Genomic DNA, 57,671 nt, shown 5'->3' with positions numbered 1-57,671 from the left:
ATCGGTGGCATTAACCGTTAAAAACATATTTTAAGCCATCTCAGGGTGTCATCAACCTTTGCAAAGGTATTTCTAAGATGGTAATACCTTCACAGGTTGGGATACAGAACACTAGCATTATCTTTAAAGGAGGAGTGTGTATGCAAGAAAGCAAAAAAGATCCTTTCGCCGCAGGAAAAAACCTGCCTATAAGCAAGGCTGCAGCAATTATGGGCAAAAATCCTCAATTCATCAGGGTCTGCTTGCAACGAGAGCTGTTGCCGTTTGGAATAGCTGTAAAAACAAGTTCAAAGTGGAGCTACTACATATCTCCATCAAAATTCTATGATTATGTTGGCATAAAGAATCCAGATCAAGAAGAATCATAATCTCTAAATTTTTTTACCCATCACCGGAACGTATGTTCCACAACTGAAGGAAAGGATGTGCTACTATGGAAGGCCATGTAAGAAAGCGCGGTGAGAAATGGTATTACTCTTTTGAAGCCTCCAGCGTTGATGGAAAACGCAAGCGTATAGAGCGTGTTGGCGGACGCACAAAGAAAGAGGCTGAAGCTGCTCTGAGAAAAGCGCTTCAAGCATACAACAATGCAGGATTACATTTTGAGCCATCTGAGATATCAACTTCGGATTATATGGATTATTGGTTCAAGAATTATGTTCTACTTAACTGCAGGCATAATACTCAGCAGGCCTACGATGTCATTATCCGGGTTCATACCAAGCCGCAGCTTGGTATCTATAAACTCAGATCTTTAACACCTGCCATACTTCAAGAATTCATAAACGGAAAATTCATAACCGGACTGAGCCGGCATAGCCTCATCAACATTATCTCGGTGCTTAATGGGGCTTTTGATTACGCCGTCTATCCTGCTCAGTTTATCGAGGATAATCCGATACGATATGTTAAACTCCCGCGCTATGAACATACAAAAGGAGAAATAGATCGGAGAGTTATACCCGATGATGAATTTGATCAGATCCTTGAACACTTCCCTGCAGATACCCCCTACTATATTCCTATTATGATTGGATACCACACAGGATGTCGGATCAGTGAAGTCATGGGCCTAACTTGGGAAGATATAGACTTGGATAAAGTATCGTTAGCGTAAACAAGATTATCTATAAACGTAAGCCACACTGGTATTTTGGTCCCACTAAAACAAAATCTTCCGTTAGAGACATTAAAGTTGGAAAAACACTGTTCAGTGCTCTTAAGCAACATAAGAAACAGCAACTCGAACACCGGCTTAAATACGGTCCGCATTACGTGCAGCAGTATGAAATTGAAGAGAAAGAAGGGAATAATACTCTGCGCAGAATATTATCTCTCCCGGTATCTGTAGATCCTGGTGCCGTGAGGTCTGTTGACATGGTATGCACAAAGGAAAATGGAGAAATAGTAACCCCGGACACTTTTAAATATGCATCCAGGGTTATACATTATGAACTCGGTATTCTGTTCAATTTTCACTCCTTACGGCATACTCACGCCACAATGCTGATTGAGAACGGGGCCAATCCTAAAGACGTTCAAAAGCGCCTCGGACACTCCAGGTTGGCAACCACGATGGATACATACACCCATCCAACAGAGCAGATGACTGATAACACAGTGGCGATATTTGAAAAGCAACTTTGCCAACGCAAACAAAATTCCGTTGGCAAATAATCCATAAGCGGGTTTTTTATTGTCCAAAACCATTGATTTTACTGGAAAGTAGGCAAACAGTCTCCACACTCACTGTCCACGGAAACATATCCACCGGCTGCACTTCAGCCACCTGATACCCACCGTTCTGCAGTATACCCAGATCCCTGGCCAAGGTCCCCGGATCGCAAGAAACATAAATGATCTGCTCCGGCTTCAGTTCCAGCAGCCCCTCCAGCACTTTCCGGTGGGCTCCGGCCCGGGGTGGATCAAGGACCACGATATGGGGACAGTCACTGATCTGCTGAAAGGTGTCCTCCACTTTGCCGGCCATAAACTCCACGTTATTCACCCTGTTGCGCTTGGCATTTTCCCTGGCATCTTCCACAGCATAGGGATTTTCTTCGATTCCCCAGACCTTTTTGGCCTTGGCAGCTAAAGCCAGGGTAATCGTTCCGATTCCGCAATAAAGATCCCAGACCACCTTCTCGGCGGAAAGCTCCGCCCAATCCAGTACCCTGTTGTAAAGTTTACGGGTTTGAACCGAGTTCACCTGCAGAAAGGCCAGCGGGGAGATCTTAAACTCAGCCCCCAGCACATCCTCGGTAAATTCTCTTTGGCCGACGATTTGCTCCGGCTCTCCCGAACTGTTGATACTCCAAACCGAGCGGATTCTCCCGCCCATCTCTGCCCATATTTCAGCTCCTTGGGCATCCTTCAGGGAGTCCAAAATCAACATCCCTTCCCCCCGAGAATTTTCCCGGAAGGTCAGCGCGTTCAGGTCAGGAAAGAAACTTTTATCCTGTTGGCCCAGCAGCGTCTCTGCTTCCCGGACCCATCGGTTCATCGATTCACTGAGCAGAAGGCAATCAGTGAAGGGAACTGTCGCTTTGCTCTTTTCCTGATAATAGCCAAGCGTATTCCCCTCTCCGCGATGAAGCCGCGCTTTGTTCCGGTAACGCCAGGGTTCATCCATACCCAAGGTTGGATGAACTGTGACTTTTTCCAGGGGGATTTTGCCGATCCTGGTCAGAGCATCTTCTACCCAGCGCTTTTTCCAGAGCAAGGTCTGGGCATAATTGAGATGCTGCAGCTGACAACCGCCGCATCGACCGAAGACTGAACAGGGCGGTTCCATTCGCTCTGCCGAGGTTTTGCAGAAGCTCAGCAGTTGACCTCTTTGCCAGTTTTTCTTCTCTTCCACGATGCGAATCTGCCCTGTCTCCCCCGGCAGTAATCCGGAAACGAAGGTAGCCTTTCCTTCATGATATCCCACCCCGGAGCCATCTGAAGAAAGGCGCAGACATTCTATAGTGATCGGACGATGGGTATCGGCCGATTTCTTAACCATAGGTTTTGTATCCATTGAGTTTTTGCTCACAGAGTTGCCTCCCCCACACTATTTCAGTTCATTGTAAACCAAAAGAAACCCCTCTGTCCAATTAGAGATGTGAGAATGATCCTCATTTTCTTGTTGACAAAGAAAGATAACAGCGTTATCATACTATTGTTATATAACGTCGTTATATGCTAATAGTATCATCCTCTACTGACAACAGGGGACGCAATGGCGGAACAAGATGCAATGACTGAACAACCGGGCAGAATAAATCATATTGCAGGAAGGAGGGATTTTATACGCCCAGCTCCGGGTCCTGGAGCTTTAACTTGGTACAAAAATTTTTTACCCCCAAAGTTAGATTAATCTAACTAAAAGAAAATCCCCGCTGCACTTTCCCAGAAGCGGGTTTCATTTTAAATGGAGAAGGGAGAATTTAAGAATGGACAATACATTAGTGGAGGAAAAAGAAAAGCAAAAGCATTTTATCTTATCCGGAAACCTCTGGAAGGTTATGGCTGATTTATCCTGGCCGGCGATTGTGGCCATGGTGTTATACGGTATGAATTCCGTGATGGATGCCTTCTTTGTCGGACGGTACGTGGGCGAAGCCGCTCTGGCCGGGGTTTCTGTGGCTTATCCTCTGTCCCAGATCAGCGTCGCTTTCGGCTCTCTGATCGGAGTCGGTGCCGGCTCGGTTTTAAGCATCGCCCTGGGTGCCAAAGACAGAAAGACCCAGGAACATTTGCTGGGCAATGTCAATTTTCTTTCTATTATTGTCACCGCTATTTATATGCTTCTGGGCCTGCTGTTCTCCACCCAACTAATCGCTATGATGGGCGGTAGAGGTGAAGCCCTCATACTGGGTGACCAATACTTCCGCATCACGATTTACGGTGCCTTCTTCTGGGTATACGGGTTGGCCGGCAATATGATCATCCGGGCGGAAGGTAAAATGAAAACTGCCGCGGTGATGATGGGCTTCGGTCTGGCTGTGGACGTCATCTTTAAATATCTGTTCATCGTTGTATTTCAATGGGGTGTTGAAGGGGCGGCTTGGGCAACCAATATCGGCATGTTGGTCTACACCCTGGTCAGCTGGATTTATTTCAGCAAAGGCTGGGCAACCTTTCACTCCAAGCTGGCTTCCCTTCGCTGGGATCAAAAGATCGGAACTTCCGTGCTGCGGCTGGGGGCTTCATCCCTAATTATGAGTGTCATGAGCCTGGTTCAGGCTATATTCGTCTTCAACGCCTTATCCAAATACGGCACAACATGGGATGTGGCCTTCTACGGTGTGGTCTACCGCATCTTCACTTTCCTGCTGACCCCTATTTTTGGCCTGATGCGCGCTTTGCAGCCGGTGATCGGCATCAATTACGGTGCCCGGCAATATGACCGTGTGATCAGTTCCTACAAGATCTTCGCCGTAACTGCTCTGGTATTGACGCTGCCTTTCTGGCTTTTATCCATCGCCATCCCCGGTCCTATTCTGGGCCTGATGATGAAGGATGCAGCCTTCAGCGGTGCAGATCTCCTGTACTTCAGAGTGTATATGGCCATTTTGCCGGTGCTGTCCTTTATCTTTATGGCCATGACCCTCTTCCCATCTGTGGATAAAGGCAAACCGGCGGCCATGATCGGTATCGCCCGGCAGTTGGTATTTTATGTTCCTGTCATGATCTTTTTGCCCAAAGCAATCGGCGTTGCAGGGATTTATTACGGTTCACTGGCCATTGACGCCGTCATCATCCTCTGGACCCTGTTCATGGTGCGCAAAGAGTTTTCCCTGCTGCGTCAAAAAGCCCGCTCCAATAAGCCGGAGGGCATAGCCTATCCCTTATAATTACGCAGAAATTCCTCCATGGCTTGTATGGAGTCGTTGCTGATTACATGTTCGATGGCACAGGCATCCACGCCGGCCGTATCGGCGTTCAGCTTCAAAACCTTAGTAAAAAACTTTTCCAGTATGCGATGCTTATTGGAGGTAAGCTTGGCTAGTTTTCGCCCTTCGGGAGTTAAAAAGATCTCTCCATACTTTTCATTAGTAATCAGGCCCTTTTCAGAGAGGGTTGCCATGGCTCTGTTGGTGCTGGCTTTGGTAACGCTGAGCCGTTCGGCTATGTCGGATAGCCTGGCGCCGCTTCCTTTCTCTGAAAGTTCATAGACTGCCTCCAAATAATTTTCCATGGTAAAGGTCAGTTTTGTCATTTTACACCCCTCATTTTTTAAGTTCCAGGTCATTACTGCCAAAAAACACTAGAGCTAGCCTCGATTTTCTGTCTTGGCAAAATCGGGGCTTTTATTATTCAGAAGTCTCCGGCATCCATCACCCGATACCCTGCATCCCTTAATGCCTGAGCAAATAGTCCCTGACCTGCAATGAGCTTCCCCGTAAAGCTCCCATCATATACTGTCTTTACGCCACAAGTCGGGCTTCGTGATTGGAGGATGGCGAAGTCTATTTCTTCATCCCTGATAGCCCTTAAAGCCAATGCCACTCCCCGGCGATATAACGCGTCCACATCGGCTCCGTTTTCGTCGATTATTTTCCCCTCCACCATCTCTGCACAGGCCCTGGGGGTTCCCATGCCCGCCATTATCTCCGGACATATTTCCATAATTTTTTTGTCCTTTAGATAATCGACTACTTTGGGGTTTAAATTATTGCCGCCGTTATATTTGCAGTTGTGTCCCAGCAGGCAGGAGCTTACCAGTATCTTCATAATCGCCCCCCTCTATTTTTCACAGTTGCACTGATATACCGATCACCTGATGCACAAAAACCGGTAACCCAGCAGAGAACAGCGACGGCGATCAGAATGATCAGGGGCATCGTCCAGTTAGCGGTTAGATCATGCAAATATCCAAAAAACATGGGGCCGAAGGCAGCCAGGAGATAGCCAATCGATTGCGCCATTCCGGAGAGCCTGGCCGCTTCATCCGCATTTTCCGTGCGCAGGCTGAAGAGCATCATCGCCAGACTGAAGGTAAATCCTCCCCCAATTCCCAATATGATAATCCATAAAAAGGTCAGCCCTGACCCGCCCCAAAGGATCAGCCCCGAAAGCCCTATGATCACGCACACCGAACCGAAAGTCACCAATGAATGCTGGCTGGCCTTGCGCCCGGCAAGAACAGAGCCCACAAAGGTCATGGGGATCAGGGCCAGCTGCATAAGGGAGAGCATCCAGCCTGCTTGACCGGAATTCATCCCCGCTTGAATTAAAATGTCCGGCAGCCAGGCAACCATGCAATAAAACACCATGGATTGCAGCCCCATGTACAAAGTGACCTGCCAGGCCAGAGGCGATTTCCACATGTTTATGCTTTTTACATCTGCTCCTTGCGCCCTATTCCTATGCTTAACTTCTTCAGAGCGTCTATGGGTTTCTGCTTTGGCCTCCCTAATGATGGATTCTCCGGCAGCTGAGCTTCCTTGACTGTTCCGCCTTAACTGGGGAATCCAGCAGAACATGGCGATCAGGCTAAGTACCGCCCAGATCCTTAAGGCCCCGGTCCATCCTAAGCCCAAGCCCACCGCTAAGGGAATACTGATACCGGAGGCCAGTGCGGCAAAGGTATTCATCGAGACGGTGTAGACACCCGTCATCACTCCGACCTGTCTGGGAAACTCTCTTTTTATTAGACTTGGTATCAATACATTGCCCACTGAAATGGAAAGTCCCAGAATTGCCGTTCCCAGAAACAAACCGAAACTTCCCGACCAGGAACGCAGAAGAATTCCAACGGCAAGAATGACAATGGAGCCAAACAACACCCGTTCTATCCCAAATCTGCGGGCCAGTCCGGGAACAAGGGGAGAAAACAAAGCGAAGGCAAACAGGGGCAGGGTGGTCATCATACCCGCTAAGGTGTTGGAAATATGCAGGCTGTCGCGCATTAAGCTGACCAAAGGTCCAACTGAAGTCAAGGGTGCCCGCAGATTGGCTGCGAGCAGGGCGATTCCCAGGATCAAGATTAGGGCTGTTCTATTTGGCGAAGATGAATGCTGTATTGGTTTAGTGCTTAACTGATTCATTGTTCTATGTTCTCCTTAAATGACATACTTTCCTTTATTCATTGAGCAGATGACTCAGGGATTTCTTAGCGTTCTCCAAATAATGATTGACACTATCCAACGCCAACTGGGAGTCGCCGGCTTGAATGGCTTGAAAGAGGCTGGTATGGATTTCGTTTTCATAATTGACAGGCTTTCTGATTCGCAAAACCCCATCCACCGAACGCTGCAAAGCATCGGTAATATGCTCGTAGATTTCAATAAACATTGTATTATGTGTGGCTTTTACCACCGATTTATGAAAAGCAATATCCGCCTCTATAAATCGGCCCACTTCATGGCTTTGGGCCGCTTCTTTGCAGAGTTCAAGGCAAGCTTCCATGTGTTTCAAATCCTCTGCTGTTCTTTTCCCGGCAGCCAGCTGAGCTGCCTCTCTCTCCAATCCTAAACGAACCTCTAAAGTTTCATAAAGATTGCTTTTCTGAACTTTCTTTGCCAAGGCCAGGGCAAAATTACTGTTGGCTTTTACCGTAGTCCCGATTCCTTGACGGGTCTCAAGCAAACCGACATGAACCAGGGCTTGAATTCCTTCTCTTAGGGTATTTCTGCTTACATCAAACCTATCCATCAATTCCGGCTCCGCAGGTATTTTTTCACCAATCTGCCATTGCCCGCTTTCGATCATGTGCTCCAGCTGGGCAGTCACCTGCCCCACTAAAGTGGATCTGCTCGCTTTTTGAATAGACACCAAAGCTCCTCCTTTCTAAACATAGGATGATTGGTTTATAGTATATTTATAAGGAAGCTTGTCTCTTTTGTCAAGTAGGGGCTTGAGGAGAGGAATGATGCTCCAGGCCATCTAAAATACCCCTATCCGTAGTATCAGATAGAGGTGTTTTTGCTTATTGGAGATTGGCCGCACCTGGCGCCATCCGGAAAATGATTAGGTCACCGCGCCTCCAAGTACAAGAGCTTTGGACGTATCATAGCCCAATTCATAATAAGTATTGTTGTTGAATTCGAATCTTTTAATCACATCCAGGCCCAGCTTTTGGGTATGGGCATAGTATGACCTTGGGTTTACATGGTTGATAAACGTGATCAGGATCGGATACCTTTGACTCATTTGCCTTCTGGAAAAATCAAAAACCTTGAGGAGTACTTCACTCCCCCTGTATTCTCTGTCAATACAGATCGGCCCATATTGATAAGAGTTTTTTGTGGAAAGCACCGTTCCCTTATATTCTGTGTTTGGCAATTCATTGATCATATATTGGAAAAGGGGCCACTCCGCCCAATAATCCCAGGATGCAGCCATGGCATAGGCCGCCAGCTTCCCGCCGTCACAAGCAAGGGTAATGCCATTTTCTTTTTCAATCAATTCTTTAAACTGCTCTTCCGTAAATAAGGTGGTAACGAAGCCATCCGTCTTGTCTTGTTGACTGATAGTCGCTATATGATATCTTTGCTGTAATTCCCGTATAGCCCCTATATCCTCAATCCCAGCATTTCGATAAATCATGGCTGCTGCCCTCAATTCATTTGTTTTGATCAGGAACTTTGTTTTCCTCTTTCTTGTCTTTTTCCGGGTATTGTTGGCAATGGTCAAGAAGACAATGCCCTTTTTCGTCAGCCATCATGCAAGGCTCCCTATGTTTGACACACCTGTACCAACCATCGTTTTCACTTACAAAGGCCCTGCTCATGAAGAACCAGCTTCCTTTCCTTACCTTTCTTTTCATTCTGTTTTCTAAATTATATTATATCATCTTTTTCAAATTCCTTTTTGCTCACTTTCTTGCTGGTATAATTCAAAGCACCGGAGCAGAGATTGTGATCTTATGCTGCTATAACTGCCTCTACCCTCTGTTGAACCGCTTTACGGCATGTGACTTTTCGTGCACCTTCTTGGTTAAGCTGATTGCTGCCGTCAGCAGGAACAAGCTGATGATGGTACCCTCCCGTACAAAAAGCGGCAGGGAGAAAATAAGCGAAAGCAGCACCGAACCGGCTACTGACAAGATATCCACTCCATAGCGGATACGGTGAAACGCCACTCCGGTCTTTTCCGCCAGCAGGGCACAAGCGCTTTCGATAGGAAATGCCATAACCTCCAGATTGAGCACCATTCCGGTAAAAGCCCCCGCTATGCAGGTGCCCAGGACAAAGATCAACAGTTGCATGGGATAGCCTTGAACCAGCAAGCTTCCGAGTATCTTAGCGGTGAATAAATCAATCACCCCGCCCAGACAAATGACCGCAACCGCCTGGCTCACATATTTGATGGGATGCCTGAAGTTGCTGAGCAGCATATATGCCATCAGAAAAAGGCCATTGAGCATGATGGTAACCATCCCCACCTTAAAATGCAGCACCCAGGCCAAAGCCACATTGAGCGAATTAAAACTGCTTATACCAATGCCGGCCTTTATCGTCAGGCTGATTCCTATACCTGTCAGGCCATAAAACATCAAGGAAAGCAGCAGCCGGAGAACTTTCTTCACAAAAATACCCTCCTAACTTAGATAGCAGACCCCACAATCTCCTTCCAATTGCAATTTAACAGCAAGACAAGGATAATGAGTATGAGATATCTCACAGTCTGGAGGGTGTAATGAAAAGATTTTATCCCAAATCGGAACATGATCCTTATTATCAAGTCATGAAGAGCCTTGCTCACCTACCTCTTGGAAAATTGCTTACCCATGCACATATTGAAGTATTCGAGAGGGGCGAATATCTTTCGCGCTGCAACGAACCGATCCATACCCTTTATTATCTGATTTCAGGTAAAGCAAAGATCTATATGATTCATGATGATGGGAAACAATCCATCCTGCAGTTTCTGAGCAAAGATAATTATGTGGGGGAGCTGTCCTTGCTGGGTGTGGAAGATGTGCCTAAAGATGTGGTTGCTCTTCAGCAATGCGTCTGTCTCGCCTCTCCCCTTGAGCAATTCAAGCCGCTAATGCTGTCCGATGCCGCTTTTCTCCACCATCTCTGTGTTTACCTCGGCCAAAAAGTATTGACCCGCTCCGAACGATTCTCGGAAAACCTGAATTACCCGCTTAAAAATCGGCTGGCAGCTTTTATTCTGTTTACCGCCCATGATCGCATCTATGGAGAAAAACATGTGGAAACGGCGGAATATTTGGGCGTAAGCTATCGCCATTTGCTTTACACCATTCAGCAGTTCAAAGAAGAAGGCATCCTGATCAAGCAAAAAGGAGCCTATTTTATTGCTGACCCCCAAGCCCTTCAAGTGCTGGCTAAGGACATACGGGCTTAAACCCTGCCCGACGGCAGGCCGTTCAGGCTGAGGCCAGAGCCCTTCGCTTTACAGGTTCAATAAATGATGGACTAAAAACGGAGCGGCGACCGACATATAAATGGCGGCAATTCCCATAGCCACCCCGGACATGGAACCCTGAACCGTCCCCTCAGCCAAGGCCGATGCCGTACCCTGACCATGGGCAGTGGTTCCATAGGCTAATCCGCGCACCAAAGGATTGGTCACTTTGAACAGATTTAATAAAGCGGGGGTCAAAAAGGACCCAATGATGCCGGTAGCAATGACGAAAACCGAAGTGAGGGTCGGATCGCCGCTTAAGATGCCGGAGACGCTGACGGCAATGGGAACGGTCACGGATTTAGGCACTAAGGAGGTCACAATGAGCTTATCCAACCCTAACCATTCAGCCACCAAAACTGTCGTAACGATATTGACCGTAGTTCCTACCACGATCCCGCCCACCACTGGCAGGATATTTTTTCTTAATACTTCCCGGCTCCGGTAGAGCGGAATGGCCAAAGCCACTGTGGCCGGCCCCAGAAGGTAAGTCAAAATAGTCTTGGTCTCCTGATACTGGCTCACTGTAATGCCGGAAATCCAAAAAATAGCGATGATTAAGGCGGTGCTCAGGAAGACCACGTTGACCAATGGACTGGGATAACGCTTATTTAAGAAGCGGCTAAAGGCATAGGCGCCTACCGTAATGGCCATCATCATCAATACAAACAACAAGTTCATTTAAACTCCTCCTTTAGGTGAACGAAACCGGACCAGCAAGGCGGTCACTGAGTTCATAACCATAACGCATACTGCTGTGCCAAGAACAATGGACACTAAAAGCTGGGCGCCGCTTAATTGGAATAACCCTATCCATTGCATCAATCCTACGGCAATGGGAATAAAGAAAAAAGCAAGATGTTTAAGCAGCAAATCTGCTCCTTCTTCGATCCATTCGATGCGAATAATTCCCGCCAGCAATAACAAAAACAAGATAATCATACCCAAAACATTTCCCGGAATGGGAAGATGGCTTTTTTCCGCTACCCAATTTCCCAATTGATAGATTACCCAAAGCAAAGCAATCTGCACGATAAAACGCAACCCCTGAGCCATGAACTCTCACCTCTTTCTCTTTCTATGTTCGATTATAGAGTCATTCCTTTCATTTGTAAAATAGATAGCTGTCATCAATTCTATCTATTTTATAGATAGTTGAACTAAAACTTGCCCTATTATTCCCAAATAAAAAAGGCTTTCCTTCCTTAAAAATAGGTAAAAGCCTTTAACAGTATATTCCCTCACGACGATCAACTTTTGACAAAGAACTTAGTGGCAAACTGCAGCCATAAATTAGCCGCATGGGACATGGAGCGCCCTCGTTTCCAAATGATGAACATCTGGTGAATAATCTGCGGATTGGTCACCGGTATAACGGCAAAGCGCCGCGGGTCCAACTCCCGGCAAGCGGCCCCCGGCAGAAAAGCGATTCCCAAATCGGCGGCAACCATCTGAGTCATCAGTTCAAACTGAGAGGTTTCAAAAATAATGTTCGGTTCAAAGCCTTCATTTTTACACTTGCTGATGATCTCGTCATGCAAGCTGAATTCGCTGGAATATAAAACAAAGGGTTCATCTGCTAACGATTTGAGATCGATGGATGCCGATTTGCTGATGGGGTTGCGGACGGAAACGATAACATATAAGGGATCTTCGGCAAAGGCAAAGGATTCAAAATACTGACTGTCCGGCACGCTGCAGACGACTCCCACATCTAAGGTTCCGTCTAAAATATCCATGATCACTTTCTTCGATCCGCGCTCAGAAAGGCTGATGTCTATTTGCGGGTACTTCTTTTTAAATTCTCCCAGCAATTCGGCAAATAAGGTGGTCCCGGTAATGGGCAGCAGGCCAATGGAAATCTTTCCTCGTTCCAGTTTAATGCGGTTTTGAAATTCGTGGGTTAAATTTTCGAACTTGGTTACGATCTCCAATGCTTGATCTAGAAATATAGCCCCTGTATCCGTCAACTGCACATATTTGGATGTCCGGTTAAACAAGGAAGTGCCCAATTCCCATTCCAGATCTTTGATCAATTTGCTGATGGTTGATTGAGTAACGTGACATTTTTCCGCAGCTTTACTGAAACTCTTCTGACGAGCCACTTCAACAAAATACTCCAAATGCTTGATTTCCATAGTCAACCCCCCCAACGCCTGAACCTTGCTCTGATCCCATCAACGTTATCATTAACACTTTTTCTGACATTTTATCATCTCCTTCCGGAAATAAAAAGCGCCCTTCAGCTTCGTTGGGAAACCAAAAGACACCTCATCCCTATTCAGCGATAGGGTCGGTAGAGCACATAATCCAGCAGCTCACGGCTGAAGCCGGCCGCGTCGAGAGCTGGGTTGGCTTCCGGCGGGTAATCCTTGACGACAATCCGGGTCTGGGCCGGGAAGATTCGGCGGCCGGCATAATCCTGGACGAAAGCCTCCAGAGCCGGAGCCAGATGCTCGGGCGCAAAAACCCGCAGGTTCCTGCCCTGCCGTTCCAGCACGGCCACAGGCACACCGGCGCGCAAGGCTACAGCTGTTCCGGGAAGATTGTGAAATCTCCTGTCCGGCCGGTGAGGCAGGCTTTTGCCCCAGGGCTGAGCTGGATCGCTAGCGTTCAGCCAAAGGATCTGATCCCGGGGCTGGGTTAAGGCAAGCATAGTACCGGCATAATCTTTCTCCCGGATAAACTGGATTCCCGACAGCCCTTCGATAAAGTAGCCCCGGCGCACCCGGCCGGTATACTCCCAGATGCGCAGGGTTGCCAGAGCTGTGCTCCAGCTTATTCCCTGGATGGTCTCCCGGCAGAGAATCACCGCCCGGTCAAAGTTGCGCTCCAGCTGCTCTTCCACGCTCAGGGCCTTAAGTGGGCGGATGACCTCCCAGCGTCCGGTGGCCAGAATTCTCATCCGGGCATTGACCCGCTGCCGGGGTGTGCTCTTTTGCAGCTTATCCCAGTCCAGCCACTGGCGGACGGGAATAAAGCTGTCCGAGCTCACCAGCCCTTGGGCTGCCAGTTGGAGCAGGGTATCATAGGGGGAGCCTTCCACCAGTCCGTTCAATCGCTGCATAAAGCTGGCCCCATAATTCAGCAAAGCCTGATAGATCACCTTTTCCTTGCCCGTTAAGGCTTCCAGGGTCCCGGACAGATCCGCCTCCCAGTCAAGATCAGCGGTCAGGTGATAACTGAGTCCCCCATCGGGACTGAGCCGCCAGAACAGGGTGCCGCCGGCCAGACAAGCATCCATCAGCTCCGGACGGTAATTCCCCACCCGGGTAGGCAGCAGAATAGTTTCCCAGGCCTCCGCCGGAAAGGGCTGATCCCTGAAGGTTTTCAGCGCGACTTCCAGTTGTTCGGCAGCAGGGGCCGAAATCTGCATCCGGCTGGCCAGCAGAGCGGCATAACACTCGGCCGGCAAAGTGGTTATCTGGCGGCGGCTTTTAATCGTGGCCTTTCTGGCCCGGTCATAAAGCTCCCCATGGTAATACAGTCCTTCCTGCTCCACCGCTTTTCCCTCAGCACAAAGCAAGGCCAGAAGCTCAAGGGCCCTCTCCACGGGCCACAGGTAACGTTCCCCCACCTGCTCGGCCGATTGGGCTCCCCGGTAGCGCAGCAGCCTGCGGACCAGCCGTTGGCCGGCCTGTAGATCCCGTCCGGATAAAGCCTCCTCATATTCCTGAACCTGCTCGGCGGCAATCCACAGGCCGGGCTCGATATACTGAACCCGCCCCCCGGCCGCCAATGCCTCCAGCCATTCAATGGGGACCTCCAGCTCTCCTGCCGTCAGATCCCCTTCCATCATCAGCAGGGCATGGAGCTGGTCCGCATCCTGGGGAAGTCTGGCCCGCTCGGATACGCAGGCCAGCTGCTCCGGAGCCGGCTCAATCCCCTCCACTTTCTTTAAGGCTGACTCTATAGCCTGATGGATGGGTTGGGGCGTGGGCGCATAATCGTACATCATGGCGGCTTCCGTCTGCCGCCTCAGGGTCAGGGACATGGGTGAAGGAACATCAAGGTAAAGCTCCCGAACTTGAATATCTCCTGCCTGAATGCCCTGGAGGAGATATTCAACTCCGTCTAAATCCCAGTAATCCTCCAAGCATTCCCGCCTGGTTTCCCGGATCAGCGGATGCTGTTCCTGCTCCACCAGAGAAGCCAGGAGTTCCGCGCTGCGCATGCGCTGAATCCACAAGGGCTGGCGCTGATTGCCTTTTACCCCCATCAAGAGGGCCCGGGCCGTGTTATAACGAAAATTCATATTATAGAGAGGGGTGGCCGGCAACAAAGCGGCGGCAATCTGCCGGGCGGTGGTCGGCACCACCTCCTGGAGCAGACCCTGAGGCAGGGGGCTGCCATCATAGGGAAAGAGCAGGAAGCCGTCATCGTCGGCCACTGCATTGATGGTGGTCTCCATATGGCGGGCGGCCACTTCCCTGACCAATAGGGACAGAGGCTCATTCACCGGGCGGCCCAGGACGGAATGGACCATCAGCTGATGGTTGCCGCTCTCATCCTTAAAACGTTCGATGATGATGGTTTTATCATCAGGCAGGCTGCCGGTGCTCTGGAGTTGGCGCTGGAGAAAGCCCAGAGCGCTTTGGGCGGCAGCCTCATCCAGCCCCAGTTTTTTCAGTTCCTTGAGCAAGGTCCCTGATTGGGCCGCCTGGGTCAGCCGGCGGAAAATCTCACCAAAAGCCAGGCCGGTGCGCAGCCTGCGCCCTTTCAGATCCCCGTGCCAAAAGGGCAGCCTGGCCCCGGCCGTAGTGGCCGGGGTTACGGTCACGGTGTCCTTGGAGATGCCGGCAATCTGCCAGGCAAAGGTGCCCAGCAAAAACCGGTCCCCGAGCCTCGATTCAAAGACAAATTCCTCGTCCAATTCCCCCAGCTTGACGCCACTTTCTGTCCGGCAGGCATATAACCCCCGGTCCGGGATGGTTCCCCCCGCGCTGACGGCCAGCATCCGGCTGTAGGCATCCCCCCGGACCTGGCCATGCAGCCGGTCATAGATAATTCTGGGGCGCACAGGGATATCCCGTTCATGTTCGTAATCCCCCGCCAGCATGCCCAGGATTGCCCGCACATCCTCCGCTGTTACCTCCCGGAAGGGATATGCTCGGGGCAGCAGGCTCAGCACATCCTCCACCGTATAACCCTCGCCGCAGGCCATGGATACCAGATGCTGGGCCAGGATGTCCAGGCAAAGCCGGGGCGGCCGGGAGTACTCGATTCCCCCCTGGCGGGCCACCTCCGCAGTCAGTCCGCAATAGAGGCCTTCCACCGCTTCCCGGGGAAACATATGCATGACGCTGATCCGGTTGGGATTGTGTCCGGCCCGGCCCAAACGCTGCATGGTGCTGGAAATGGATCGGGGACAGCCAATCTGGAAGACCTGATCGATCTCCCCCACGTCGATGCCCAGCTCCATGGAGGAAGTGGCACACAAAAGCCTCAGACTCCCACTGCGCAGAGCCTGCTCCACTTCAAAACGCTGTTCCTTGGCTAAGCTGCCGTGATGGGTGCGGGCAAAGCCCTCTCCCCCCAGCTGATTGATAAAATAAGCCAGCTTTTCCGCGTAAGCCCGCCCTTCCACAAAGGCAATGGCACTGCCGGCACCGCCGTAATAGGCATAGACCGTTTTAGCCAGCTCTTTCCAGACCGTGTCCTTTAAGGCCACCCGCTGATCGGACAAGGGGCTGGTCACTTCAATGCGGATCTGTTTTTCCATCTGGGGGGCGATCACCGTCACCGGGTCGGGAGAAAGATAGTGGGCGGCGATATCTAAAGGCTCGATAGTTGCTGATAAGCCAATCCGCTGCAGCGGCCGGCTGCACAGCCTGTCCAGCCGGGCCACGGACAGCATCAGGTGCGCCCCCCGCTTGGAATCGATCAGGGCATGCAGCTCATCGATAACGATAGCCTGGGCGGTGCGCAGAATTTTCTGCCCGGATTGGCTGGTCAGCATCAGGTAAAGGGATTCGGGGGTGGTAATCAGAATATGGGGCGGAGTTTTGATCATCCGGTTCCGCTCTTTTTGCGGGGTATCACCTGTGCGCATACCGATGTGCAGCTCCGGACCGGCCGGGACACCTGCTTTTGACTGTTCCGCCAGAATCCCCTCCAGAGGACGGCGCAGATTCTCCCGGATGTCACCAGCCAAGGATTTCAGAGGAGAGATATAGATGAGCTGCAATTCTTGCTTTAAAGTACCCTTTGTAGCCTGTTCCAGCAATCTATCGATAAAGACCAAAAATGCCGTCAGGGTCTTGCCGGTACCGGTAGGAGCGGATACCAGCGTATGCCGGCCGGCGGCAATCACCGGCCAGGCTTGCTCCTGAACTGCTGTGGGCGCACCGAGGTCGTTGGTAAACCAGCGCTCCGTCAGCTTATTAAAGATTTCCAGTGAAGGTTCTGACATGGGCATCTCCCGCTATCTCTTGATTTCTTCTCCGCTTACGGCTCACTATTGCCGTCCGGGTATTTTGATTCACTTTGATTTGAATAATTCATCTACGGTGATCTGCAGTACCTCCGCCAGCTTAAAGGCTAAAGAAAGGGTAGGGTCATATTTGTTGTTTTCAATGGCATTGATCGTTTGCCTTGACACATTGCATCTTTTGGCCAAATCCTCTTGGGAGATATTCTTTTCTTTTCTGTGCTGCTTGATGTTATTGTTCATTTTAATTGCCGTATTTTCTTTTATTCAAAAAAAGACTGCCGGTGAACAAAATTGCAATTAAGCCTAAAGAAGCAACCGGTGTACTTTCCATGCTGAAATTGTGGTATTTTTGAAAGAATAGGGCATACATTCCCATAACAAACACTATTCCGGTGTAAATTAAAAAGGTATGTGTGCAGGCTTTAGTTAAAATATAGTTTCGTCGCTCATCACCTTGTCGGAAAACCGTTGCCAGCATAAAGATCAGGCAAACAGCCCCTAAAATCAGAAAAGCATAAGCTGAGTAGACAGCGACTATTTGCCAGGTTTGCGTCCCGGCTAAATTTAAACCCATCAAAACTCCCCCTATAATGTCAAATGTTCTTTACACTTTTAGTATAGCAGGGAATTAGCAAATGTCAAAAACTTTTTACATCAATGCTTAATTACTGGGCATTCAAGGACCTTAAGCCCTTAAGCAGGTGCATTGATCAAACCCTTCGAGGTTTCATAAGTCTGCCCAAAAAATATGGCAGACAAGCTTGTTGTTATATGATATGGTTAATTTGATTATTGAAAATATTGAATATCGCTCGTTTTCTTAGTCCAGCATTGTTAAGCGAGGAGATGAAGATATTATGTACGAAGAATTATCCGCACCGCTGCCGGATAAAAAGCGGTATCTGGAAAGAATCGGCTTTACCGGTGAACTGAAGCCCAACCTGGACACACTCAATCGACTTATCCTGGCCCAGCTGCACACCGTTCCCTTTGAAAATCTCGACGTCTATGACGTTGGCCGGGATATTCTCCTGGACACCGAATCCCTTTTTGACAAAATTGTCGTCCAGGGCAGAGGCGGCTACTGCTTTGAACTCAACGGGCTTTTCATGAGCCTTTTGCAGGATATTGGTTTCGACTGTTATCCCGTTATGGTGCGGGTGGTCTGGATGGCGACGGGCTATATGCCTATTTCGCACTGTGCCGGAATTGTCACTATTGAGGGAACACGGTACTTCTGTGATGTGGGTTTCGGTGGTCCGGCCCCCTGCAGCGCGCTGAGACTGGATGACCCCGGGGAGCAGCAATCGGGAGCGAACCGCTTTGTTTTTGCTCAAGCCCCTGATGGCGACTTTATCATTTACAGGACAGTGGATGGCGACAGGGAGCAACTCCTCAAATTTAACGATCGCCCCTGCCAGAATGTCGATTTCCTTGCCCCCAACGAATATTTATCCCAGAATAAACAATCCGGCTTTAAACAAATGCGTATGATCAATATCGCCCGGGAAGGCGGCAGTGCCGCGATCAACAACAATGTTCTGAGGCTCCATCAGGGTGGGCAGGTGGAGGAAACCCTGCTCGACACGGAAGGCAAGCTCAGGGAAGCGCTCCTGAATTATTTCGGTCTGGCGGTCAGCTTTCCTCTCAAACTTTAACCGTATTCATGGCTCAATTTTTCCTCAGTCTCTGGAATCCCAATCATAGTTTTCTCATATTTGACCTTTTAAAATCACCGTTTTGGGGTCTGGCCCTCCACTCTCCTTAAAAATTCGCCTGTTTTTGAAATAGTCATCTAGATGAGTCCATCCCCGAAACGGCGAATTTTAAAATAGCCGAACCGAGTGACCCGGCTCCGGATGGGTTAACCCTGAAAATATACTCGCACCACCAGCCGTTTTGTGCTGTGCCGTATAAACCCCAATGACCGATCCATGTTTCGCCGCCCATACGGAAAACCCGGTAGCCGGTATCCGTACCGTCTGCAGTGAGCACCTGGTAGCATAGCCTGGGGGAATAGGAGGATACGTCCATGGTCAGAGGCTCGGGGCCATTCTCTCCCCTTGAACTCATGATCTCAATCCTGTCGCCCACATCCGCAGTGATATATTGGGAGTTTTCATAGAGAACATTTCCGACAAAGGCAGCTCTTGTGGCGTCGGTAATGCTCACCTGGAACCGCTCCGGATAAATGCCGAAGGTTGTACCCACGGCACTTTCCAGGAAATATCCCGGCGTGGCTGAACTCCAAAGGGCAAGGGAGACGATTCCCTTCGGTTCATATTCTCCCCTGTTCAGCACTGTATTGCTGGCAACATAGTCGTCGATTTGCCGGCCGGATTGATCATAAAACTGAAACTCGGCCGAGGAATACTGGTCATCCGGGCATCTTAGAACGGTCATGCCGGGAATAGTGCCGCCCACATAGCTGGAATCGGCCACACCGTTGACCGTGCGTTGGATGCGGGCCAGATTTTCATTATTGCTGAGGATTACATCATACTTCGAGGGTGTTTTGCTGAAAGAGCAGACAACTATTCTGTCCTGGGAAATCGCCCCGTCTTTACACCGGTAATAGCTCTCCAGGCTGTATTGATCACCTTCCCGCCGAAACAGCGCTGCGCCCAGATCGGATCTCGCTTCGCTACGGTCGGCAAGAAACCCCAGGATATACCACCCGTCCTCCCAGGTTTCGTAAGTACCGAACACTGTAATATCGTTTTCCGCCAGCCCCAATGCCCGGGCGATAGCCGCTTCGGGGGTTGGGCTGTTTTTGGGATTGGTCAGAAAGCATAAGGCAACTCCAATACAGAAAAGCAAAGCCACAACCCTAATCCATGAAGCCGGCTTTTGGAAATTCAAGATATTTTTCACTTTTGTTTCACCCCCACCTCTGAAGACCGTCAGAAAAATCAATCCCGTCTCTTCTTGCGCTGTATCTCAGAAGCTCCGAAAAATAGGCTTTCCTGGCCTCAGCCTCCAACTCCATGATGACCCGCTTTTCTGGCTAACGTGTGCAAACAAATATTAATTCTCTCCCATTTTCAATAGGTGATTTATCGTACCATCCATATTCTTCTCTAATGCGGAAGCCAGCGTCCTGCAAAAGCTTTGTCAGCTGTTCGTAGTAATAATATTTGAGTGCCAAATTATCGGCGAATCGTTCAACCACCCCGTTGTTCGCCATAACTTCATAGGCAAAGCCAGGATATATTATCTGATTCTCAATATCGATCCGTTGACCCCAATGCTTCTTGACTACTTTGCTGCCTGTTGCATCATCCCAGCGCTCCCATTGGACCGTTTCAGGATAACACCAACTTTCATCAAGTGTCCCAAAAGGGCGAAAAACATTGATAATAACGATACCGCCATCATTCAAATGCTCGCGCATGCAAGCCAAACATCCGTTTATATCTTCAGCCCTGGTCAGCACCTGAAAAGCCCGAAATGGGGCGATTATCATGTCAAAGGTTCTCCAAAGGGAAAAGTCCGCCATATTTCCCTGCACAAGCGCCAGCTTTTTCTTCGTTCCGGCAGCTACATTGGTGAGCTTCGCTGATAAGACAGCAAGCATATCTTCTGAGAGATCGAGAGCGGTAATATCGTGCCCTGCCTCAGCAAGAGGAATAGCGATCCGGCCTGTTCCGCAGCCCAGCTCAAGGATTCCGCCCCCAAAACCACTAGCATATTCAAGATAAAAAGGGACGTCCGCCGTGACGAGATCCCGCTGATCCAAATCATAAAGGTGCGCCGAATTCCTATAAGCATTGACCTGATCCACCTGCGTTCCTCCTCTTTATGTTATCAATGTCTTCATCTCACCTATTCCGCAGGTCAAATTCGATCGGCAGCCCATGTCCGCGGGGCTGAGCTGTCTGCCGTTGACCATACTGGAAAGACCTGCATAACTCCAGCTTCGTAACCCATTTCGACGCTTTGCGGCCTCATTCCTCCTGTCTTGATAGTTTATCTACCATGGCCAGGCACACTATCTGCCTATGAAAGAGCATTTTCTATGTCTAAACCACAAATTAGTCCCGCTGAAAAGATTGCTGCTGTCCAAAAATGCCTGGATGGAGAAAAAAATCCGGTCTCAGATTGCTCTAAGACCGAACGCTTTTTGAGTGATCAGATGAGGCCGTCTTGAGCACGGATTTCCTGGCGCAGCTGCTCGAACTGGGACTCATCGACAATCGCCGCCAGTAAGATATCCTGGCCAGATGCGGCTGTTCCGCCCCCATCACTCATGCCGCTGGCTGAAGTATCGGCTGCCATTAAAGGGCCTGCATCCCCGCCACCACTGCCCAGGGTCAAATCCGCTAAGCTGCCGATCTGACCGGTAAGTGGATTCATGAGATGATCGGCAGTCCCTTCAGAGAACTTATGAATTCGATCAATCTGTACATCCGTTATTCCTAAGTCTTTGATACGGTTGGCGATAACTTCAGCTTGTTCCACCGTGTTGAAATACGCAAGGATATTTCTTTCCGCCATATTTCCAACCCCTTTTCTTAGATAATCTTTGTTGTTTTGCCCTTTGAAGAAGGTGATTTGAATTTAGAGTCGGTTATTTTCAGCTATTCTATTCTTCTCACTTCACTAACCATCTCTGGTTATCGCTGACTATCGCCAAGGTATCCTCGTTTAAAGACAACCTCACCATCGATCAGCACCCAGGTGGTTTGTGCCTGAACATCCAAGGGATGCCGGTCAAAGACCGCAATATCTGCGTCTTTACCCGCCTCCAGGGAACCTACCCTCTCCGAAATCCCCAGTATTTCAGCAGGATTCAGAGTTATGGCCTTAAGGGCCGTCTCTTCAGCCAGTCCCGCTTTGACCGCCAAGGCCGCGCACAAGGGCAGATAATGTACGGGAACAACCGGATGATCGGTCATCAAAGCTATTTTTACCCCGGCTTTATGCAGGATCGCCGGGGTGTCAAAGGTCAGTTCTTTCAGCTCCACTTTTCCCCTGGGGCCGATGAAGGGTCCTGCGATGGCGGAAAAGCCTTCTTCCGCCAGCTCATCAGCGATTAAATGCCCTTCTGTGCAGTGCTCCAAGGTCATTTTAAGTCCAAACTCTTTGGCAATGCGAATTGCCGTGAAAATATCATCGGCTCTGTGCACATGGGCTTTGACATTCAGCTCACCCCTCACCACCGGGATCAAGCTTTCCAGCTTCAGGTCAAACCCTGAACCCTTCTCTTTATTCTCCAGGTAATTTTTGGCTTTGAACAGATACTCTCTCCAGATCGCTGCGGTAGCCATTCTTGTCGAAGGGCTTTGTTGCTTGGCACTGTATCTTTTCTTCGGGTTTTCACCGAAAGCAACCTTCATGGCCGCCGTTTCCTGAAGAATCATCTTATCGATTCTTGTCCCTTTGGTTTTAATCGTAGCAAATTGCCCACCTATCACATTGGCACTGCCGGGACCGGTACAGATGCAGGTCACGCCATGTTCATAGGCTTCCACCAAAGCTCTGTCCCGCGGATTAATAGCATCGACCGCTCTAAGGTGGGGTGTCGCCGGATCAGTACCTTCATTGCCGTCCGCTCCCTCAAAATCCAGCCCGTCCTCCCACATACCTGCATGGCAGTGAGCGTCAATCATACCAGGTATGATAAAACCGCCTTCAGCATCAAGGGTTGGGCAATGTTCGGGAATGATCAAATCCTTGCCCACGGCCATGATTTTGCCCTTATCCACAAGCAGTTGGCCATTCTCAATCGGTTCACCTGTCATTGTAAGCAGCGTTCCATTTTTAATTAATAACATGTTGATCTCCTCCTGATTTTTAATAGCTATAGAAAAACCGCCCAAAGAAAAAAGTGCCCCTCTCCTGTAAAAGATGGGCACTTTTTCTGTCTGCAATTAATTCTATATTCTAAAGATCTAAAAAAGATATCCAAGGTCTGCCCCTTTGGATATCTCTGTTTATATTATAGCACATTTAAACAACAAAGTAACCTTTTAATGATTCTTACTTGCCGGTCTGATTTTCCAGTTTTATAATCGCTTTTAAATACGGGGCCATATGTGCCTGAAAGGCGGTTAACACCTGATCGAGCACCCCTGTGCGGCAAGCCTCAATGATCCTTTGATGTTCATCATGTTTTTCCATAACTGAGCCTAATGTTGATATATCCCTGTTCATTGCCGCCAGCAATTGGAAGTACTGGTTTTCTAAAATCTCCACCCGGCGCAGGCTTTCTGAGCGTTTCCAGAAAAATTCATGAAAAGCCAAATCACAGGTATTAAAAATATAATTTTTCTCCCTGACATCCATGGCCGTTTCCTTGTCTGCCCTGATCATCTCATGGTTCAGCTTCTCCAGATAATTCAATTCCTGTTCCTGTAAAAGGGATTTTTCAAAAATAAGGGTCAGCACCTGCATCTCCAGCGGAATTCTTATGGACAGGATTTCTTCAATGTCTTTATAACCTAAATTAAGCACCTGGCTGCCTTTCTTGGGCAAAAATATCAGGATTCCCCGCATATTCAACTCTCTCAAGGCCTCACGTATAGGTGCTCTGCTTATCCCCAGCTCATCTGATATATCTGTTTCAACCAGCCGATCCCCGCTCTTCAATTCCCCGGTGAGAATCTTATTCTTCACATAGGAGACCACGGTCTCACTTAAATTTGCTTTTGAATAGGTGATCATATGATTTAATCGATTATAAGCATTATTCCGATCATAAGCATTATTCAGCATGCGCCCACCTCTTGGTATTATACCTCCTGATCATTTCCTCAATTTTTTCAGGAGCTGCTTCCGCTTTTACCATTGCTTCGACTTTTTCACCATTTCTATAGATGGCCATAACTCCCAGAAAATCAACCAAAACAGTCTCTTTGAATTCTGATACTAATGCTTCAAACCCAGCCTTAGCCCTCTTCATACGGATCCTCATCCCTATCTTCTCACAGATTTCTATAAATTGTAGATTGTCTACAATTTTTTAATTTAATTATAGCACTAATAATCTCACTGGCAAGAAAATAGTTGCCATTTTTTTCTTCGATTTTCTACAAATATCGCCTTTAAACGATAAATTACCCCCACCTACCGTTGTATCCACACCATTAAAGCCATGAGCGTATTCCAGGTGCCATGGGCAATAATCGAAGGCCAGAGGCTGCCGGTCTTTTCGTAGAGCCAGGTTAAAACGACTCCCCCCACCAGTAAGGGAATAAAGCGCAGAACGTCAAAATGCAGCAAAGCGAAAAGCCCTGCCGTAAAAAGAATCCCTTTACTCCTACCATAGCCTTGACGAAAGGGTGGATAAAAAATTCCCCGAAAAAAAACCTCTTCCTTGATCGGAGCAATCATGCCGCCCAGGATAATAAGCAGCATCAGCTGCCAATCGTATTGAGCCCCCATGAGCACGAGGGTGAAGCTTTGGGGCGCAGGTGTTCCTAATTTGTTGGCCAGGAAATTCCCGATCAGCCCTACGACTACCAGGAGAAAAACTCCCATCATCAGCCCCAGTAGAATATAACGAACATGAGGTCTGACCAGACCTAACTCTCTGAGAGGACGGCGGATGAGCTTAAAAAAACATAAAATGATGATAAGGTAAAGCAGAGCCTCACCCATTCCCACGGTCAAAAAGCGAAAGAACCCCTCTAATTGATCTAAGTCCTTAGGAGTTCTCAGCCAACCGAGAAAGAATTCAATTCCATAGATAATGAGCAACAGAAAAAGCCCTTGCCAAACATTCCATACAGGATGACGGGGAGGGATTCTGTTATCCTCTTTATTCACCGTTTCTTTTTTATTTTTATCTTGAGTTTTATTTTTATCTTGAATTTTATCTTTATTTTTATTCTTATCTTTCTTATTGACTTTAGGCGCTTTTCGGTATGATTTATTGTCCATGGATAATTACTTCCCAACTTTCTCTATGTAAAGCCATTATGTCAGGCAAAGCTTATTTTATATTGTAAACGAAAGGGCTAAATGTGTCTACATGGCATGGCTGTTGAAGTTATGGCGTGCATACACAATTTCTCCCGGTTTTCTTGGCTTTATATAGAGCCATGTCAGCCTTATGCAGCAGCTCCTCCAGGGAGTTATCCACGGCAGGCAACGCCGTGGCTACACCGATGCTGGCTGTAACCACTCTGTCCACATCGGAGATTTCGGATGGGATACTCAGCTTGACGACGGCCCTGCGCAAGCGTTCACCCACCAGCATGGCGCCAATCCGATCCGTATCCGTAAGAACACAGGCGAACTCTTCCCCGCCCCATCTGGCTACCAAATCTGAAGAGCGCTTTACATTCGACTTTAAGGTTTGGGCAATTTTATAGAGGCATTTATCCCCCTCCAAGTGACCATAAAAATCGTTGTACTTTTTAAAACAATCCACATCGATCATCAATACAGATAAACTATTCCCATTACGCCTGGCCCGATTCCACTCCATGGTCACCGTTTCATTGAATTTCCGGCGATTGGCGATTTGCGTCAATTCATCGATATAGCTATTTTCTTTTTGCCGATCCCTGTATTTCTTTTGCTCCACATGGTTTCGGAGCCGGCCTTTGATGATGGGCAAGCTGAAGGGCTTCGTGATGTAATCCACCACCCCCAATTGCAGAGCATACTCCTCATTCTTTTCGTTTTTGAGAGCGCTAAGGAAAATTACCGGGATATCTCTCGTCTCCGGCATTTCCCGCAGACGAATGCATACTTCATAGCCATCCATCACCGGCATAATAATATCCAGCAGAATAATATCAGGTTGGCTTTTTCCCGTGGCCAGCTCTAAGGCCTCAATCCCGTTGTCGGCGGTCATCACGATGTAATCTTCTTTAAGAGCACTTTCTAAAAGCTTCAAGTTAAAAAGCTGATCATCCACGATTAACACTCTGGGTTTGGCAGCCTCTTCATCTTTTAGCTCACAGGATATATCGCTGGCGAAATCAGGCTTCTCGTTCCAGGCCGCCCCGCTGATCCCTGTATGAATCTCATCCAGGAATGGAGTTGAAGAAACTCTTTGTTCTTTTGACAAATCCTTGATGATAGCAAAAAGACAAGGCTCATTACGCCACTTCCCCTGCCAGATACGCGCTTTGGCGGGGATGGGGGTTCCCTCTTTTTTTTCCAGGGACAAAGGAAGACTCTCTTTCTGGCCTGCAAACAGCTCAGCTAAGATCTTTTCACCTTCAGCCATCTTACCGGCGGCAGTTATGGTCAAGATATTCATTTTCATTAACTCTTCATGAGAATAGCCCAGCTTCTTGAGCACGGCAGTATTTGTATATAATAATCTTCCTTCCCGATTGATCATGAGGATCATATCCTCAATCGTTTCCAGAAAATTTTTCATATCAAGGTCTTCCACACTACGCATCTCCTATCGAGCCCTCATGAACCAATAAAAACCTATCAAATCCCAGTAACTTGATAATTCGCTATATTTCAGGAATCACCTCTCGATTTCAAAGAACAACGATTAATTTTCCCGGTGAAGTTGGGATGGATGAAATTGGGGAAGCAAAAAGGAATGCCGCCAGCATTCCTAATCTGTCTTTATCCCCTTCATTATCCGATAGCCAGGTTATCCAGAAACTCATCATAGGTCAACCGAACATCGATCATCTCTTCCGGAGTGATCTGAATAATGCGGTTGGCAATGGTCTGGATAAATTGGTGATCATGGGAGGTAAAGATAATATTGCTTTTGTAATCCGTCAGTCCATTGTTCAGGGCGGTGATGGATTCCAGATCCAAGTGATTGGTGGGCTGGTCCAAAAGAAGCGCATTGGCCTGACTCAGCATCATTTTAGCCAGCATACACCTGACCCGCTCGCCGCCGGAAAGGACTTTAAGTGATTTCAGGGCTTCTTCCCCGGAAAAGAGCATCTTGCCCAGGAAACCACGGACATAGGTGTCGGTTTTATCCGCGGAAAACTGCCGCAGCCAATCCACCAGGCTCAAGTCCACATCCTGAAAATACTCTGTGTTATCCTTAGGGAAATAGGCTTTGGTAATGGTGACGCCCCATTTATAGCTGCCGCTGTCCGGCTCCATTTCCCCGGCCAATATCTGGAGCAGGGCGGTATAGGCCGCTTCATTGGTGCCTACCAAGGCAACTTTATCCCCTTTGGTCAGGATAAAGCTGACATTATCCAAAACCTTAACTCCATCGATAGTTTTGCTCAAACCTTCTACCGTCAGGATATCATTGCCCACTTCCCGCTCCGGTTTAAAGCCTACATAGGGATATTTGCGGTTGGAGGGTTCGATATCTTCGATATTCAGCTTATCCAGCATCTTTTTCCGGGAAGTGGCCTGTTTGGATTTGGAGGCATTGGCGCTGAAGCGGGCAATAAACTCCTTAAGCTGTTTGGCCTTTTCCTCTTTCTTTTTGTTAAGATCCCGGGTCATTTGCAGGGCTAACTGACTGGATTCATACCAAAAATCATAATTGCCCACATAAAGCTTGATCTTGCCAAAGTCCACATCTGCCATATGGGTACAAATCTTATTAAGAAAATGCCGGTCATGGGAAACGACGATGACCGTTCCCTCAAACTCAATCAAAAACTCCTCCAGCCAGCGGATGGATTGAATATCCAAGTGGTTGGTCGGCTCGTCCAAAACGAGGATGCCGGGATTGCCGAAAAGAGCCTGCGCCAGAAGCACCTTAATCTTTTCCACGCCGGACAGTTCAGACATAGCCTTGTCATGCAATTCTGTGCCGATGCCTAAGCCTTGTAAGAGGGTGGAGGCTTCGGACTCCGCTTCCCAGCCGTTCATCTCTCCGAATTCATGCTCCAGCTCCGCCGCCTTGATTCCGTCCTCATCTGTAAAATCAGCTTTCGCGTAGAGAACTTCCTTCTCCTTCATGATGGCATAAAGCCGCTGGTTGCCCATAATGACCGTATCTAAAACCGTATACTGATCATACTGGTAATGATCCTGCTTGAGCATCGATAACCGGACTCCCGGCGCGATGGTCACATCTCCGGAGTTGGGTTCAACTTCCCCTGAGAGAATTTTGAGGAAGGTGCTTTTCCCGGCACCGTTAGCGCCAATCACACCGTAACAATTGCCCGGAGTGAATTTCAAGGAGACATCTTCAAAGAGCTTCCGCCCGCCATATCTTAAGCTCACGTTATTAACACTAATCAATTTATGCCCGCCTTTATGATCTTTATTTTGTATTTGCATACATCATAAGAGTATAGCACAGATATGATCATAATGCATTAATCTTAAGCCTTCTTCTCCTCACCTCATGGGCATAGAGATCGATGGTTGTCCGGGGTTTCACCGCTTTCAGGTCGCCTTGATAGATGATCCGGCCTTCAGCATGGAGCAGGTTTTGGGGTCTCACCAGGTTTCTGGGTATCTGTAAATCCATAACACCGCTTTCCTTTAAGACATAGTACACAAATTCCGAACACATAAAGCGATCCTCACTGGACAAGGGCTTATTCCATATGCTATGCCAAAGGCCCCGATAATTATATTTATAACGATCACTATGGGCAATAAAATGATCCATCAGCTCTTTGACCTTGTAGTATTGCTGCCTGGTTATTGCCACTTCAATAATTGCACCCGGTAAATTCTCACAGAAGCCATACACCCCTTCATGGATATCTTCCCTTCTGAACCGTCCGATAAAAGGGTTATAAGGATTCCTTCTGCCGAAACTGTACATATGGTTCAGGTCACTGTCCAGAGAGAGGGCAGCATGGGTATAATCATCTTTTTTAAGGACGTGAATAAGCCTGGACAGGGCGGTATTGGTGCGAGTCAATACGATATATAAATAAAATGTTTGCATAATGAGTTCTTCCTCCATGAGTTTAAAATTAGAAGACATGCTCATTATGACAGATAGATTTTAAGAACTCCTAAATAAAGTCTTAAAAAATGATTAATTTTAATCATTGGCTCTTTCATCTTTTTTTAATGTTGTGATATGAAAAGTAAAGTAATAGTATTTAAAGATAAACATGCCGGCGATCAGGACTCTGGCCAAACTATTATTTGTGAAAATAAAAGCGAGGAGAAGCATAGCTGACGCAAAGGCCAGTATGCTTGCTTTCGTTTTAAAGGTCATGGAGCGGGTGCTGACAAAACTCTCCAGATGATTTTTATACAGCTCTGTTGCTAAAAACCAAGTATTGAATTTCTCTGAACCCCTGGCAAAGAAAAAGGCTGCGGCCAGGAGAAAGGGTGTCGTTGGCAGCAGAGGCAAAAGAACACCGACAGCACCCAGTCCGAAACACAGCAATCCCAAGCCTATACACACATATTTTTTGATCATCTTCATCACTCCCGCTCTTTAAAACTAAGCACAAAGGAGACATCCCTTAACTGGTATGAGGAATGATGCCGGCATCATTCCTCACAAAAATTAATTCATCCTTCTGTTCCTTCATCAGCCAAGCACTTGACGGAAATTTGGGGGGCAGCCATAAGTTAGCTTCAGCTAACTTGTAAGATCACAATATACTATGAGTGATCTTTTGTCAATGTTTTTTTCACATCCTAGTTCACCTTATCATACTGAGGCGCATAGAGAATCTTTCCCTCATTATCCATAATAATGACCTCACCCATCCACATCCATTCATCGCCGCGAACAGGTTCAGCATGTTCATCCAAGGTGAATTTATCTAAAATCACCTTATGAATCAAGCCAAAGCTATCTGTTGCCAGGGCTGCCAGGGTTAATGTCTGACCTGCGGAAAGGGTAATTTTTTCGTCAATCTCAGTCCCCAGACCGCCGGAATTCAAAGCCTTTTCAGAAACAATCCTGCCATCTACATCCACCACAAAGCGTGCTTTCTCTATGGTATCATTCTGTACCGGCGTTACCTCCATACTCAAGTTCCCTTTGCGGCTATACTCACCGGATAGTTCAGCAGATGACCTTCTATAGATCGTTCCACTTTCACCTTCAAATCTTGCCTGGACAGCCGGCAGTACCCTGGCGCGCAGGTCCTCCCATACCTCCAATTTCTCGGTTCTCTCCGTACCGTCATCTGCTATGACCACCTTAGCATCAATGGTATCAAAAATATTTACCGGGAGAGTAGCGGAAAAGCTGGTTCCGCTTCTAGTCATTTCCGTACTTTGACCTGATACATATACGGTGGCAAGGGTATCCGCCTTTGTTTCCTTAGGTGAGATGTTAAAGGTTACGGGGACCGTGAGATTGTCTCGATCAAAAGTGCCCAATGCATAATCATAGCTATCGATGATGCTTGCCTGACGTTTCAGCATCGAATCGATATTGGCGTAAATACTGTTGATTTGGCTTGACTGGGCAGCCGTCATATTCACAAGTTGATTCTGTGTATTTTGGAGATCATTCTGTAAATCTCCAATCCGGACCAGGGTTACCACCTGCAAAAGTACGAGTATGGAAATTATAATCGGGACTATGTTTCTTTTCATCACTTACCTCCGTTGTTAAGCTTGTAAACTTTGCCTCTCTTTAATTCGACTCACCTTAGCGTCTCTCCTTCTCATTCAATACTATTCAGAAAAAGGGCCGAAAGCTGATTCTCCAGGATTTTGGGTCTGTGCAGTGCGGCTACGCAATCCGCTTCGCGTTTTTCATCCTCTGCTGGTGCCGCCTAAAAGAATAGCAAAAGGCCTGCCGCCCCACGTTTGCAAACGTCCTGGCGACAGACCCTTCAGTTCCATCTAAGACAACCGGTTTTTGAAATCTTCATAGCCGAATCGGCGAATCAGCTTAAAGCCTTCTTCTTCATTGTAAAGCATAATATTGGGTAGGTTTACCCCGTTGAACATATTATTCTTGACCATGGTGTAATGAGCCATATCGCAGAAGATAAGCTTGTCCCCCGGCTTTAAAGGTTCGGCAAAGGAATAGTCGCCGATCACATCCCCGGCCAGACAGGTATTGCCCCCCAACCGATAGGTGTAGGGATGTTCCCCCGGCTCCCCTCCATTGATAAGCGCCGGCCGATAGGGCATCTCCAGGACATCGGGCATATGGCAGGCCGCCGAAGCGTCAAGCAGGGCGATCTTCATCCCATTATCCACGATATCCAGCACCTTGGTGACCAGGAACCCTGTATTTAAGGCGATGGCCTCTCCGGGCTCCAGATAGATCTCCACCCCGTATTTTTCCCGCAAATGAAGGATGCAGCGGACCAGGGTCTCAAGATCATAATCAGGGCGGGTAATATGATGACCGCCGCCCAGATTCAGCCATTTCATCTTCTGGAGGTGTTCACCGAATTTCTCTTCCACCACTTTAAGGGTGCGTTCCAAGGTATCCGAGTTCTGTTCACATAGGGTATGGAAATGCAGCCCATCGATTCCCTCAAGCTCTTCAGGCCTGAAATTGGCCAGGGTCGCTCCCAGCCGGGAATTCTGATAGCAGGGGTTATAGATGTCCGTGGCAATCTCCGAATACTCAGGATTAACGCGAATTCCGCATTCAATGTGGTGGCCAGGATAGTTTTTCACCTTAGCTTTGAATTTGCGCCACTGATCAAAGGAGTTAAACACCATATGATCGCAATACCCCAGCAGCTCGTCAAACTCCTCTTCGATATAGGCCGGTGAGTAGACATGAACTTCCTTGCCCATCTCTGCAAAGCCAAGTCGCGCCTCAAACAAGGAGCTGGCGGCGATACCCTTCAGGTAGCGGCCCACCAAAGGAAACACAGCATGCATGGAGAATCCTTTCAAGGCCAGCAGGATCTTGCACCCTGTCCGCTCTTGAACGGATTGCAAAATCTCCAGATTTCTCCTGAGCAGGTTTTCATCCACCACATAACTAGGGGTGGGCAGTTCTTTTATATTCATGTCTTTATTCCTCGTCTAATAATGTGGGGGCGAAATTCTCCCGCCAAGGCAATCCGTACTTATTCAGGTCTGCCATAAAGGGATCGGGATCAAATTCTTCAATATTATAGACACCGGGTTTTTGCCATTTTCCTTCCATAATCAACTTAGCGCCGATCATGGCCGGTACCCCGGTGGTATAGGAAATAGCCTGAGAACCCACTTCAGCATAGCATTCCTGATGATCACAGATATTGTAGACATAATAGGTGCGGGGCTGACCATCTTTAACGCCTTGGATAATGCAGCCGATATTGGTTTTGCCCTTGGTTCGCGGTCCCAGGGAGGCCGGATCAGGCAGAACAGCCTTGAGGAAGTGGAGGGGAATGATCTGCTGACCCTCAAATTCAATAGGCTCGATGGAGGTCATGCCCACATTTTCCAGGACCTTTAAATGGTTGAGATAATTATCAGAGAAGGTCATCCAGAAGCGGATCTGTTTGATTCCCTTAATATTCTGTGCTAAAGATTCCAGCTCTTCATGATAGAGCAGGTAGATATTCTTGGGCCCAATCTCCTCAAGATCATAGACCTTCTTCACGGACAGGGGATCGGTTTCAATCCACTCTCCCTCTTTATAGTAACGACCCTTGGCGGTGATTTCCCGAATATTGATCTCCGGGTTGAAATTAGTGGCGAAAGGATAGCCATGATCCCCGCCATTGGCATCGACAATATCGATGGTATGAATTTCATCAAAATAGTGCTTTTGGGCATAGGCGCAGAAAACACCGGTTACTCCGGGATCGAAGCCGCTGCCCAATAAAGCCGTTAACCCGGCTTGGGCAAATTTTTCCCGGTAGGCCCATTGCCATTTGTATTCAAACTTCGGCACATCGGGGGGTTCATAGTTGGCAGTGTCCACATAATGAACGCCGGTGGCCAGGCAGGCATCCATAATGGTCAGGTCCTGATAAGGAAGGGCCACGTTGATCACCAGCTCCGGTTGAAACTCCTTAATGAGCTGGATGACTTCTTCTGTATGATCGGCATCAACCTGAGCGACCCTGACTTTAGTCCGGCTGCCGGTTAATTTATCTCGTATATCCTCGCATTTTTTCAGCGTCCGGCTCGCAATGCAAATTTCCTCAAACACCTCAGGAACTTGACAGCATTTGTGGGCGACCACATTGGCCACACCGCCGGCCCCAATAATCAAGGCTTTTCCCATGTTAAGACCTCCCATTTCAAATAAATTCACAAAGATGATTATAAAGAATGTCGAAGAGTTTATCAACAAGAATTATCCGGGGCTTTTATCCATCTGATACTTCCCCTCATAGGCCAAATGCTCTTTAAATAGCCTTTTGCGGAACACAAACATCAGGATGCCCACGGTAATCAGGATTAAGGATAAGGCTTGGGATACCCGCAACCCCGGAATCAGATATAAACTGTCCGTGCGCAGCCCTTCAATCCAAAACCTGCCCAACCCATACCCCATAAAATAGGTGGCCAACAGCTGCCCGGTGAATTGAGTTCTCTTGCGAAAAAAGATAAGGAGGGCAAAAACAGCCAGATTCCACATGCTTTCATAGAAAAAAGTGGCTTGGTGCCATTCCCCTAACCGGTCGATCAACACAGCATAGGGAAAAAACTGCAGGTTTGGATTGGTGACCAGGTTGCCGAAAGCCTCCTGGTTTATAAAATTCCCCCAACGGCCAATGGCTTGCCCTAAGATTAAACTGGGGATGACCATATCGGCCAACCTGAGGAAAGGAAAGCCATTTCTTTTGGCAAAGATCAAAGCCCCGATAGCACCGCCGATCACACCGCCGTAAATGGCCAATCCGCCTTCGCGGATGGCAAAGATGCGCATGGGATCATCGGCGTAGTTGGCCCATTCGAAGATGACATAATAAGCCCTGGCCCCGATAATCGCCAGGGGCAGAACGATGATTAAAAAATCGAAAATCATATCCCCTTTTAATCCCTGCCGCTCTGCTTCCCGGCTGGCTAGCCATACTCCCAGGATGATGCCGAAGGCAATAATTGCCCCATACCAGGCAATGTTCAATCCTTCAATACCAAAGAGATTTTGAACTAAAAAACGATCGGTCATGTGGTGCTCACCTTTCTATGCTTCTTTAAAGTCCCTCTCAAAGTGTACCACAACACTATTTTTCACACAAACAGTTGTTCACAGGTTTTGTCCGGCAATAAAATCCCTCACTACTCTGGCAAACTCCTCGGGGCGCTCTTTCTGGGGCCAATGTCGGCAGCCTTCCATAATATGCAGTTGGCAATTGGGAATTAGCTTGCTGGCCACCAGGGCGTCTTTGAGGGGCACCGCCTTATCCTTGCTGCCATGGATCAGAAGGGTTGGCAAGGCTATTTCCCCGAGGCGGCTATACAAATCCGTGTTCAAACCGGTCCTGGTGATTTCGCTTCTTTGAAAAGAAATGAAAGGTTTCCCGGCCTCAGGCTCCAGCATCGCATTCCGGACCTCTTCCACCAAAGCTTCGGTGACCTTTGACTTATCTCCGAATAAGTTGTAGGCCAGGGACCAACGAACAATAGCGGGGTACTTGCCGGTCCATTGGTATAAATTGTCGTTTAATTTGGAGCGGGTGTACCAATGGGTTAAACGGTGATAGGGAAGCTTGGGAAACACCCCCCAGGCGTCGACAGGTATCAATAAGCGGATCAGCCCGGGATAGTTAAGGGCCATATTCAAACTAATGCCACCGCCCAGGGAAAGCCCCACCAGCACCACCGGCGGGCATTGAAATGCTTCGATAATTCCTTTCACTGTTTCAGTGTAGAACTCAAGGGTGTATTTACCGTCAATGGAATCGCTGCCGCCATAACCGGGCAAATCGGGAGCAATCACTCGATAGCTTTCTCCCAGGAGCCTCATAACCTCAGCCCAGGACATCATGGCTGAATCCACTCCGGCACCATGTAACAGGACAATCGTTGCCGCGCCATTTCCAGCATCAAAGCATTGTATGTTTACACCCTGCACAGTGATCATCCTCTTATTAATAGCAACAACCATTATGCTCAACCTCCTCCCTTTTATTCTCTCTTAATCACTCCCCTTTTATTAAAGAAAGCCCGGCTGTAGCTGAGCCTCTGGCGAAAGCGGCTGCCTAGCTGCCCTTATATTTAGAAAGTATAGTGCGCAAGTTTTTACTTTTTGATAGTGAGAAAATCCCCTGCCGGTTTAATCTCTGCAGGGGATTTTGCTGCTTATTCTACATCTGCATTAACACATCACTCATAACGCAAAGCTTCAACCGGACTCATCTTAGCCGCTTTGCGGGCCGGGTAAAGTCCGAAGAAAAGCCCAATCGTGGTGGAAAAGCCAAAAGCAATCACAATCGTGAGGGGGGAGATGGCCGGCGGAATCTTCGCCAAGCCCGCGGCCAGGACACCGCCGCCGATGCCAAGCATAGCGCCGATGGCCCCGCCTATGGAACAGATGACCACTGCCTCAATGAGGAATTGAATCATAATATCCTTATATCTGGCCCCTAAAGCCTTGCGGATGCCGATTTCCCTTGTCCGCTCAGTCACTGAGACCAGCATGATATTCATAACTCCGATCCCCCCCACCAAAAGGGAAATCGCAGCGACGGAACCGATCACCAGCTGTAAAATAGTCATTACAGTATCAATCTGTTCTACATCCTGCTGTAGGCTATAGGCCTGATACCGATCCTCCGTATGATGACGGCTGTTCAGAATCTTTTTAGCCTGGTTCATAGCGCTGTCGGTCTTATCCTTGCTCACGGCGCTGCCTTCCACATAAGAAAGGTAATCAAGCTTGATCATTGTCTGCAAAGCAGAATAAGGAATATACAGGGATGAGCGTTGATTCGGCCCTCCCATCAGCAAGCTCTCATCCCGCTGGGTTATACCGATGACCGTAAAAGAGGTGCCAAAGATCGTGATTTGCTTTTTCAGAGCTTCTCCCCGGCCGAACAGGTCTTCAGCCAGCTTGCTGTCGATGACCGCTACCCGTCGGCTGCCCTTTTCATCCTCTTCAGAGAGGAACCGGCCTTTTTCCAGCTGAATATTTCTTATATGCTTGTAATCAGGCCAAACCCCATAAGCATAGACCTGTTTGCTTTTTCTTTCATACTGGGCAGAAAAAGACATGGAACTGGCCGGTGAAATGTACTGGATGTCGGTGGCAACATTGCGGATGACTTCCAAATCCTGAACGGTCATCATATCCGCTTCGGTAAGAGCGAATTGCTCATCACTGCGGAGATAGACACCAAATAAATTGGTGCCCATCTTCTCCAGAGAAGACATAATAGCCGCCTGACCCACCTGCCCGATGGCCACTACGGTAATGACAGCCGCTACCCCGATAATAATACCGAGCATGGTCAGGGCCGAGCGCATTTTGTTGGCTCTGATCCCTTCGAAAGCGACCTGAATGCATTCTTTTAAATTCATACCGGGTCCTCCTCAGCAGGGAGCCCTGCCAGAATATCTCTGGCCTGAACCGGCTCTTGCACCCCTTCATCTTCCCTGAGCAAGCCATCCCGGAATTTAAGGATTCTCTGGGTGTGCCGGGCGATTTCCGGTTCGTGGGTGACCAGGACGATGGTAGCGCCTTGCTGATGAAGCTCCTGAAAGATCGCCATCACTTCTTCACCCGAACGGGTGTCGAGATTGCCGGTAGGTTCATCGGCCATAATAATAGCCGGATTATTGACCAACGCCCGGGCAATGGCTACCCGTTGTCGCTGTCCCCCCGATATTTCTGTGGGGCGATGAGCCGCCCAGTTCAGCAGCCCCACTTTTTCCAGGGCTTTAAGAGCCTTTTCTTTTCTTTCCTTTTCCGCAATTCCCGCATAAATCATCGGCAGCTCGACATTGCGCAAGCAGGATATTCTCGGCAAGAGATTAAAGGTCTGAAAGACAAAACCGATTTTAAGGTTGCGGACCTTGGCCAGATCATGCTCCTCCATATGGGAAACATCCAGTCCATCCAGGATATACTGCCCGGCGGTGGGCGTGTCCAGACACCCTAAAATATTCATCAATGTGGATTTCCCTGAACCCGAGGGGCCCATAATCGCCACAAAACTGCCGGCCGCGATATGGAAGGTAACCCCTTTCAAGGCCGTAACGGCAATTTTCTCCGTATGGTAGACCTTAACTAAGTCAGTTGCTTTGAGCATTAACGATCACCTGCACTCCGTCCTTGATTTGCCCATCGGGGTTCAGAATGACCTTTTCTCCCACTTGAAGACCCGCGACAATTTCCATGAACAGCTCATTGCTTAAGCCTGTCTGCACTTCTTTTTCCGTCACTATCCCATCCTGCCCCACGACATAGGCCAGTTTCTGACCTTCACCGTCAATGACTGCTTCCAAAGGAACTAACAAAGCTTGCTCTTTTTTCTGCAGGATGACTTTAAGATTAACATTAAAGCCGGGTTTTAAGGGGGATTCTCCTTCAGTAGCCGGCACATTGATCCTGATTTTTACTTGGGTTTGCTCACCTTGAGAGGTTGACACCACCTCGGCTGTAGGAGCAATGGCTTCAATACTGCCGAGCAGGGGTTCCTTAAGCAAGGCGCTGTTGGTTATTTCCACCTGATCTCCTACCTTAAGCAGGGCGGCGTCCACCTCATTGATACCGGTTTCAATCAAAAGCTGAGCCGGATTACCGATTTGTGCCAGGAGGGTTCCATTCTCCACTTCCTGACCGGCCTTGACCGCCAAATTCAGGACGGTCCCATCGTAAGGGCTATGTATCGTGGCTTTCTGCAATTTTTCCTGGGCTTTCCCGTAGAGCACTTCGGCTTGCTCCAGCTGAGCTTTAAGCAAAGGCAAATTAGCCTCTTGTTCCACCACTAATTTTTCTTGGGTCTCAGTCACCTTTTGCTCGGCCTGCTCCAACTCCTTAAGGCTGGCTGCACCGCTTTCCATAAGAACTTTTGTATTGTTATAATCCTTTTGGGCCGTGTCATAGGCTTGTTGAAAAAGTCTGATGTTTGATTCACTGTTGATTATTTTGGCCCGGAGTTCCCTGCCTTCCAGATCCTTTTGCGAGGCTTCCACACTCAAGCTGCTGGTATCCATCACCAGGATAATCTGGCCTTTGCTTACTTTATCTCCAAGCTTGACCGGAATCTCCTGAACCCTGGTCTCGGTTTCCGCCTTAAATTCAGTCAGATCTTTAACTTCTAATTTACCGCTGGCAAAAACATTTTGTTCAAAGTCGCCTTGAACCACTTCCGCCGCACTTACAGGGATCAAGCCGGCTTGCCGGCTCAAAACCTGGAAAGCAATCAGCACCCCGGCGAGCAAAATAAAGACGGCGATTAGTTTCTTGCGGTGTCTCCGCAAAAACGAACCGCTTCCGCCCTTGGACTTGGCAGCTTTAGGATCTGAATGAACATTGTTTGAAATACTGGTATCTGGTTGCATAATCTCCTCCTGATAATCATAAAATTTTCCTTTGCATAAATTACCAAGATATCAATAGGTTCATTATAACAGTAATTTCCCAGCAAACTTATAAAGAAACTATTAATTTTTCCATAAAAAATTATGATTTTCCTGATTATCTTCTAAGAATTTTGCCTTTTTTAAAAATGATTTTGATGCCAAGAGTATTTATCTTTGCATAGACTTTTAGTAAAATAGATAAGTATCTTTAATTGTATCTTCAATCCTAATTATAAGAATGAGCTGGGAGAAAAACATGGATATTATTATCAAAGAAAATTATGAACATATGAGTCTATATGCTGCAGACATCATTGCCGGTTATGTTCGGTCCAAGCCGGATTGTGTGCTGGGACTGGCGACGGGAAGCACTCCCATCGGCACTTATCGGGAGTTGATCAGAAAACATAAGGAAGAAGGCCTTGACTTTTCCCAAGTCAAAACCTTCAATCTGGATGAATACCTGGGAGCCGGAATGGATTTGGCAAAGCCTTATCCACTGGATCAAAGCTATGCCCGCTTCATGCACGAAGAGCTGTTAAAACATATTAATATCAAAAAAGAAAATATCCACATACCTGATGGCTTAAGCAAAGAACCAAAAAAGTTCTGCCAGTGGTATGAGGACGAAATCAAAAAAGCCGGGGGTATCGATCTGCAGCTTTTAGGACTTGGCGGAGACGGCCATTGGGGTTTCAATGAACCCGGTTCATCTCTCGGTTCCAGAACCCGGGTCGTGGTCTTGACACAGCAGACCCTGGATGATAACTATGAAGCCTTCTACAAAAAAGCCGGCATCGAGCGCAGCCGGATGCCTCATTTTGCCATCACCATGGGCATCGGAACCATCCTGGAAGCCAGAAATATTTTAATGATCGTCAACGGCGCTAAAAAAGCCGGCATGGTCGCCCAATGCCTAGAAGGTCCCGTGACCTCTCAGGTTACCGCATCGGCTATCCAGCTGCACAGCGGCGAAATCACCGTGGTGCTTGATGAAGGAGCAGCTTCCCAGTTAGCAAACTCTGCTCATTACAGACATACCGAAAATATTAAATGTATGTATGGGCTGTGAAAGCGTTAAGTTTTAAAAGAACTCTTCCCTTTCATCGGTGGTATAAAAAAGCTGTCTCATTTCTTGATCGTTGATTGAATCTCTACAAGCCAGGAGCCGTTTCCTGGCCTCTTCTCTTTCCTGAGAGGCTCTAGCTTTTAGATCCTCTAATACCTCAGGTATCCCGCCTTCGGCCAGCCTTTTTTTGACCTCGGCAAACAAGGCCTGGCTCCCGCACAAGAATTGCCCTTCCTCCAGAACCTTGGCCGCCACCATGGATTCAAATCCGACAAAGGCCAACTGTCTCTCCACTGTGGCAAGATCCTTGATCACATAATCGATTTCCTCTTTATAATCGGGATGTTTAAGCAAATAGAATTTCCATTCATAGATAGTAGAATCCAGCTCTTTGATCATCTCTTCAGACAAGCCTTGATGAATAATCACAATATCGAGATCAGAGCCATTGACCAATTTACCTGTGGAAAATTCAGGCCTTGGTTCAAGATGTGCCATATCATAGGCCACATCGCCTGCTATAATAAAGCAGGTTTTTTCTTGAATACCTTGCGGATCCGGCTGAGCTGCTATGATCTTTTCCATAATATCCTTCGCCAGCGCCAATTTATTTTTACTGATCCTGATGATGGATTGATAGAGCTCTTCCGCCTTGATCCGAGCTTCCTCAGACTGTTCCTGCAAACTAAGCACCGTGTAATTGTAAAATTCTCTGATGATCGAAGGAGAAAGCCGGGCAAAGCCTTCCACATGTTTGTCCAGCCTGAGATACTTGGTGCCAATGGTTGTCGTAACAATATCAGCACATTGATTGCACTCCTCCCAAAGATCAAAAAGATTCAGGGCGGTTTTTTCATGGATTTCTTTACCTGTCAGGGGTCCATGAACTTCAAGCAAATGAATAAGCTTCTTCATACGCAAAATCCTTTCAATGATAATGCAAGGCCTTCCCACTGGGTTTTTCAATGTCATTCCTATACACAGTCCATAAATTTCCTGATTATTTGTCCTGAAATCGGGTAAATTAGAATCAGTGATTCAGCCTCAAAAAACCTAAACTACTAAACATCTTGGGAGGTAATCAATCATGGCAAAGTACAATTTACCTGTAGACAAAAACACGGTGGCAACCCAATTTAACGTCACTTTGGGTCCGGATGCCACTTCCCGTCAAAACGGTTCCGTCGGTGGAGAAATGGTTCGCCGTACATTTGAAAGCTTTGGCAAACGATAAATAATTGCCGCTAAAGGCCAGCAAACGCTGGCCTTTAGTATGTTTACGATTAAGTTAAATCTTTTATTCCACTTCCTCCGCCCTGAAGCGGGTGATTTCCCCGATCAAAGCGTAGGGCATGGGTTCGGACAGCGGAAATTGGATCGCGCCCTTGGAAGTTTTATAGCCTCTCAGCTGATCAGCAAAGACACGGACTCCGCTCTCACCCGGATAAAATCCGATATGATGCTTCGCCACAGCAAAATGGACAAGATTCTCTTTCTGCCAGAAGGTCGGCATCTGCCAGCTTATCTTCTCTGCTGCTTCCGGAGCGGCCTTGCGGATGGTCTGCCGGATTTGTTCCAGTATGGTCTGCAGCTCAGGAGGAAAGAGGGCGATATATTCGTCAATGGTTGTATAGACGGGTTTTTCCGAAGGGGTCTTAGACAGGCGGTTGGATTTGGTAAGATGGTAAGCCTCGGCAATGCCCTCCACCAAGGCCGGAAACTGACCATTGTCCGCAACCTGAAAATAATGAGCCACCCGGTTTTTCGATGTCTGCACTACTTTATCCGGCTGCCATTCATCATGGCGGACAGGGGCAGCAAAAGCGACCACCAGGCAAGCCTTTTTGGCACTCACTTCGGCAAAGGCCGAGCTATGCCGCCAGAGTACGGCACTTGCGGTCTCATGTTCTTCAAATGGTCCTAATTTTTCCACAGCCATGCTGCGAAGCTCTTCATACAGCGGCTGCCACTTGGCGCGGACACCGGAAAAAACCTCATTCACCGCTTGATCATCTCCCCTATTTCAGTTTAACCCTTTCCAGCCTAGCATAACACTCGTCTATCTTCTGAGCAACCCGCGATAAATATCCCTGTTTTTTAAGTCCTGTTTTTTTAAGCATAAATTATTACCCTATTATGCTTGACAATTCTCCCTTGCTTTACTACAATAAATCCTAATTTAACATCTCCAACCAAGACTTGCAGAGCTTTCTGCATTTTGGAGTAGCAAAACAAAAGCTGTGATAAGAACAAGTAATAACCTGTACCGCAAACAGAAAGTTGCCGGATGATGAGAGGCGCTTGGCAGGCTGGTTATGAATACCTCTTTGAGCTTCACACCGAACCATCTTTCAGTAGGCTGTGACGGTTTCCTGCACACGTTATAGTGCTAGAGTATACCCATATTCATGGCGTACTCGAAAAGGCGGGCAATGCGAATTGTTCGTAAAGGTAAGGTGGTAACACGGGAGCATACTCTCGTCCTTCTGGCAATGAAGGACGGGAGTTTTTTATTTCACTTTGGGCCGCTCTGCCTCAATGGGGCAGCAAAGAACTATTTTAATCAAGGAGGAGTCACCTATGCAAACAATAGCAGAACAATTTCAGATCATTACCAAAGGAGTCAGTATGCTGGTCAATGATGAAGAGCTGAAAAACAAACTGGCAGAATCCCATAAAAACCGCCGCCCTCTGGTCATCAAACTGGGGCTCGACCCCAGCGCACCGGATATTCATCTGGGGCATGCCGTAGTGCTGCGCAAAATTAAGCAGATGCAGGATCTGGGTCACGAAGCTGTGATCGTGATCGGCGATTTTACCGGCAAGATCGGTGATCCATCCGGCAAAGCCAAGGGCCGCACAGCCCTCTCCGATGAACAAGTCAAGGAAAATGCCCGCACCTATTTCGAGCAGATCTTCAAGGTGCTGGATAAGGAAAAAACCACGGTCCGCTATAATAGTGAATGGCTCAGCAAACTGAATTTCGAGGATGTTCTCAAGCTTGCCGCCACCACTACGGTGGCCCGGATGCTGGAACGGGACGATTTCCAAAAGCGGTTCAGCGGCAATGTCCCCATCGGCATCCATGAGTTCTTCTACCCTTTAATGCAGGCCTATGATTCGGTCGCCCTGAAAGCAGATATAGAGCTGGGCGGCACCGACCAGACCTTTAACATCCTCATGGGCAGGACGTTGCAAAAGGCCATGGGCCAGCCCCAACAGATCGCTATGTTTATGCCTCTTTTAGAAGGGCTGGACGGCATGGAAAAAATGAGCAAGAGCCTGGGGAACTACATCGGAGTCTATGAGCCCGCCCCGGTGATGTTTAAAAAGGTCATGGAAGTCCCCGATCCGTTGATTCTGAAATACTTTGAACTGGCCACTGATGAACACCCGGACCGCATCGAAGCCTTCCGGCTGGAGCTGGCCCAGGGTAAAAATCCCCGGGATGTCAAATATGCTTTGGCCGAGATCATCACCCGGCTGTATCACACAGAACAGGATGTCATGACTGCCAAAGCATATTATGAGGCCGCCTTCAGCAAAAAGACCATCCCCGCTCAGATCCCCGTGCTGCCCATCAAGGCGCAAAGCCGGCTGATTGAGCTTGTTCCTCTGCTCGTCCAAAGTGGCTTTACCGCCAGCAATGGGGAATTCAGACGTCTGGTTCAACAAGGGGGCGTCCAGCTCAATCAGCAGAAAATCAGTGATCTGGATCGGGTCTTAGCCGATGGAGATGTCTTGAAAATCGGTAAAAAATGTTTTGTTAAAATTGTGAATGAAGGTCTCGGTAATCCGGCATCTCACAAGTAACCTCCAGATTCATGCCCTCCAGGACCCTGGCCACCTGTTTGCGCTTATCGACCACATAGGCTCCTTCCCCGATGGCATAGACATCAACATCCGGAGTCGCCGGGGGTTCCTTTCTGGTGATGGATACGCCGAGCAGTTGGTTGCCCCCTCCTGCCATATACCATAGGGGTATATCATCATTGCTGTTGCCTGCCGCCAAACTGATCTCCAGATTGGGCAGAATCAGGCGGGCCATCGCCGTGATCAGAGCAGTATCCCAGGGTGAGCAGCGGGACCTGTCCTTATAAAGAGTTCCCGGAAAAGGCATAAAACGGGACAAACGCAGCTGATAGAGTTTTTTAAACTGTTGCAAATAGAATAAATGCTCAATTCTCTCCTGATCGGTTTCACCCAGTCCCAGAAGCATCATGGAACGGCTGGGCATATCCGCCTCTTCACAATAGTGCAGCAATTCACGGCGCCGTTCCAGACTATCACCGGGCTTGGCCGCGGCAAAGATCGCCGGCGTGTTGCACTCCAGGGAGCTGGTAACGCTGTCGATGCCCAGTTTCTTTAACTCCAGGACGGTTTCTTTCCGAAAAGACGGCCCCAGATTGATTTCCAGCTTTAAGCCTGAACGGGTTTTAATGGTTTGCACAAGCTCCAGGAGCTGTTCGTCATACCCTTCATCCAGATCCGTTCCGCCGCTGATATGGAACTGCTGAATCCCCAAACTTTCAATGAGTTCCAGACCTGTCAGCAAAACATCGGTGGGAAACAGCTTTTCTGTATAATAAGTGCAATAGGAACAACGGGGCTTGACCAGGCAAGGGAAAATACCGCCTGAGCCTGAAGACCACCATAAGCGTTTACCAAAAACTTTGTCTCTGACTTCTGCCGCCTGGGCAAATAAATCATAGGCTTTATCCGGATTCCGGGCACTTTGCAAAATGAGCAAAGCCTGCTCACTGGTTAAATTCGGATACATGTCACTCCCTCTTTTCCATAGGATTATCCCGCTGTATTTAATTGTAGCTCTGCGTAAACGTATAGCGTAAACGCAGAGCTACTGGGTTGCAACGGCTTATCAGCCGGCCATCAGTATTATTTGCCCATAATCTCCTTGAGCTGGTCAGCATTGAAATCATATTTGAAGAAGTGGCTGTAGAAGTAGGAGATATCTTCTGCCAGCTGGCTGTCCGTTACGATCTCGGGATAGAGTTTGTTCATAGCCCACATAATGGTCAGGGGCTGTTCGGTGGTGCGGTTGCCCCAGACATGAGCAATGCGGGGTACGATATAGATGGCGCCGTTCTTGACAGCGGTAATCTCACCCAAACGGGCGTCCGCCAGGACTTCTTTCTTCTCGGCATCGCTGGCTACGAACATCACATCCGGATTCCACTTCAGCAAGTCCTCCAGAGTATAGGTCAGGGATTCTTTATTTGCTTTCGTCATAGCCTCGCTGGTCACGCTGATGCCGCCGGCTTTATCAATCCACCACTCAGCGATCACATGAGGTTGGGAGAATTTGCTCACATTGCCATAAACCACGGTTTTCTTATCGGCATCCTTAATATCTTTGGTCAGGTCTGCCGTTTTGGCCAACATATCATCGAAGTATTTCAGATAATCGGCGGCAACTTCCTGCTGGTTGAGCACTTCGCCCAGGAGAGTGATGCATTCTTTGACATCTTCGGTCTTCGTCCAGGAAAGCTGAACCACATTCAGTCCTTGCTTTTCCAGCTGTTCGGTCAGGTCGGCACTCATGGTCAGGCAAACATCCGGTTTAGCGGCCAGGATATTTTCCATCAGCAGCTCGCTGTCTGCACCCTGGAAAGGTTTCAGATTTTTGATATGAGGTGTGAATTGGTACTGATATTTTTCCCAGTTAGGGCTTTTGACAAAGGATGGTGATCCTTCGTTGGCGAGTCTTTCCCCTGCGCTCAGGGTTTCCACAAAGGCGTTAAGAACGCCGATAGAGCCGAAGGTTCCTACAGTTTTAACTTCCGCAGGCAGAGTCACTGTGCGTCCTGCCATATCGGTGACTGTGCGTTCAGTTGGAGTGCTGACCTCTGGTGCAGCCGGTGGATTGGCAGGGGCCTGGCTGGTCTGTCCGCAGCCGGCCAGGCTCACAGCAAGCAGAGCCGCCATAAGCAGGGCAAGAATTTTTCTTTTCAGTTTCATGATACCTCTCCTTTTGTTTTGTTTTTTAATTATTCATAACCGGGATACACACTTTCATAGCGGTATCCATAGCATCCAACCTGGCTTCAGCTACACAGACAGGGGTAGAATAAAGCCTGGTCAGATTCTCGGTGGTTACGACCTCATCAGGGTGTCCTTGGGCCATGATCACGCCGTCCCGCATGAGCACTGCTTTGCTGCAGGCCAGAAAGGCATGGTCCGGAAAATGGGACGTCATTAAGATGGCGTACCCCTGTTCAGCTAAGGCTTTGATCACCTTGAGCATTTTAACCTGGTTATAATAATCCAGATTGGCGGTAGGCTCATCCATGACCAGAATTTTGGCCTGTTGGGCAATGGCTCTGGCGATCAGCACCATCTGCTTTTCCCCGCCGCTCATCTCATTAAAGGGATAACTGCTCATGTGCAGAATCCCCATTTTCTCCATCGCTTCTTCAGCCAGCTTCCGATCCCGTGCCGAGGGCCGGGCTCCCAGAGATAGATTGACGACCCGCCCCATCTGTACGATCTCTGCGGCTTCGTAAGGGAAAGCCACCGTCGTCGCCTGAGGGACATAAGCCATCAACTCCGCCCGCCTTTTGGGGGAAATTTTGCTTATATCCAAACCATTCAGGGTAATCCGGCCGCTTTTCATTTTATTGAGGGAAAGGATGCATCTGATCAGAGTGGTTTTGCCGGTTCCGTTAGGTCCCAGCAGGCAGAGAATCTCATGGCTGCCCAGATCAAAGGAAATATCTTTGAGGATGATTCGTTCCGGTTGGTAGTGAAAACTTAAGTTTTGGACACTCAGCATCAGGACCACCCCTTTTTCACTCTGGACAGCAGGAGGACAAAGACAGGGGTACCCACCAAAGCTGTCAGTACGCCGAGGGGGAGTTCAACCCCTTCCACACCGCGAATGATATTATCGATCAGGAGCAGAAAAATTCCGCCGATAAAGAAGGATGTGGCCACCAGCTTAGAGTAATTGGCACCGGTAAGCATCCGGGCAATATGGGGGACGACCATGCCCACCCAGCCGATAATACCGCAGATACTGACGGAGCAAACCGTCATCAGAGTGGAGCTGCAGATGACTATCAGCTTGACCAGAGGCACATTGACACCCATCGTGGCCGCCTCATCCTCCCCGGCAGCCAGAGCATTGATTTGATTGCGAAACAGGAAGAGGAGCGCCAAGGAAAGCACCATGGCCGGCAGCATCAGCAGAACATCCTGATTAGCCCCTTTGCCCAGGCCTCCCATCAGCCAGAAGGTAATAGCCGGCAATTGGTTTTCCGTATCGGCTAAGGTCTTAATAATAGAAATCAAAGACTGAAACAGGCTGGAAACCACAACTCCGCCCAGGATCAGGATCGTAATCGTTTGCTTTCCGAAGACATAAGCGATGATATAAGCGGCTATGACGGCGATCATGCCAAAAGTAAAGGCCGTGGTCTGGATCTGCCACCATGAGCCATTATTGATCATAGCCAGAGCCGCCCCGAAGCCCGCCCCCGCCGACACGCCCAGCAGATCCGGTGAGACCATAGGGTTCTTAAACAGAGTCTGGTAAGAAGCACCGGAAACGGACAGGGCCCCTCCCACCAAAATGCCGAGGGCGATCCTGGGCAAGCGCACCTGCATAACCACCGTTTCCAGGGTGGAATCCCAGTATTGGGGGATGGGTAAAAATTGGGAGAGGATGATATCCATGACCGTCTGCGGCGGAATCGGATAGCGTCCGACCAGAAAGGAGCCGAAAAACAGTACCACCGTTAAAGCCACCAGAAGAAGGATCTTGACACTAAAATATTCACTGTTTCTGATCTTCAATCTTGACTCCCCTTTATAGATTTTCAGGCCCGCACATGAGCTCCACTTCAACTTCTTCCCCTGCTTGATACCCCGAGACACCGATGGGCACGATCAAAATTGCATCCATTTTCAGCAGGGAGTCGGGCAGATTCCGATCCCAGCCCAGAGGAGTGGCTTCATAGCCCCCGTCCTTCCCGGTCACCATCATCCTGAAATAGAATTCGTAATCAGGTCGCTTCTCAAGAGCTTTCGTTAAGCTGACTTTGACTTTCGGCCGCTGGGGTGCCGGCAGTCCGTAATAATGATGAACCAGACCGGAGACACACCAATCCATGGCCAAAAACGTGGCAAAAGTAGGTCCGGGCATATTGATCACCGGTTTACCATTGATGATGGCCATACCCACCGGTCTGCCGGGAATAGCCCTGACCCCGTGCCGGAAAAGATCGGCCCTTTTCCTCAGGAGAGCGGTGTTGAAATCCTCGGCGCCTCTGGATGAGCCACCGTTGATTAAAACAAGATCAGCGGCCTGTAGGGCTTTATCCAAAGCTTCCGCCAATTCCTCAGGCTTGTCCTTGATAATGGGATAGCAGGTCACATCCGCTCCCCATTGCTCCAGCAAAGCGGTTACCATCAGGCTGTTGCTCTCGATGGTTTGACCGCGCTCCGGTCTGATTCCGGCTGTAATCAGCTCGCTGCCGGTGGGGATATAAATGACTCTGGGCTTCCGGAGCACTTCCAAATGATAAATTCCGCTCAGAGCCAGCATGCTGAGGTGCAAAGGAGTCAGCCTGACCTGAGCGTCGACGATCAGATCACCCTGCCGCACTGCTGTTCCTGCCGCTCCTACACAGTCTCCTGCTTTCAGAGTAAGACCCTTGGCCAAACCAAGCCGGCCGTCGCTGTCGTAATGAGTATCCTCGACGGGAATAACCGTATCAAACTCATCGGGGAAATCATCTCCGGTATCGGCCTGAACATAGTCCACACCTTTCACCCAGTCCGAGGTATCGGGGACGCCATTAATAAAATCACTGGAGCGGACCGCAATGCCATCCAACTGGGAGATGCGGTAAACGGGCATGGTATTTTGAGAGTAGAGGGGTTTTGCCGTAACCCGCCCTAAAGCATCTTTTAAGGAGACCCATTCCCTTTCCTGTTCCGGATTCCAGGAGCTGGTGAGCAGCTCCAAAGCATCCGCTCTGGTGATAAACGAATTCGTATCTTCACTCATGTTGTTTCTCCTTTGCTTTGTTAAATTATTCTTTAATTGCCGTCACTCCAGCTCAAAATGAGCTTTTCAAATTCTCCGCCGAGGAAAAGAGGCACATCCTGCCAGTGCAGCAGGCTGGATATGGCCGGGTGCGGGAGGCTATGGCCCTTAAGCCCGGCTGCGGCAGGAATACTGAGAATCAGCGGATCGGCGATAAGCCTTGTATAAACGCCGCTGCGCAAAAGCTTAATCAGCTGCTTTTCGCTTTTCAGCAGCAAATCGCCGGGTAAAGCCAATTCCGGTTCCAGGTCAAAGAAGCTGGCCACGGTGATCTCCTGCCGGCAACCGGCTTGCCGGAGAGCGGCCCGCAAAGAATTGGCCATCACCTGATCGCCGATAATCAGCAAAGCCCCTGTTCCTTCTGCCGCCGGCCAGGCTCCGCCCTCGGCGGCTGGGGTGCCCTTGAGCAGACGATTTTGTTTATCCGCCATGGTCTGCCCTAAAGCCTCCAGCACAATCCTGCTGTGCCTTATCCCTAAAGGAGCCGCCGCCACATAGGGAATACCGTAATTTTTATAGAGGTATTGGGCGGCCGCCCAACCGGACTGGGATACTACCAGATTGACCTCCGCGGCGGGGGCCCGCCGCAGCTGATCCAGTTCCGTCCCCATCCAGAAACTCCCGCCGACCTGGAAGCCATTATCCTCCAGCAGGCGAATTAAGTCTTTGCTGTTATCATTGGCCGAGAAATCCAGGGGAGTCAGGCCTAAAATATTCACCTGTCCGGCAGCCGTTGGGATTCCGGGGACAGCGAATCGCTGGAGCAGCCGCAGGTGGGCGGCCGAAATTCCTTTGTTGTAATAAGAAAATCCAGTCGTATCAAATCCTAAGGCCGCAAAACCGCTGCGCGCCTCAATCTCCCGGGCGATACCCTTCATATCCCTGCCGATGATCGCCGGCACAGGGCTGCCCAGAAGAGCAATGAATTCCGGCTTGAGCTTCTCTGCCGCTTCAATCGTTTGGCTGATCAGCCGTTCTTCATCCCCCAGCACTGCTTCAATGGTTCTTAGATTGGAACCAAAGGTGCTGCGCGTGCTTTCCGTCCAGCGGGGTTCGTCATAGGTGACATAATTGCGGGTACAGCATGAGGCATCATCGATAATGATCAGACAGTTCAATTCATACAGCGCAGAGCAGACTCCGGAGTAATCGCTGGCAAAAGGCGGGAGATAGACAGCTAGCCGTTCCATGATGCTCACTTCCCCTCATCCTTTTTCTCATTCAGGTGTTCCCAGTCCGCTGACCTGGCGGCAGCTTTGCCCATCAGCCCCATCAGCTTGCGAATACCGTGGAACCCATAATGGGATTCGTCATTGAACATATTCACAAAATACCTGGCCTTCAGCAAAAAAGCGCAGTCATAGCCAATTGCCATGCATTCCTTGTCCAGGCCATAACCGGCAACGGCTTTGACACCCTCCCGGTTGATAACGTTGACCTGAGGGTGATGATCGGCCAGCCATTGCCGCTCCTCAGCATCCTCCCGGGGAGAATGGGGGGCAAAGACCGCCTTCACTTGAAAGCCGTAGCCCAGAAGAGCCTTGGCCAAGGCAAAGGGCCGCATAGAGGCGGAAGAATCCACAACAATCGGAATATCCCCCACCATTTCTCTGGCGACTATGATGTCCAGCAGGGTCTGCCGGATCTCCCCGCCAAAATCCGGGCAGGGCTTGCCCAACAGGTCGGCGAGATCTTGATAATGCTGCAAAACTTCCTTTATATCATAGGAAACCGGGTTGTCATAATAAGGAATGCCCAGCTTTGCCGCCATGTTCTGAGCGGCAACCTGACCCATCGGCATCAGGACCAGGTTTAACCGGCTGGAGGCCATCTTCTGATAGTCCGCAAAGGTCTCACAGGTGAAAAGCTCCCGTATCGTGTCAATCCCCCACTCCTTCAGGACAGTAAACAACTCGCTCTCCGGGTCGAGGGAAACATAATTGCCGATGAAATTGAGGCTATTTTCCTTTTGCTCCGTATACTCCAGCAGCCCATACATCTGGTTATGCTTGCGCATGCCCTGGGATATTTTTTCATCAGCCACCACGGGATTGATATGGCAAACTGTGAAATAAAGCCCGGGAAAACGGCTTTTCAGCTCCCGCAAAAGAGCTTTTTCATCAGTACCCAGAAAATCGTCGATACAGTTGAAGTACAGCACAAAGGCCTTGGGCACCGGCTCCAGCACTTCCAGGAGCTCCTCCACCGCATCGCCGATATTCTCCACATATTGTCCGGAAACCGCATCCTCTTCCCCAATATATAGAAAGGAGAGAAACTCCTTTTCCCCGTTTTGCAAAGCGCGGATAGCGTTGCGGCGGCCGCAGGCCGTGGGGCAGATATGGAGACTGTGGCTTTCCGGGATGCGCAGAATCGTTTTTGACCTGCTCCGGTTGGGAATATAATAAAGAAGATTATTTTGAACCCTTTTACTCATGTCCGCACACCTCAAGGAAGCGCCGGGCCAGAGTGCGGTAGCCTTGGGCAATCTCCGTTTCCGGAAAAATCTCCATAACCGTCTTGCCCTGCTCTTCCCCCTTCTGGATCTCGGCCGCCCGGGGAATAACGGCAATAAGCTCGCCCTGGGTTTCCGCCGCCAGCTGCTGCACCAACTCCAGCTCCTTGTCCACATTGCGCCGGTTCAGGATCAGCCCTCCGTAACGGGCATAGTCCCGGCTGCGGAAATTGGCCAAAGCTGCGGCGATATTGGAAGCTGCATACATAGACATCATCTCTCCCGAGGTAACGATAAAGACCACATCCGTATATTCGCCCCGCAGAGGCATGGCGAAGCCGCCGCAGACCACATCCCCCAACACATCGTAAAGCACGATATCCGGCTGGTAGACTTCATAAGCTTTCATTTCCGCCAAGGTATCAAAAGCGGTGATAATTCCCCGTCCCGCACAGCCGATGCCGGGCATGGGACCGCCTGCTTCCACACAAAGTACCCCGTTATAGCCCTCCTGTACAAAGTCGCTCACCTGCAGGTCATCCCGTCTGCTGCGCACCAGCTCCAATACGGTGGGAATGGCCCGGCCCCCGGTCAGCATCCGCGTGGAATCCGCCTTGGGATCGCAGCCGATCTGCATCACTTTATAGCCCATCTCGCTCAAGGCCACCGCCAAATTGGAGGTGGTGGTGGATTTGCCAATCCCTCCCTTACCGTAAATAGCTGCTCTAATCATGGTTTATGCACTCCTTACCCGGTGGGATTGTCCTGCCCAGTTTGACTGCGCTGCCTGAGCGTCTTTTCGCCGCAAAGCAGCCGTACTGTAGCTGGTTCCCCCTTTTTTAGCAAACGGTCCTCAGCTTCCTCCATCAAAATCCCCGTGGCATTGACAAAACAGTCCACTGTGTCTCCCATCCGGATAGGAACAATCTCATACTCCTCTCCGGTCCAACTGAGACCTACATGAGCATGACGGCCGGAGCGGATTCCACTTTGGTAATCCTCATACAGCCGGGCTTTGATCTCCGGCCGCTCATAACACGGACAACCCAGAAAGCGTTCCATAATCGCGGGCAGGTACTGCTCAGCCTGAGTCAGAGCCGCATGAGGAGGCGCGGGAATTCCCACGACACATTTTCCCTGAATTTCTCCCAGCAGCATGGCTTTCCCACCAGGGTTGAATCCCATGCCCTGGACCAGCACTCTGCCCAGCTTTTCAACAGCCTGGACAGTATAATCTCCATACCGGGCTCCGCTGCGGCCCAAGCCCCCGATCAGGATCAGCACATCACAACGGGAGATAACCTGCAGAATAGCCTGGCAGATCAGATCTTCCCCATCCCCTGCCACCGGTTCTGTCCAGGCCTCCCCGCCGCATTCCCGAAGGATCCCTGCCAAGAGAATGCTGTCCGACTCCACCACCTGTCCGGGGCCGGGCCGGCGGCCGGGTGCCACCAGGTCGTCCCCCACCGGAATGATGGCGGCTTTGGGCTTTTTCCATACGGTTACCGTTTCCACTCCGGCAAAACGCAGGATCGAGAGATTCGCCGGGTTCAGGCGGTAATTGGCCGGAACAAGCCGCTCACCCTCCCGGATGCTACTGCCTGCCCGCTTGATTCCCTGCCCCGGTGCGGGCAACGCCTTGATTTCCACTCTTCCATCTGTCCAATGCTTTACCTGTTCCAAAGGGATCACTGTATCAAAAGGCGGTTCGATCACCGCACCCATCGCCCGGAGACAAAATTCATGTTCAGCCAGCACCCGGCTGCCGCTCTCAAGCAGCTTTTTAGCCTGTTCCCAGTTCACCATAATTCCGTCATGCTGAGCGGTATCTGCCGAAGGCACCGAAAAGGCTGCATAGGTCGGTTCCGAAGTCACCCGGCCCAAGGCTTCATTCAGTGGTACGAATTCCTTGGCCAGTTCAAATTTGGCCTGGTCGAAAAGGATCGCCAAGGCCTCATCCCGGGAGAACGGATCATTCTGCTGCCGATGACAGCGTGTGGCACAACCGATACAGGATGAGGAGGGGCAGCTGATGTGATCATGCTGATTGTTTGCCATGGTGTTTCTCCTTATAAAAACAATACCAACAGAAAAAGCGGCCTGCCTTTCCAAAGCAAAACCGCCCGATGATGAAAACAGCAAAAGCCAGCACCCGATCTGTCAATCCTGTATTTTCTGCTTCCTTTTCATCAGTGAAGGCCAGCTGGTTTCCTGACTGACCCCGTGAGCGGTTTGCTCAGGCTCCTCCGTCATGAGATAGTCTTTTAGACAAAGGAGCTCGGAAAACTATTCAATTTCATTGTTTGTTCATGAACATAACATAACATAAATCAACACAAAAATAAATATCCTGATTTTATTTTACATTAAATTAGGTTATATCCAGTTATGAAATTAGGTTATATGGAGTTATGTTTTCACACAAAAAAAGAAGTGCCTGATCTCAAAGCACTTCCATCTCGGTAAAGGTCAGCCCTGTCAGCTCGTGTCTTTTATAGACTTCAACAAATCGTTCAGAGCAATACACAGTAACTCCGTAGCCCTTGGCCCTGAACAGATCCACTCCCTTGAGGGATTCTTCTCTTAAATAAAGGTAATCCCGCGCTTCAATCCGCTCCTTGCTCTCGGCACTATAGGTTTCATAGCCGCATTCCGGACAACGATTGAGCAGAATAACATTTGATTTTTTATAAAATTCGGCGCTGACAGCGACATGAAGCTTGTAATAGGCCGGCGGCTCTTTGGATATCTTATGGACTCTGATGCCCTGGCGCCTGAGCTCCGTTAGCTGCAGATCCGATAAATCACGGATGGATAGTACATGGGCTTTCTCTAAGCTGTACCCCGTAATCTTTTCTCTTTCCAGGACGTCCTTGGCCTTCCCGGAGATATGATTGATATAAAACCAGAGAAAATCAGGATAATTATCGTTAGATAAAGCAATAGGTGTATCGGTTCCCAAATCATGCATTGTGCTTTTTTTCCATTCTCTTTGGCATAGGGGACAATGGATTTCTTTTCTTGGCCATTCGGTTACACTTACCCCATAGGCGTAGGGCTCTTTTTCTCCTTCATCAATTTCCAAACAATAATAGCGCATCCCATCACCTTCCAATATATACTCTACTTTCCAACATATACTCCGATAATAAAAAAAAGAGCCGGTGTATTCGGCTCTGGCAGACATCATGTAATAAGGTAAAGATGAGCGATCATCCTACCCTTAAATTCACCACACTTATTCTCCCCCGAAAACTTGTGTTTCTGGAATGGGGCAGGTATCCTGACTTGAACTCATCCTCATCCCTTACCTTCCCGGTTTTCACCAGTGGATCCTCTAAGGGGCTCGTCCTTCTTACAGTAGCGGGGCTGTCCCGGCTTCGCACCGGAGTTCCCTATTAATGCATTTAAGCAACCCTATTCCGCCTGATATTCAGTTTTTCCTTATAATCAACATTATATCAAGTACCACTGTAAGTCAACAGAATATTTTGCCTACAACAAAGAGCATCACTCAAAATGAGCAATGCCCTTGAGGCTATCTAATGCAGTTGCAAAATCGGATTCATATCCTATTTTAGCCCCCCATTCCACTATAACCTTTCATCTGAAATTCCCAAACGTTTGGGAATTTCGAATGTCATTAACCCATCAACCGACTTTAATCGCCCTCTCATGGCAGTTATTTTGACACATTTTACAAGCTATACAGGCGGATTCATTGCTGACATAGGCTCTCGAATTACCCTTGACTTTGATCTTTAATTTTCCAATCATATTAAGCTGATTATAATCTGCCTGCTTAACTTCTTGTAATTCCAATACTTTAGCCGGACATTTACTGACACATAATCCGCAGCCATCACACCGATTCAGATTGATGTTTACACTCATAAATCAACACTCCTAAATTAAATTTTATGGATTAAACCGGTAACCGGTTCCCCAGATGGTCTCTATATATTCCGGGTTAGCCGGGTCTCTTTCGATTTTCTTCCTGATCTTTTGAATATGAACCGGGACGGTTGCCAGATCCCCGTAGGACTCCGCGCCCCAAAGCAGATCAAAGATGCGCTCCTTGCTGAAAAGTATATTCGGGTTGGAAGCAAAGAAGAGCAGGAGTTCATATTCCTTGGCGGTGAATTGAACTTCTTTGCCATTGACATAGACTTTATGGGAAGCGGTATTGATTTCCAGTCCACGGTGATTGATCACTTCTGAGCTTTGGTGTTTACCTGTCAGACGTTCGTATCGTTTCAAATGGGATCTGATGCGGGCCATCAGTTCCGCGGGGCTGAAAGGTTTCGTCAAATAATCGTCGGCACCGTAATCCAGTCCCCTGATTTTATCAATATCTTCACTGCGGGCCGACAGGACTATAATGGGAATCTCCAACTTCTTGCGGACTTCTTTAATGATCTCAAAACCATCCAACTGGGGCAGCATTAAATCGACGATCAGAATATCATAAGTCCCGGAGACAGCTTTCTTCAGCCCTGTTGCTCCATCCAAGACGATATCCACTTTATAGCCGTTAAGCTGCAGATAATCTCGTTCCAGTTCGGCAATATTGACATCATCTTCAATGATCAGAATATTTTTCATTACCATAGGCCCTCCCATCCTATTGTTACGATTGAGCTATATTATTTCGAGCAGAACGATGTGTATTAAGATGATTTAATAATAGGCAGCTTTATGGTAAAGCAGGAGCCGGCCTCACCTGTACTGGCAACTGAGATTGTGCCCCTCTGAGCTTCAATCAGCTCCTTAGCTATGGCCAAACCCAGCCCTGTACTTACGAAATCTTTGGAGCGCTCCGTGTCAATCCGGTAAAAGCGGTTAAAAATATGGGGCAGCTGCTCTTCCGAAATCCCCGGACCATTGTCGGCAATGTCGATACAGATATCATCTTTCTGAGCATATAACTCCATTGTCACCTTTAAATCCTGCTCCGGCCCATATTTCATGGCATTATCGATGATATTGCGGATCCCTTGATACACCCGCTTCCCATCAATATTGACCGTATAATCCCGATCCGTTCTTTTCTGATAGGAAAATTTGAATTGTCTTTCTTCAAACTCAAACTTTAACTCGGTAGCTAAATCGTCCAGGTAGGCGCCTATACTCAGGACTTCATAATTCATCTCCACTTTGTCCATATCCAGCTTGGAAAACAAAAACAGATCATCAATCAGCTTATTCATATACGCAGTATTGCTGTAAATCGTCTCCAGGTAACGCTTTATTTTCTCCGGTTCGCTGACGCACCCCTCAAGAATTACTTCCAGATAGCCCTGGATCGAGGTAATCGGCGTTTTTAGATCATGGGAGATGTTGGCCACCAGAGTCTTTCGGTTTTTCTCATACTCCTGATTGCTTCTTTCGCTTGCCTGCAGTTTGGAAGCCATTTCATTAAAGGCGTAAATCAGCTGCGTGAATTCATTTTCGACTTCCGGCTCAATTGACACTTGATAATTTCCTTTGGCGATTTCGTCAAAACCCTGCTTTAATTGTTCCATCGGTTTAAAGACCCGCTTCTCCAGGCGCCGGAAAAAACCGAGCTGGAGTATTTCTCGGGTAATGAGGATCAAGGCAAAAAATACAGCAATGGCTTTGAGCCCGATCCATTGAAAGAGCAGGTATAAAAGAAGCAAATTCAAAACGACGCCGACCGGGCGCAGAAACTTTATGGACCTGCGCAATTTCTGAGATTCCCCGTGCTGCCTGCCTTTATGAAACTCCTCATGATACAATTTATGAAACTTTTTATCTGGTCTCAATCCATCACCCTCTACCTAAAATAACCCTTAACATCAATCCACCAATTTACTTGTTTTAATTTTACTTCATTATTTTAAATATCTTATAAACCAATTATAAAAACTTTATAAAAATCAAGAGGAATTTTATTTTTTGTTCCTGCCTGCAAAAAAGCTGACTGCCACAATTTTCGCGGCAGCCAGCTTTTGCTTTTTCCTTTACTATGTCCCTAAACCCGGTCCAATACCCTCTATCGCTCGTAGAGTCATAGGCATAAAACAGGCAGGTCTTCTGACTCTGCAACATTTGACCTGTAGCCAAGCAGAAATGAAGAACAGGCTTTCCCCTTACCTTCTGTTCGGATTACCCGGAAACCACCCTTTTTTCACCCGTTTTTCCTGCTCAAAAATTTCATGGATGCTCCAAAGACAGGAAAAGCCTATAACACTGATGATTGCGGATAACATATAGTTAGCAATGAACAGAGAAGCGCCTATCAAAGCTATCCCAGCAACTAAGAATAATGGCCAGATCCTTTTTCCGAAATAGTACTCGCCTTTGATGACAATGGGATGAAACACGCCGATGATGATAAAAGCCATTGCCCCGATGATCGCACCTTGAAAACTCATCTGAATGCCTCCTCTAAGCTCAATTAACTCCTTTAAGATTATTCTGTTTGCTCTGTCGTAAAAGCCTCGTCCAGCATACTTACACTAGAAGTTTATTTTAATCTTATTGCACTATTTTGTCACTAATAATAATTCAACATTAAATTTCCCCAGTGTGGTCAATGCTGTCGGGATGCTACTTTCCATCAAAATGGTTCCATCAGTGGCGAAATGGTTCGTCATATATTTAAAGCTTTGATATAAGATAACTAATTGCCGCAACTTCTGAATCTCTATCTCCGTCTGAACAACGATGCCATCGCAATCTTCCGCATGACCTGACGATAACCACTCATGTCTACCGGGGTAATTATCATTCAACCTGGGCCACCAGCGGCGGATATGCACCCGTTGCGAACACCTTGTTCAGCAGTGCTAATGTGCAGGCCTAAAGAATAGAAGCACTCCCATTGATCTGCCCCTGTCAAGGTAGACCAGGGAAATAAATAAACAGGGTTATAGAAATAGCTACTGCCAAATGGGTGGTAGCTCTTCTTTTATGCGGCAAACTTTGCCTTGTACTTCAGAATACGTTTGTTCTCGGGAATGGGATAGTGTGCAGGAGA

57 protein-coding genes, 1 pseudogene, 2 riboswitches and 1 other annotated feature (1 of these 61 running past the window's edge) are annotated in these 57,671 nt (G+C 48.5%); of the genes and pseudogenes, 9 read left to right on the top strand and 49 right to left on the bottom strand.

Annotated features, from left to right (window positions below; all coding sequences use genetic code 11):
- The 3 genes and pseudogenes from BUA14_RS26130 to BUA14_RS29045 all read left to right on the top strand — a co-directional run.
- On the top strand, positions 1 to 21 hold the final stretch of the coding sequence (locus tag BUA14_RS26130; protein ID WP_072775268.1) for an ImmA/IrrE family metallo-endopeptidase. It extends 630 nt beyond the left edge of the window; 21 of the gene's 651 nt are visible here — the last part of the coding sequence; the start codon falls outside the window, past its left edge; its stop codon occupies positions 19 to 21.
- 119 nt (positions 22 to 140) lie between these two features.
- Positions 141 to 368: a hypothetical protein gene (locus tag BUA14_RS26125; RefSeq protein WP_072775267.1), complete on the top strand. Its 228-nt coding sequence runs from the start codon at positions 141 to 143 to the stop codon at positions 366 to 368.
- 65 nt (positions 369 to 433) lie between these two features.
- A pseudogene (locus tag BUA14_RS29045) lies at positions 434 to 1,677 on the top strand (tyrosine-type recombinase/integrase).
- Between the two features lie 16 nt (positions 1,678 to 1,693).
- On the opposite strand, the gene rlmD reads toward BUA14_RS29045, so the two are convergent.
- Positions 1,694 to 3,037 carry a 23S rRNA (uracil(1939)-C(5))-methyltransferase RlmD gene (gene rlmD / locus BUA14_RS26115; RefSeq protein ID WP_072775266.1) on the bottom strand — a complete coding sequence of 448 codons (1,344 nt, stop codon included), beginning with the start codon at positions 3,035 to 3,037 and terminating at the stop codon, positions 1,694 to 1,696.
- A gap of 400 nt (positions 3,038 to 3,437) precedes the next feature.
- Between rlmD and BUA14_RS26110 the strand changes: the two genes are divergently transcribed.
- Entirely contained in the window at positions 3,438 to 4,841 is a 1,404-nt protein-coding gene (locus tag BUA14_RS26110; protein ID WP_072775265.1) for an MATE family efflux transporter, read from the top strand.
- On the opposite strand, the gene BUA14_RS26105 is transcribed toward BUA14_RS26110, so the two are convergent.
- The 6 genes from BUA14_RS26105 to BUA14_RS26080 form a co-directional block, all read right to left on the bottom strand.
- A complete protein-coding gene (locus BUA14_RS26105) occupies positions 4,829 to 5,206 on the bottom strand; it encodes a metal-dependent transcriptional regulator (RefSeq protein ID WP_072775264.1) in 378 nt (125 codons plus the stop codon). The two genes, BUA14_RS26110 and BUA14_RS26105, sit on opposite strands and share 13 nt — an antisense overlap.
- Positions 5,207 to 5,304: 98 nt before the next feature.
- Positions 5,305 to 5,721, bottom strand: a complete 417-nt coding sequence (locus tag BUA14_RS26100) for a 2-thiouracil desulfurase family protein (protein ID WP_072775263.1) — start codon at positions 5,719 to 5,721, stop codon at positions 5,305 to 5,307.
- On the bottom strand, positions 5,718 to 7,037 hold the full coding sequence (locus BUA14_RS26095) for a CynX/NimT family MFS transporter (RefSeq protein ID WP_072775262.1): 1,320 nt from the start codon (positions 7,035 to 7,037) through the stop codon (positions 5,718 to 5,720). Before BUA14_RS26095 ends, BUA14_RS26100 begins: the two co-directional genes overlap by 4 nt.
- A 34-nt stretch (positions 7,038 to 7,071) precedes the next feature.
- A complete protein-coding gene (locus tag BUA14_RS26090; protein ID WP_072775261.1) occupies positions 7,072 to 7,764 on the bottom strand; it encodes a FadR/GntR family transcriptional regulator in 693 nt (230 codons plus the stop codon).
- Between the two features lie 195 nt (positions 7,765 to 7,959).
- Complete coding sequence (locus BUA14_RS26085) at positions 7,960 to 8,538, bottom strand: GNAT family N-acetyltransferase (RefSeq protein ID WP_072775280.1); 579 nt, start codon at positions 8,536 to 8,538, stop codon at positions 7,960 to 7,962.
- A gap of 337 nt (positions 8,539 to 8,875) precedes the next feature.
- A complete protein-coding gene (locus BUA14_RS26080) occupies positions 8,876 to 9,520 on the bottom strand; it encodes a DUF6198 family protein (protein WP_207649567.1) in 645 nt (214 codons plus the stop codon).
- Between the two features lie 110 nt (positions 9,521 to 9,630).
- Here BUA14_RS26080 and yeiL point away from each other — a divergent pair, with 110 nt between their 5' ends.
- Positions 9,631 to 10,305 (top strand): transcriptional regulator YeiL, encoded by a 675-nt coding sequence (gene yeiL, locus BUA14_RS26075; RefSeq protein ID WP_072775260.1) that lies wholly within the window; start codon positions 9,631 to 9,633, stop codon positions 10,303 to 10,305.
- 48 nt (positions 10,306 to 10,353) lie between these two features.
- Here the strand turns inward: yeiL and BUA14_RS26070 are convergent, their stop codons facing one another.
- The 6 genes from BUA14_RS26070 to BUA14_RS26045 all read right to left on the bottom strand — a co-directional run bounded on the left by BUA14_RS26070 (position 10,354) and on the right by BUA14_RS26045 (position 17,387).
- On the bottom strand, positions 10,354 to 11,046 hold the full coding sequence (locus tag BUA14_RS26070) for an LrgB family protein (RefSeq protein WP_072775259.1): 693 nt from the start codon (positions 11,044 to 11,046) through the stop codon (positions 10,354 to 10,356).
- Positions 11,047 to 11,421 (bottom strand): CidA/LrgA family protein, encoded by a 375-nt coding sequence (locus BUA14_RS26065; protein ID WP_072775258.1) that lies wholly within the window; start codon positions 11,419 to 11,421, stop codon positions 11,047 to 11,049. It abuts the gene before it with no gap.
- Positions 11,422 to 11,615: 194 nt separating this feature from the next.
- Positions 11,616 to 12,503, bottom strand: coding sequence for a LysR family transcriptional regulator (locus BUA14_RS26060; protein WP_072775257.1), 888 nt, complete (start codon positions 12,501 to 12,503; stop codon positions 11,616 to 11,618).
- Between the two features lie 143 nt (positions 12,504 to 12,646).
- Entirely contained in the window at positions 12,647 to 16,777 is a 4,131-nt protein-coding gene (locus BUA14_RS26055; RefSeq protein WP_072775256.1) for a DEAD/DEAH box helicase, read from the bottom strand.
- A gap of 69 nt (positions 16,778 to 16,846) precedes the next feature.
- Positions 16,847 to 17,038, bottom strand: coding sequence for a helix-turn-helix transcriptional regulator (locus BUA14_RS26050; RefSeq protein ID WP_072775255.1), 192 nt, complete (start codon positions 17,036 to 17,038; stop codon positions 16,847 to 16,849).
- 1 nt (position 17,039) lies between these two features.
- Entirely contained in the window at positions 17,040 to 17,387 is a 348-nt protein-coding gene (locus BUA14_RS26045) for a DUF2178 domain-containing protein (RefSeq protein ID WP_486598960.1), read from the bottom strand.
- Between the two features lie 268 nt (positions 17,388 to 17,655).
- Here BUA14_RS26045 and BUA14_RS26040 point away from each other — a divergent pair, with 268 nt between their 5' ends.
- The gene (locus BUA14_RS26040; protein WP_072775253.1) at positions 17,656 to 18,456 is read left to right on the top strand and encodes an arylamine N-acetyltransferase family protein; all 801 of its coding nucleotides are present in this window, start codon (positions 17,656 to 17,658) and stop codon (positions 18,454 to 18,456) included.
- Between the two features lie 133 nt (positions 18,457 to 18,589).
- On the opposite strand, the gene BUA14_RS26035 is transcribed toward BUA14_RS26040, so the two are convergent.
- The 19 genes from BUA14_RS26035 to BUA14_RS25945 all read right to left on the bottom strand — a co-directional run bounded on the left by BUA14_RS26035 (position 18,590) and on the right by BUA14_RS25945 (position 38,053).
- Positions 18,590 to 19,672 carry a hypothetical protein gene (locus BUA14_RS26035; protein ID WP_242954771.1) on the bottom strand — a complete coding sequence of 361 codons (1,083 nt, stop codon included), beginning with the start codon at positions 19,670 to 19,672 and terminating at the stop codon, positions 18,590 to 18,592.
- Between the two features lie 133 nt (positions 19,673 to 19,805).
- Positions 19,806 to 20,582, bottom strand: a complete 777-nt coding sequence (locus BUA14_RS26030; RefSeq protein ID WP_242954770.1) for a class I SAM-dependent DNA methyltransferase — start codon at positions 20,580 to 20,582, stop codon at positions 19,806 to 19,808.
- Between the two features lie 347 nt (positions 20,583 to 20,929).
- The gene (locus BUA14_RS26025; RefSeq protein ID WP_072775251.1) at positions 20,930 to 21,295 is read right to left on the bottom strand and encodes a hypothetical protein; all 366 of its coding nucleotides are present in this window, start codon (positions 21,293 to 21,295) and stop codon (positions 20,930 to 20,932) included.
- A 119-nt stretch (positions 21,296 to 21,414) separates the two neighbouring features.
- Positions 21,415 to 22,575, bottom strand: coding sequence for an amidohydrolase (locus tag BUA14_RS26020; RefSeq protein ID WP_072775250.1), 1,161 nt, complete (start codon positions 22,573 to 22,575; stop codon positions 21,415 to 21,417).
- A 205-nt stretch (positions 22,576 to 22,780) separates the two neighbouring features.
- A complete protein-coding gene (locus tag BUA14_RS26015) occupies positions 22,781 to 23,515 on the bottom strand; it encodes a GntR family transcriptional regulator (RefSeq protein WP_072775249.1) in 735 nt (244 codons plus the stop codon).
- Positions 23,505 to 23,702: a hypothetical protein gene (locus BUA14_RS26010; RefSeq protein ID WP_072775248.1), complete on the bottom strand. Its 198-nt coding sequence runs from the start codon at positions 23,700 to 23,702 to the stop codon at positions 23,505 to 23,507. Before BUA14_RS26010 ends, BUA14_RS26015 begins: the two co-directional genes overlap by 11 nt.
- Before the next feature lie 164 nt (positions 23,703 to 23,866).
- Positions 23,867 to 24,682 (bottom strand): CPBP family intramembrane glutamic endopeptidase, encoded by an 816-nt coding sequence (locus tag BUA14_RS26005; RefSeq protein WP_072775247.1) that lies wholly within the window; start codon positions 24,680 to 24,682, stop codon positions 23,867 to 23,869.
- Positions 24,683 to 24,791: 109 nt separating this feature from the next.
- Positions 24,792 to 26,153, bottom strand: a complete 1,362-nt coding sequence (locus BUA14_RS26000) for a diguanylate cyclase domain-containing protein (RefSeq protein WP_072775246.1) — start codon at positions 26,151 to 26,153, stop codon at positions 24,792 to 24,794.
- Positions 26,154 to 26,353: 200 nt separating this feature from the next.
- Complete coding sequence (locus tag BUA14_RS25995; RefSeq protein WP_072775245.1) at positions 26,354 to 27,946, bottom strand: ABC-F family ATP-binding cassette domain-containing protein; 1,593 nt, start codon at positions 27,944 to 27,946, stop codon at positions 26,354 to 26,356.
- A 67-nt stretch (positions 27,947 to 28,013) separates the two neighbouring features.
- Positions 28,014 to 28,625 carry a hypothetical protein gene (locus BUA14_RS25990; RefSeq protein WP_072775277.1) on the bottom strand — a complete coding sequence of 204 codons (612 nt, stop codon included), beginning with the start codon at positions 28,623 to 28,625 and terminating at the stop codon, positions 28,014 to 28,016.
- A gap of 81 nt (positions 28,626 to 28,706) precedes the next feature.
- The gene (locus BUA14_RS25985) at positions 28,707 to 29,093 is read right to left on the bottom strand and encodes a YbaN family protein (RefSeq protein ID WP_427846707.1); all 387 of its coding nucleotides are present in this window, start codon (positions 29,091 to 29,093) and stop codon (positions 28,707 to 28,709) included.
- 224 nt (positions 29,094 to 29,317) lie between these two features.
- On the bottom strand, positions 29,318 to 30,229 hold the full coding sequence (locus tag BUA14_RS25980) for a hypothetical protein (RefSeq protein WP_072775243.1): 912 nt from the start codon (positions 30,227 to 30,229) through the stop codon (positions 29,318 to 29,320).
- A gap of 252 nt (positions 30,230 to 30,481) precedes the next feature.
- Positions 30,482 to 31,615: a carboxynorspermidine decarboxylase gene (gene nspC, locus BUA14_RS25975; protein WP_072775242.1), complete on the bottom strand. Its 1,134-nt coding sequence runs from the start codon at positions 31,613 to 31,615 to the stop codon at positions 30,482 to 30,484.
- A 4-nt stretch (positions 31,616 to 31,619) separates the two neighbouring features.
- Entirely contained in the window at positions 31,620 to 32,825 is a 1,206-nt protein-coding gene (locus tag BUA14_RS25970; RefSeq protein WP_072775241.1) for a saccharopine dehydrogenase family protein, read from the bottom strand.
- Between the two features lie 72 nt (positions 32,826 to 32,897).
- Positions 32,898 to 33,716: a prolipoprotein diacylglyceryl transferase gene (gene lgt / locus BUA14_RS25965; RefSeq protein ID WP_072775240.1), complete on the bottom strand. Its 819-nt coding sequence runs from the start codon at positions 33,714 to 33,716 to the stop codon at positions 32,898 to 32,900.
- A 78-nt stretch (positions 33,717 to 33,794) separates the two neighbouring features.
- On the bottom strand, positions 33,795 to 34,655 hold the full coding sequence (locus tag BUA14_RS25960) for an alpha/beta fold hydrolase (protein WP_072775239.1): 861 nt from the start codon (positions 34,653 to 34,655) through the stop codon (positions 33,795 to 33,797).
- Between the two features lie 218 nt (positions 34,656 to 34,873).
- A complete protein-coding gene (locus BUA14_RS25955) occupies positions 34,874 to 36,067 on the bottom strand; it encodes an ABC transporter permease (protein WP_072775238.1) in 1,194 nt (397 codons plus the stop codon).
- Positions 36,064 to 36,798, bottom strand: coding sequence for an ABC transporter ATP-binding protein (locus BUA14_RS25950; RefSeq protein WP_072775237.1), 735 nt, complete (start codon positions 36,796 to 36,798; stop codon positions 36,064 to 36,066). The genes BUA14_RS25955 and BUA14_RS25950 overlap by 4 nt, the downstream gene beginning before the upstream one ends.
- On the bottom strand, positions 36,782 to 38,053 hold the full coding sequence (locus BUA14_RS25945; protein ID WP_072775236.1) for an efflux RND transporter periplasmic adaptor subunit: 1,272 nt from the start codon (positions 38,051 to 38,053) through the stop codon (positions 36,782 to 36,784). The genes BUA14_RS25950 and BUA14_RS25945 overlap by 17 nt, the downstream gene beginning before the upstream one ends.
- A gap of 277 nt (positions 38,054 to 38,330) precedes the next feature.
- Between BUA14_RS25945 and nagB the strand changes: the two genes are divergently transcribed.
- Positions 38,331 to 39,146, top strand: coding sequence for a glucosamine-6-phosphate deaminase (gene nagB, locus BUA14_RS25940; RefSeq protein ID WP_072775235.1), 816 nt, complete (start codon positions 38,331 to 38,333; stop codon positions 39,144 to 39,146).
- Between the two features lie 12 nt (positions 39,147 to 39,158).
- On the opposite strand, the gene BUA14_RS25935 is transcribed toward nagB, so the two are convergent.
- A complete protein-coding gene (locus BUA14_RS25935; protein WP_178371820.1) occupies positions 39,159 to 40,058 on the bottom strand; it encodes a hypothetical protein in 900 nt (299 codons plus the stop codon).
- Positions 40,059 to 40,230: 172 nt separating this feature from the next.
- Here BUA14_RS25935 and BUA14_RS25930 point away from each other — a divergent pair, with 172 nt between their 5' ends.
- Positions 40,231 to 40,377, top strand: a complete 147-nt coding sequence (locus BUA14_RS25930; protein WP_005812514.1) for a small, acid-soluble spore protein, alpha/beta type — start codon at positions 40,231 to 40,233, stop codon at positions 40,375 to 40,377.
- 63 nt (positions 40,378 to 40,440) lie between these two features.
- Here the strand turns inward: BUA14_RS25930 and BUA14_RS28910 are convergent, their stop codons facing one another.
- Positions 40,441 to 41,145, bottom strand: a complete 705-nt coding sequence (locus BUA14_RS28910) for a DUF5655 domain-containing protein (protein ID WP_072775234.1) — start codon at positions 41,143 to 41,145, stop codon at positions 40,441 to 40,443.
- Between the two features lie 229 nt (positions 41,146 to 41,374).
- Positions 41,375 to 41,632, top strand: a binding site (T-box leader).
- A 91-nt stretch (positions 41,633 to 41,723) separates the two neighbouring features.
- On the opposite strand from BUA14_RS28910, the gene tyrS reads away from it, so the two are divergent.
- A complete protein-coding gene (tyrS, locus tag BUA14_RS25910) occupies positions 41,724 to 42,956 on the top strand; it encodes a tyrosine--tRNA ligase (protein ID WP_072775232.1) in 1,233 nt (410 codons plus the stop codon).
- Here tyrS and BUA14_RS25905 read toward each other — a convergent pair.
- From BUA14_RS25905 to BUA14_RS28905, 15 genes are all read right to left on the bottom strand, one after another.
- Complete coding sequence (locus BUA14_RS25905) at positions 42,910 to 43,923, bottom strand: radical SAM protein (protein WP_072775231.1); 1,014 nt, start codon at positions 43,921 to 43,923, stop codon at positions 42,910 to 42,912. The genes tyrS and BUA14_RS25905 overlap by 47 nt on opposite strands.
- Before the next feature lie 116 nt (positions 43,924 to 44,039).
- On the bottom strand, positions 44,040 to 45,122 hold the full coding sequence (locus BUA14_RS25900; RefSeq protein ID WP_072775230.1) for an ABC transporter substrate-binding protein: 1,083 nt from the start codon (positions 45,120 to 45,122) through the stop codon (positions 44,040 to 44,042).
- A 25-nt stretch (positions 45,123 to 45,147) separates the two neighbouring features.
- A complete protein-coding gene (locus tag BUA14_RS25895) occupies positions 45,148 to 45,936 on the bottom strand; it encodes an ABC transporter ATP-binding protein (protein WP_072775229.1) in 789 nt (262 codons plus the stop codon).
- Positions 45,936 to 46,958 carry a FecCD family ABC transporter permease gene (locus BUA14_RS25890; RefSeq protein WP_178371819.1) on the bottom strand — a complete coding sequence of 341 codons (1,023 nt, stop codon included), beginning with the start codon at positions 46,956 to 46,958 and terminating at the stop codon, positions 45,936 to 45,938. Before BUA14_RS25890 ends, BUA14_RS25895 begins: the two co-directional genes overlap by 1 nt.
- A gap of 13 nt (positions 46,959 to 46,971) precedes the next feature.
- Entirely contained in the window at positions 46,972 to 48,174 is a 1,203-nt protein-coding gene (locus BUA14_RS25885) for a molybdopterin molybdotransferase MoeA (RefSeq protein WP_072775228.1), read from the bottom strand.
- A gap of 32 nt (positions 48,175 to 48,206) precedes the next feature.
- The gene (locus BUA14_RS25880) at positions 48,207 to 49,403 is read right to left on the bottom strand and encodes a nitrogenase component 1 (protein ID WP_072775274.1); all 1,197 of its coding nucleotides are present in this window, start codon (positions 49,401 to 49,403) and stop codon (positions 48,207 to 48,209) included.
- Between the two features lie 5 nt (positions 49,404 to 49,408).
- Positions 49,409 to 50,650, bottom strand: a complete 1,242-nt coding sequence (locus tag BUA14_RS25875; protein WP_072775227.1) for a nitrogenase component 1 — start codon at positions 50,648 to 50,650, stop codon at positions 49,409 to 49,411.
- Positions 50,643 to 51,401, bottom strand: coding sequence for a nucleotide-binding protein (locus BUA14_RS25870; RefSeq protein WP_072775226.1), 759 nt, complete (start codon positions 51,399 to 51,401; stop codon positions 50,643 to 50,645). The genes BUA14_RS25875 and BUA14_RS25870 overlap by 8 nt, the downstream gene beginning before the upstream one ends.
- 14 nt (positions 51,402 to 51,415) lie before the next feature.
- On the bottom strand, positions 51,416 to 52,726 hold the full coding sequence (locus BUA14_RS25865) for a molybdopterin molybdotransferase MoeA (RefSeq protein WP_072775225.1): 1,311 nt from the start codon (positions 52,724 to 52,726) through the stop codon (positions 51,416 to 51,418).
- Positions 52,727 to 52,831: 105 nt separating this feature from the next.
- Positions 52,832 to 52,964, bottom strand: a riboswitch (molybdenum cofactor riboswitch).
- Between the two features lie 147 nt (positions 52,965 to 53,111).
- Positions 53,112 to 53,768: a double-CXXCG motif protein gene (locus BUA14_RS25860; RefSeq protein WP_072775273.1), complete on the bottom strand. Its 657-nt coding sequence runs from the start codon at positions 53,766 to 53,768 to the stop codon at positions 53,112 to 53,114.
- A 156-nt stretch (positions 53,769 to 53,924) separates the two neighbouring features.
- Positions 53,925 to 54,103: riboswitch (cobalamin riboswitch) on the bottom strand.
- 216 nt (positions 54,104 to 54,319) lie between these two features.
- On the bottom strand, positions 54,320 to 54,562 hold the full coding sequence (locus BUA14_RS25855; RefSeq protein ID WP_072775224.1) for a 4Fe-4S dicluster domain-containing protein: 243 nt from the start codon (positions 54,560 to 54,562) through the stop codon (positions 54,320 to 54,322).
- 24 nt (positions 54,563 to 54,586) lie between these two features.
- Complete coding sequence (locus tag BUA14_RS25850) at positions 54,587 to 55,273, bottom strand: response regulator transcription factor (protein WP_072775223.1); 687 nt, start codon at positions 55,271 to 55,273, stop codon at positions 54,587 to 54,589.
- A gap of 65 nt (positions 55,274 to 55,338) precedes the next feature.
- Positions 55,339 to 56,454 (bottom strand): sensor histidine kinase, encoded by a 1,116-nt coding sequence (locus BUA14_RS25845; protein ID WP_072775222.1) that lies wholly within the window; start codon positions 56,452 to 56,454, stop codon positions 55,339 to 55,341.
- Between the two features lie 327 nt (positions 56,455 to 56,781).
- Entirely contained in the window at positions 56,782 to 57,066 is a 285-nt protein-coding gene (locus tag BUA14_RS25835; RefSeq protein WP_072775220.1) for a DUF4491 family protein, read from the bottom strand.
- A 111-nt stretch (positions 57,067 to 57,177) separates the two neighbouring features.
- Entirely contained in the window at positions 57,178 to 57,426 is a 249-nt protein-coding gene (locus tag BUA14_RS28905; RefSeq protein WP_178371818.1) for a hypothetical protein, read from the bottom strand.
- Positions 57,427 to 57,671 lie beyond the last annotated feature (245 nt).

Origin of the sequence: Desulfitobacterium chlororespirans DSM 11544 (assembly GCF_900143285.1) — a bacterium.
Taxonomy (GTDB): domain Bacteria; phylum Bacillota; class Desulfitobacteriia; order Desulfitobacteriales; family Desulfitobacteriaceae; genus Desulfitobacterium; species Desulfitobacterium chlororespirans.
This window is presented reverse-complemented; position numbering and strand designations above follow the sequence as displayed.

Coding starts and splice junctions, on each gene's coding strand:
- BUA14_RS26050 (WP_072775255.1), bottom strand. CDS start 17,038: ATGAACAATAACATCAAGCAGCACAGAAAAGAAAAGAATATCTCCCAA.
- BUA14_RS25905 (WP_072775231.1), bottom strand. CDS start 43,923: ATGTATCCGAATTTAACCAGTGAGCAGGCTTTGCTCATTTTGCAAAGT.
- BUA14_RS26065 (WP_072775258.1), bottom strand. CDS start 11,421: ATGGCTCAGGGGTTGCGTTTTATCGTGCAGATTGCTTTGCTTTGGGTA.
- BUA14_RS26125 (WP_072775267.1), top strand. CDS start 141: ATGCAAGAAAGCAAAAAAGATCCTTTCGCCGCAGGAAAAAACCTGCCT.
- BUA14_RS26085 (WP_072775280.1), bottom strand. CDS start 8,538: ATGATTTATCGAAATGCTGGGATTGAGGATATAGGGGCTATACGGGAA.
- BUA14_RS25835 (WP_072775220.1), bottom strand. CDS start 57,066: ATGAGTTTTCAAGGTGCGATCATCGGGGCAATGGCTTTTATCATCATC.
- BUA14_RS25945 (WP_072775236.1), bottom strand. CDS start 38,053: ATGCAACCAGATACCAGTATTTCAAACAATGTTCATTCAGATCCTAAA.
- BUA14_RS25935 (WP_178371820.1), bottom strand. CDS start 40,058: ATGAAGAAGCTTATTCATTTGCTTGAAGTTCATGGACCCCTGACAGGT.
- BUA14_RS25990 (WP_072775277.1), bottom strand. CDS start 28,625: ATGGAGGAAGAACTCATTATGCAAACATTTTATTTATATATCGTATTG.
- BUA14_RS26100 (WP_072775263.1), bottom strand. CDS start 5,721: ATGAAGATACTGGTAAGCTCCTGCCTGCTGGGACACAACTGCAAATAT.
- BUA14_RS25980 (WP_072775243.1), bottom strand. CDS start 30,229: ATGAAAAGAAACATAGTCCCGATTATAATTTCCATACTCGTACTTTTG.
- BUA14_RS25950 (WP_072775237.1), bottom strand. CDS start 36,798: ATGCTCAAAGCAACTGACTTAGTTAAGGTCTACCATACGGAGAAAATT.
- BUA14_RS26010 (WP_072775248.1), bottom strand. CDS start 23,702: ATGAAGAGGGCTAAGGCTGGGTTTGAAGCATTAGTATCAGAATTCAAA.
- nagB (WP_072775235.1), top strand. CDS start 38,331: ATGGATATTATTATCAAAGAAAATTATGAACATATGAGTCTATATGCT.
- BUA14_RS25850 (WP_072775223.1), bottom strand. CDS start 55,273: ATGAAAAATATTCTGATCATTGAAGATGATGTCAATATTGCCGAACTG.
- nspC (WP_072775242.1), bottom strand. CDS start 31,615: ATGAATATAAAAGAACTGCCCACCCCTAGTTATGTGGTGGATGAAAAC.
- BUA14_RS25875 (WP_072775227.1), bottom strand. CDS start 50,650: ATGAGTAAAAGGGTTCAAAATAATCTTCTTTATTATATTCCCAACCGG.
- BUA14_RS26070 (WP_072775259.1), bottom strand. CDS start 11,046: ATGAACTTGTTGTTTGTATTGATGATGATGGCCATTACGGTAGGCGCC.
- tyrS (WP_072775232.1), top strand. CDS start 41,724: ATGCAAACAATAGCAGAACAATTTCAGATCATTACCAAAGGAGTCAGT.
- BUA14_RS26095 (WP_072775262.1), bottom strand. CDS start 7,037: ATGAATCAGTTAAGCACTAAACCAATACAGCATTCATCTTCGCCAAAT.
- BUA14_RS25855 (WP_072775224.1), bottom strand. CDS start 54,562: ATGAGTGTAAACATCAATCTGAATCGGTGTGATGGCTGCGGATTATGT.
- BUA14_RS26040 (WP_072775253.1), top strand. CDS start 17,656: ATGTACGAAGAATTATCCGCACCGCTGCCGGATAAAAAGCGGTATCTG.
- BUA14_RS25955 (WP_072775238.1), bottom strand. CDS start 36,067: ATGAATTTAAAAGAATGCATTCAGGTCGCTTTCGAAGGGATCAGAGCC.
- BUA14_RS25895 (WP_072775229.1), bottom strand. CDS start 45,936: ATGCTGAGTGTCCAAAACTTAAGTTTTCACTACCAACCGGAACGAATC.
- BUA14_RS26020 (WP_072775250.1), bottom strand. CDS start 22,575: ATGTTATTAATTAAAAATGGAACGCTGCTTACAATGACAGGTGAACCG.
- yeiL (WP_072775260.1), top strand. CDS start 9,631: ATGAAAAGATTTTATCCCAAATCGGAACATGATCCTTATTATCAAGTC.
- BUA14_RS26005 (WP_072775247.1), bottom strand. CDS start 24,682: ATGGACAATAAATCATACCGAAAAGCGCCTAAAGTCAATAAGAAAGAT.
- BUA14_RS25870 (WP_072775226.1), bottom strand. CDS start 51,401: ATGATTAGAGCAGCTATTTACGGTAAGGGAGGGATTGGCAAATCCACC.
- BUA14_RS26105 (WP_072775264.1), bottom strand. CDS start 5,206: ATGACAAAACTGACCTTTACCATGGAAAATTATTTGGAGGCAGTCTAT.
- BUA14_RS25865 (WP_072775225.1), bottom strand. CDS start 52,726: ATGGCAAACAATCAGCATGATCACATCAGCTGCCCCTCCTCATCCTGT.
- BUA14_RS25860 (WP_072775273.1), bottom strand. CDS start 53,768: ATGCGCTATTATTGTTTGGAAATTGATGAAGGAGAAAAAGAGCCCTAC.
- BUA14_RS25900 (WP_072775230.1), bottom strand. CDS start 45,122: ATGAAACTGAAAAGAAAAATTCTTGCCCTGCTTATGGCGGCTCTGCTT.
- BUA14_RS25880 (WP_072775274.1), bottom strand. CDS start 49,403: ATGGAACGGCTAGCTGTCTATCTCCCGCCTTTTGCCAGCGATTACTCC.
- BUA14_RS26015 (WP_072775249.1), bottom strand. CDS start 23,515: ATGCTGAATAATGCTTATGATCGGAATAATGCTTATAATCGATTAAAT.
- lgt (WP_072775240.1), bottom strand. CDS start 33,716: ATGACCGATCGTTTTTTAGTTCAAAATCTCTTTGGTATTGAAGGATTG.
- BUA14_RS26055 (WP_072775256.1), bottom strand. CDS start 16,777: ATGTCAGAACCTTCACTGGAAATCTTTAATAAGCTGACGGAGCGCTGG.
- BUA14_RS25930 (WP_005812514.1), top strand. CDS start 40,231: ATGGCAAAGTACAATTTACCTGTAGACAAAAACACGGTGGCAACCCAA.
- BUA14_RS25960 (WP_072775239.1), bottom strand. CDS start 34,655: ATGGTTGTTGCTATTAATAAGAGGATGATCACTGTGCAGGGTGTAAAC.
- BUA14_RS26025 (WP_072775251.1), bottom strand. CDS start 21,295: ATGGCGGAAAGAAATATCCTTGCGTATTTCAACACGGTGGAACAAGCT.
- BUA14_RS25985 (WP_427846707.1), bottom strand. CDS start 29,093: ATGATCAAAAAATATGTGTGTATAGGCTTGGGATTGCTGTGTTTCGGA.
- BUA14_RS26060 (WP_072775257.1), bottom strand. CDS start 12,503: ATGGAAATCAAGCATTTGGAGTATTTTGTTGAAGTGGCTCGTCAGAAG.
- BUA14_RS26110 (WP_072775265.1), top strand. CDS start 3,438: ATGGACAATACATTAGTGGAGGAAAAAGAAAAGCAAAAGCATTTTATC.
- BUA14_RS25885 (WP_072775228.1), bottom strand. CDS start 48,174: ATGAGTGAAGATACGAATTCGTTTATCACCAGAGCGGATGCTTTGGAG.
- BUA14_RS25970 (WP_072775241.1), bottom strand. CDS start 32,825: ATGGGAAAAGCCTTGATTATTGGGGCCGGCGGTGTGGCCAATGTGGTC.